Consider the following 55,647-nt stretch of genomic DNA (forward strand, 5'->3'; position numbering starts at 1 on the left):
TATGAGCCTGGTGGTGGGCGGGGCGCCCCCCCCCCCGACCGGGGCCGTAACCAGGGCTCCCGGCCCGCCGCCTCGGACGAGGCGGCGGGCGGAACGTCCTACTTGATGCCGAGCTGACCGCAGAGCGCCTTGTAGGGCGTCGTGCAGATCTTGCTGACGGGGTAGATGCCGTCCTGGACCACCGTGTTCTCGATGTTGTCCTTGGTGAGGGCGACAACGGGCACGAGCTGGGACGGAATGCTCTTGTTCGTGGGGCTGTCGACCTTGTCGCGGGTGAGCGCGTCGAACTCGATCGAGCGGCCCTGGACCCGGGCGACCGCCATCTCGGCGGCGGCGTTGGCCTCCTCCGGGTACGACTTGTACACGCTCATGTACTGGTCGCCCTTGATGATCCGCTGCACGGCGACGAGCTCGGAGTCCTGGCCGGTGACCGGCGGCACCTTGCTGACACCCGCGGCCTTGAAGGCGTCGATGACCGCGCCCGCGATGCCGTCGTTGGCGGCGTAGACGCCGGCGATGTTGCTCAGCCCGACGGCCTGGATGGACTTCTCCATGTTGGCCTTGGCGTTGACCGGGTCCCAGTCCTTGGTGTCGTACTGGGCGGCGATGATCACCTTGTCCTGGAGCTCGGACTTGGCACCCGCCTTGAACTGCGCCGCGTTGGGGTCGGTCAGCGAGCCGTTCATCATGATGATCTTCTTCGAGGCCGAGTTGACGCCCAGCGCGCCGACCAGGGCCTTGCCCTGGGTCTCGCCGACCAGCTCGTTGTCGAAGGAGATGTACGCGTCGATCGGACCCTGGGCCAGGCGGTCGTACGCGATGACCGGGATGCCGGCCTCCTTGGCCTTGCGCACGCCCTTGGCGATCGACACCGAGTCCACCGCGTCCACGAGGATGACGTCGACCTTCTCGTCGATCATCTGCTGCATCTGGCGCAGCTGCTTGGCCGCGTCCTGCTCAGCGTTCAGGTAGACGACGTCACCCTTCTTCTCGGTGAGCTTCAGAACCTGGTCCCGGATGATCGGGTAGTCGAACTTGTCGTAACGGGTGTTCTGCTTCTCCGGAAGGAGCAGCCCGACCTTGATGTCGTCGCCCTTCGTGGGGCTAGCCGAGGTGCCACTCCCTCCGATGCCCAGGCCGCAGCCGGAGACGGTGACGGCCATGGCGGAGGACGCCACGGCTATGGCGGTACGGCGGAGGCCGGTGTTACGAGTCTTCACATCAGGTGCCTTCCGGGCGAGGTTGCAGCATTGCGACCCAGGTGGCTGAAAGCCAACGCGGCGATCACCTCAGCGTCAAGGAGTAATCACTTAACGAGATGGCAACGGCGTTTCGTGTTCCACAAGTGAACACGACGGGAAAAGACTACGCCCATCCACCGACCGATCCCCTCAGCTTCACCTTCCGTCATTCACAGGTACAACCAACTTCCTTTCACAGGAGTCGTGATCCCCGACGGTTTTTAACTGCCGTTGACGATCAGTCAGACCAGAAGGAAGACATGTTCAGAGCCACCGGCGCACGGGGCACCCTCTCCTCGGCCCTCGTGCTCGCCGCCGCGGGCGGCCTGCTCGGCACGGCCGGCACGGCCGCTTCCGCAGTGACCAACTGCACATCGCCCGTCTATAAGCGGCAGTTCTATGCGAACACCACGTTTTCGGGCACACCCAAGAAGACGGACTGTGACTCCGCGATCGACCAGAACTGGGGCTCGGGCGCACCCGCGGCCGGACTGCCCGCCGACAACTTCGGCGTCCGCTGGACCGTCACCCGCGACTTCGGATCGGGCGGCCCCTTCACCCTCCCCGTCACCGCCCAGGACGGAATACGGGTCTATCTGGATAACTCGCGCAAAGTAGACCTCTGGACGAACGTCTCGGCCACCCGGTCGAAAACGGTCGCCCTCACCATTCCTCCGGGAAAGCACACGCTGCGCGTCGATTTCGCCAACTGGACGGGCAAGGCAAACGTCACTTTCGCCTACAAACCCGTCACGTCCCCGGGCACCGACAAAATCAAGCCACTTGTTCCCACGGGTTCCTCGGCGTCCTACGACAACGCGACCGGCAACGCCCGGATCTCCTGGTCCCGGAGCCCGGAGATGGACCTCGCGGGATACCGCGTCTACCGCCGCCCCAAGGGCGGCAGCACCTGGACCCTGCGCACCACGACCACCGCCACCTCGTACACCGACACGTCCCTCCCGGCGACCGGCGACACGTACTACTACGAGGTCCGCGCCCACGACCGGGCCGGCAACGAGTCCGCGGGCACGGCGGACCGCCCGGTGACCACCGCCGACCGCACGGCCCCGGAGCGCGTCACCGGTCTGTCGGGCCGCGGCACCACCGCGGGCAACGGCCTGTCCTGGCAGCCCTCGTCGGCGGACGTCGACCACTACGAGGTGTGGGCCGCGCCGGTCGGCGGGAGCGACCCCGACGGGCCCGAGCCCGTGTTCGGGACGTCCTACACGGACCCGATCGCCCCGGTGGGCACCGACTACCGCTACACCGTCCACGCCGTCGACCGGGCCGGGAACGTCTCCCCCGTCTCCGACACCCTGACGCTCACGCGCCCGGAGGACTCCACGGCGCCCGCGCCGCACGCGCTCCTGGCCACGCCCGCCGACGCCTCCACCCGCGTCGACTGGACCCCGGCGGACGACCCCGGCGCGATGGTCACCGGGTTCCGCGTCTACCGCCGTACGACCGCACTGGGCCGGTGGACCCTGGTGGGCGGCACCGACGCCACGGGCTCCTCCTTCGACGACACCTCCGCCCCGAAGGGCACCGCGTACTACTACGTCGCCTCGGTCGACGGCCGAGGAGCCGAGTCGGGCCCCTCGGCGCAGACCACCGCCGAGCGGCTCACGCCCGCCACCGCCACCGGTCCCGCGGCCCCGCTGCTGACCGTGGTCTCCGAGGGCGGGACCCGCTTCCCCCTCCAGGTCGGGATACGGCCCGGAACGGGCGACGGGGCACGGCTGCTCAAGGGGTACGCGTGGGACGTCTCCGGTGCCTGCGGCACGAGCGGCCCGCGGTTCACCACCTCGGACACGGTCTCCTGGACGCCCCCGTACACGGGCCCGTGCACCGTCACGGTCAGCGCCGTGGACGTCTACGGCCGGACGGGCGAGGAAGCGGCCTCCGTCGAGGTCATGGTCGCCCGCTGACCGGGCGACGGCACGCGGAAGGGGCCCCCCGGTTCGGACGAACCGGTGGGCCCCTTCGCTTCGAGAACTAGTCGGCCGCCCGCTTGGGGCGCCAGACCACCAGCGCGCTGGTCTGCTGGACCTCCTGGTACGGGACCAGGTCGCGCCGGTAGGAGGCGTGCACGGCGGCCTCGCGCTGCTGCATGGCGGCGGCGGCGCCGTCCAGGGCCGACTCCAGCTCCGCGACGCGGGACTGGAGCGCGGCGACCTGGTTCTCCAGTTCGATGATGCGCTTGATGCCGGCGAGGTTGATGCCCTCGTCCTGCGACAACTGCTGCACGGTGCGCAGCAGCTCGATGTCGCGGGCCGAGTAACGGCGGCCCCGGCCGGCCGTGCGGTCGGGAGAGACCAGACCGAGCCGGTCGTACTGACGCAGGGTCTGCGGGTGCAGTCCGGAGAGCTGGGCCGCCACCGAGATGACGTAGACCGGGGTCTCCTCGGTCAGTTCATAGGGGTTGCGTCGACGACCGGTCGTGTCCATGGCTCCGTCATGCTCCCTTCGCGGCCTGGAACAGCTCCGCCCGCGGATCCTCACCCGCGGTCGCCTCTCGATACGCCTCCAGAGCGTCACGAGCCTTGCCGGACAGGTCCTGGGGGACCGTCACCTCGACGGTGACCAGCAGGTCGCCCCGGGTGCCGTCCTTGCGGACCGCGCCCCTGCCCCGGGCGCGCATGGTGCGCCCGTTCGGAGTGCCCGGCGGCAGCTTCAGCGTCACCGGAGGACCGCCCAGCGTCGGGACCTTCACCTCGCCGCCGAGCGCCGCCTCCGCGAAGGTGACGGGCACGGTGACGGTGAGGTTGTCGTCCTTGCGGCCGAAGACCGGGTGACCGTCCACGTGGACGGTGACGTACAGGTCACCGGCCGGACCTCCCCGCTCTCCGGGAGCGCCCTTGCCGCGCAGCCGGATCCGCTGGTTGTCGCTGACACCCGCGGGGATCCGGACCTGCATCGTGCGGGACGACTTGGCCCGCCCGCTGCCCGCGCACTCCATGCAGGGGTGCTCGGCGATGAGGCCGCGGCCCTTGCAGTCCGGGCACGGGTCCGTGAGCGAGAACCCGCCGCCCGAGCCGCGCGCCACCTGGCCGGTGCCGACGCAGGTCGGGCACACACGCGGTGTGCCGTTCTTGTCGCCGGTTCCCGAACAGGCCTTGCAGGCCGCCTGCGAGGTCATCCGCAGCGGAACGGTCGCGCCGTCCACCGCCTCCGTGAAGGAGAGCGTGACCTCGGTGTCGATGTCCTGGCCGCGCCGGGGCTGCGTACGCGTGCCCGGTCCGGCGCCGCCCCGGTTGAACAGGCCGCCGAAGACGTCGCCGATGCCGCCGCCGAAGCCGCCGGCCCCTCCCGCTCCCTGGCCCTGGGCGCCGCCTCCGAAGAGGTCACCCAGGTCGAAGTTGAAGTTGCCGCCGCCCGCGCCGGGACCCGGACGGAAGCCACCGCTGCCGAAGAGGGCGCGTGCCTCGTCGTACTCCTTGCGCTTCTTGGGGTCGCCGAGCACGTCGTTGGCCTCGGAGATCTCCTTGAAGCGCTCCTCCGCCTTGGCGTTGCCCTTGTTGGCGTCCGGGTGGAACTCGCGGGCGAGCTTCCGGTACGCCTTCTTGATCTCGGCCTCGGTGGCGTCCTTGGGGACGCCGAGGACCTTGTAGAAGTCCTTCTCGATGAAGTCCTTGGTGCTCATCCCCGACGTCCCTCCTCCCTCGTCCGTTCAAGCTCAGCCCTCGTCCGGGCCACCGCTCTCCTTGTCGTCGGCCGCGTCGGCCGATTCCTCGGCCTTGACCGTCTGCGCCCCCGGCTGCGGCTCGGCGACGGCGACCCGCGCGGGGCGGATGGTCCGTTCGCCGAAGCGATACCCCGGCTGGAGAATCGCCACGCACGTCGTCTCCGTGACGTCCGGCGCGTACGAGTGCATCAGGGCCTCGTGGATCGTCGGGTCGAAGGGCTCGCCCTCCTTGCCGAACTGCTGGAGTCCCATCTTCGCCGCGACGGTCTCCAGCGATTCGGCGACGGACTTGAATCCGCCGACGAGCTCGCCGTGGTCCCGCGCGCGGCCGATGTCGTCGAGCACGGGCAGGAGCTCGGTCAGGAGGCTCGCCACGGCGACCTCCCTGACCGCGATCCGGTCGCGCTCGATGCGGCGGCGGTAGTTCTGGAACTCGGCCTGGAGCCGCTGGAGGTCCGCGGTGCGCTCGGACAGTGCCATGCGCGCCTGGTCCAGCTGGGCCGTCAGGCCGGTCAACTGTGCTGCTGCGTCCCCGTCCGGGGCCGCCGCCCCCTCCGCAGAGGGGGTGGCGGTCTGCGGCTCGGCGTCGTCAGAGGTGGCGCCGGAAGGGACGTCGGGCTGCTCTTCGAAGCCCGGGGTCTCCTCCGTCACGCGGCACCGTCCCGGCGGTCCTCGTCGACGATCTCGGCGTCGACGACGTCGTCGTCGGCCTTCGGGGCCTCGGAGCCGTGGGCGTCGCCGCCGGTGGCCTGGGAGGCCTGGGCGTCGGCGTACATGGCCTGGCCGAGCTTCTGCGAGACCGCGGCGACCTTCTCGGTCGCGGTGCGGATCTCCGCGATGTCCTCGCCCTTGAGCGCGGCCTTCAGCTCCTCGACGGAGGCCTCGACCTCGGTCTTGATCTCGCCGGGGACCTTGTCCTCGTTGTCCTTGAGGAACTTCTCGGTCTGGTAGACGAGCTGCTCGCCCTGGTTGCGGGTCTCGGCGGCCTCGCGGCGGGCGTGGTCCTCCTCCGCGTACTTCTCGGCCTCCTGGCGCATGCGGTCGACCTCGTCCTTCGGCAGCGAGGAGCCACCGGTGACGGTCATCTTCTGCTCCTTGCCCGTGCCGAGGTCCTTCGCGGTCACGTGCATGATGCCGTTGGCGTCGATGTCGAAGGCGACCTCGATCTGCGGGACACCGCGCGGGGCCGGCGGCAGACCGGTCAGCTCGAACATGCCGAGCTTCTTGTTGTACGCCGCGATCTCGCGCTCGCCCTGGTAGACCTGGATCTGCACGGAGGGCTGGTTGTCCTCGGCCGTCGTGAAGATCTCGGACCGCTTGGTCGGGATCGTGGTGTTGCGCTCGATGAGCTTGGTCATGATCCCTCCCTTGGTCTCGATGCCGAGGGACAGCGGGGTCACGTCGAGGAGCAGGACGTCCTTGACCTCACCCTTGAGGACACCGGCCTGGAGGGCCGCGCCGATGGCGACGACCTCGTCCGGGTTCACACCCTTGTTGGCCTCGTTGCCGCCGGTCAGCTCCTTGACGAGCTCGGCGACGGCGGGCATACGGGTGGAACCGCCGACGAGAACGACGTGGTCGATCTCGGACAGCTGGATGCCCGCGTCCTTGATGACGTTGTGGAACGGCGTCTTGCAGCGCTCCAGGAGGTCGGCCGTCAGCTGCTGGAACTGGGCGCGCGTGAGCTTCTCGTCCAGGTGCAGCGGGCCCTCGGCGGAAGCCGTGATGTAGGGCAGGTTGATCGAGGTCTCGGTGGACGAGGACAGCTCGATCTTGGCCTTCTCGGCGGCCTCGCGCAGACGCTGGAGCGCCATCTTGTCCTTGGCGAGGTCCACACCGTGGCCGGAGCGGAACTGCTGCACCAGGTAGTCGACGACGCGCTGGTCCCAGTCGTCACCACCGAGGTGGTTGTCACCGTTGGTGGCCTTCACCTCGACGACGCCGTCGCCGATCTCCAGCAGGGACACGTCGAAGGTGCCGCCACCGAGGTCGAAGACGAGGATCGTCTGGTCGTCCTTGTCGAGGCCGTACGCCAGCGCGGCGGCGGTCGGCTCGTTGACGATACGAAGGACGTTCAGACCGGCGATCTCGCCGGCTTCCTTCGTCGCCTGACGCTCGGAGTCGTTGAAGTACGCCGGGACGGTGATGACCGCGTCGGCCACCTTCTCGCCCAGGTACGCCTCGGCGTCGCGCTTCAGCTTCTGCAGGATGAAGGCGCTCATCTGCTGCGGGTTGAAGCTCTTGCCGTCGAGCTCGATCTTCCAGTCGGTGCCCATGTGACGCTTCACCGAACGGATGGTCCGGTCCACGTTGGTGACCGCCTGGCGCTTGGCGACCTCGCCGACGAGCACCTCGCCGTTCTTCGCGAAGGCGACGACGGACGGCGTGGTCCTGGCGCCTTCGGCGTTGGTGATGACGGTGGGCTCGCCGCCTTCGAGAACGCTGACGACGGAGTTAGTCGTGCCCAGGTCGATGCCGACCGCACGTGCCATTTCGATTCCTCCAGCAATGACTTGAGTGGAACGGACTCAAGTGTGCACGACGTCCGCCCCCTGGTCAACAGACCTGAGTCGACGGGGCTCAACTCTTATCCGCTCCTTACACGCATGGAGCCTCTGAACTGGGGTTTTCTCGCAGAGTCAGTGAACCTTCACCGCGCCAGGTGCCTCCGGACGGGGACGCCCCGGACGCCCGAGCACCCTCGGGACGGGTCCCCCGGGAGCCGGGATGGCATGCGGAGGGGTACGGCGCGGACGGACCCCGGGACGTACGGCCCCGGCGACGGCGACCGCCGACACGGCGCCCGCCACCCACCAGGCGGCTCCCGCCCCGAGCCAGCCGAGGTCGATGCACAGCCCCACGGACGCGGCCGCGAACGCGGCCAGACCCGTCACGACCATGACCCCCTGCCGGGTGAGTCCCGCCCGCCGCAGCCGGTGCACCAGATGGTCGGGCGCCGGGCGCAGCAGCGGCCACCCGGCCCGCCCCCGCGACACCAGGACCAGCAGGGCGTCGGCGCTGGCCACGGCCGTCAGCGCGAAGGCGGCGCCGAGTCCGGGCCCGGCCGGCCGCTCCGCCTGCACCAGCACGACGGCCGAGGCCAGCAGGAAGCCGGCGAACAGCGACCCGCAGCGACCCGGCGCGATCCGGGCGGGGGGCCATCCCTGCATCAGGAAGCCGGTGAGGGCGGCGGCCAGCACGCTGAGCAGCGCGGCGAGGCCGTCCATGAGCCCGGCGGCGGCGCAGCCGCTGAGGGCGAAGGCGGTGATGACACCGACCGTCCCCATCACCCCGTCCGCGTGGTCGAGGGAGCGGAAGGCCTGCGTGACGAGGACGATCCAGACCACGGCCAGCACCCCGGCCGGCGCCCCGAGTTCACCGAAGGGGACGGTCAGCGCGGCGGCGACGGCGACCCCCGCCACGCACACCACCGGGGGCACGGGCAGGAGATCGGCGGCCAGACCGAGCAGCGCGACCACGATCGCGGCGGCCAGCAGCCGCCCGGCGTCCGCGCCGAGCGGGGCGGCGCCGGTCCAGTTCCCGGCCCAGCCGACGAGCGCCGTGGCGCCCGCCACGGCGACCCCGCCGAGGAGCGGGACGGGACGCGCCTTCACGGGCGCCCGGGGTCTCGCGCGGCGGGCACGAAGCCCCGTCCCGTCGGCCGGGCCGAGGCGCAGGGAGAGCGACCGCAGCAGCGCGGAGAGCGTGGCGGTCAGGAGGAGAGCGGCGGTGGCGGCCGTGATTCCGTACAGCACGTCGCCAATTTAGGGGTAATTGTCACAGTATTGGGTGAATAACACGATCGGGTTTACGTGTCCTGTCGTCACGGGGTGAACCGGACCCCGTGCCCGGCTCCCGGGCCCCCACTCAGGCATCCCTCAGCGACGCAGATCACCGCACCGCTGACTACAGTGCGGCGGAGGAAGTGGGTAGTCTCAGACGGACTGCATAAGTTACCGCTTAGTAATCACCTTCGAGGTCACCTCGAAGAACACCTCGCAGGCCCGAGGAGCCCCCGAATGCAACTCGCCGCGATCATCGTGTCGCTGGTCCTGACCGTGGTCGGCGTCGCGCTGATCGCGCGGGCCGTCGCGCAGATCTACCGGTTCATCAAGCTCGGCCAGCCCGTACCCGCCGGCAGCCGCACCGACGACTGGAAGGCCCGCAGCGTCACGCTGGCCAAGGAATTCGTCGGCCACACCCGGATGAACCGGTGGGGGATCATCGGCGTCGCGCACTGGTTCGTGGCCGTCGGCTTCCTGACGCTCGGCCTGACGATCGTCACGGCCTACGGCCAGCTGTTCAAGGCCGACTGGACGCTCCCGGTGCTCGGCGGCTTCCTCCCGTACGAGCTCTACACCGAGTTCATCGCCCTGTTCACGACGCTCGGCATCCTCGTACTGATCGCCGTCCGCCAGCTGAACCGCCCCTCGAAGCCGGGCCGCAAGTCCCGCTTCGCCGGCTCCAAGACCGGCCAGGCCTACTTCGTCGAGGCCGTGATCCTCGTCATCGGCCTCGCGATCATGACCCTGCGCGGCCTCGAAGGCGCCCTGCACGGCGTCGACCACTACGAAGCCGCTTACTGGGCCTCGTACCCCCTGGTCGCCGCCTTCAAGGGCCTGAGCCTCGGCACCCTCCAGAACCTGGTCTACCTGACCGCCATGATCAAGCTCGGCGTCACCATGGGCTGGGCGATCACGGTCGGCCTGAACACCAACATGGGCGTCGCCTGGCACCGCTTCCTCGCCTTCCCGAACATCTGGTTCAAGCGCGACGCCAAGGGCGCGACCGCGCTCGGCGAGCTGCTCCCGATGACCAGCGGCGGCAAGGCCATCGACTTCACCGACCCCGGTGAGGACGACGTCTTCGGTGTCTCCCAGGTCGAGCAGTTCTCCTGGAAGGGCCTGCTCGACTTCTCCACCTGCACCGAGTGCGGCCGCTGCCAGTCGCAGTGCCCCGCCTGGAACACCGGCAAGCCGCTCTCCCCCAAGCTCCTCATCATGTCGCTGCGCGACCACGCGCACGCCAAGGCCCCGTACCTGCTGGCCGGCGGCGGCAAGGACATGGAAGGCAACGAGAAGGCCTCCGAGGAGCAGCTCAAGGACGTGCCCGCGGCCGCCCTGGCCGAGGCCGAGCGCCCGCTGATCGGCACCGCGGAAGAGAACGGCGTCATCGACCCCGACGTCCTGTGGTCCTGTACCACCTGCGGCGCCTGCGTCGAGCAGTGCCCGGTCGACATCGAGCACATCGACCACATCGTCGACATGCGCCGCTACCAGGTGATGATCGAGAGCGCGTTCCCGTCCGAGGCGGGCACGATGCTCAAGAACCTGGAGAAGAAGGGCAACCCCTGGGGCCTTGCCAAGAAGCAGCGCCTGGAGTGGACGAAGGAGGTCGACTTCGAGATCCCCGTCGTCGGCCGCGACATCGAGGACCTCAGCGAGATCGAGTACCTCTACTGGGTCGGCTGCGCCGGCGCCCTGGAGGACCGCGCCAAGAAGACCACCAAGGCCTTCGCGGAACTGCTGCACATGGCGGGCGTCAAGTTCGCGATCATGGGCGGCGACGAGAAGTGCACCGGTGACTCCGCCCGCCGCCTCGGCAACGAGCCCCTCTTCCAGGAGCTCGGCATGGAGAACGTCGCCGCGCTGAACATGGCGTTCGGCGAGGATGACGAGGACGAGTCGACCAAGAAGCCGAAGTCGGCCAAGAAGATCGTCGCCACCTGCCCGCACTGCCTCAACACCATCGGCAACGAGTACCCGCAGCTCGGCGGCGACTACGAGGTCATCCACCACACCCAGCTGCTCCAGCACCTCATCGACGAGGGCAAGCTGCTCCCGGTGACCCCGGTCGAGGGTCTGATCACGTACCACGACCCGTGCTACCTGGGCCGTCACAACAAGGTCTACACGCCCCCGCGCGAGATCATGTCCGCCGTCCCTGGCCTGCGCCAGCAGGAGATGCACCGCCACAAGGAACGCGGCTTCTGCTGCGGCGCCGGCGGCGCGCGCATGTGGATGGAGGAGCGGATCGGCAAGCGCATCAACAACGAGCGTGTCGACGAGGCCCTGTCGCTCAACCCCGACATCGTCTCCACCGCCTGCCCGTTCTGCCTCGTCATGCTGACCGACTCGGTCAACGGCAAGAAGAACGAGGGCAAGGCCAAGGAGTCCGTCCAGGTCGTCGACGTGGCCCAGCTCCTGCTTGAGTCGGTCAAGGCGCCGGTCGAGGAAGAGCCCCCGGCGGGCTCGGCCGAGTCGGAGAGCGAGCCGGAGCCCGAGCCGGTGAAGTGACCGCCCCCGTCCGGGCGGCGGTCCGGACCCGCGTCCGGCACCACCACCGTCCGACACGACTGTCTGACGCAGCCGCCTGACCGGCCCGTCGGGCGCCGCCGACCGGCCCGGTCCGATCGGTGTGACGACGCCCCCGTGCTCCCGGGAGCACGGGGGCGTCGTCGTACCCACCGGCCTACCGGCCGCCTCCCGCCTCCGGCCGCCCGGCACTCGGCTCACCCCGAAAGAAAACCGAACTCACGTACAACCCTTACCCCGCACCGGCGGTCTCCTGTTCGCCGATCGGTCAGTGAACTGCCGTACAACTCCAGGCGAACGCGGCCGGCCGGCTCCCCATCGACAGGGGACGAGCGCCCGGCGTCCCCGCATGCCGCAGGAGAATCCCGCATGCACAAGCGTCACCCGCACTCCGTGCGACTCGCTCTCGCCACGGCGACGGCCGCAGCGCTGACGGGCGGTCTGCTCACGTTCTCGGCCGCGACCGCCACCGCCGCGGACTCCGCGAGGGTCCCGCAGGCCGACTTCAACGGCGACGGCATCGGCGACGTGGCCCTCTCGGCCCACGGCGCCTACGTCAGCGGCCACGCCGGAGCGGGCCAGATCGTGGCCCTCTACGGCTCGGCCACCGGTGTGTCCTCCGCCAAGCGCTCCACGATCAGCCAGAACACCACCGGCGTCCCGGGCACCGCCGAGGCCGGCGACGCCTTCGGCGCCGAGACGGCGTACGCGGACTTCAACGGCGACGGATTCGACGACCTCGCCGTCGCCTCGCCCTCGGAGAAGGTCGGCACCGACACGAACGGCGGCGCCCTCGCCATCCTCTGGGGCTCCCGGAGCGGCCTCACCGGCAAGAGCGTCAACGTCCCGGACCCGTCCCCGTCCTCGCACGACTACTGGGGCAAGGACCTGGCCGCCGGCGACTTCGACGGCGACGGCAAGGCCGACCTCGCGGTCGGCAGCTCGGCGAGCACGATCTACGTCTACAAGGGCGGCTTCAGCACCTCGGGCACCCCCGGCGGCCGTACGACGATCAAGCCCCCGATCCAGTCGGGCACCAACGACAGCCCGTACGGGCCGCTCAGCCTGACCGCGGGCGACGTGAACGGCGACGGCAGGACCGACCTGATCGTCGACGGCTTCGAGACGCAGACCTCCGCCGGCTGGAACACCAACTACTACGTGCCCGGCACGGCGAGCGGACTGAGCGTGGCCTCCGCGAAGGCGCTCAGGCCCGGCATCATCACCGGGATCGGCGACATCAACGGCGACGGCTTCGGCGACATCGTCAGCGGCGCCGGCTGGGACGCCACCCTGAACGACGGCACCACGGTCCCGGACTCCGCCAACGGCGGCAAGGTGAACATCACCTACGGCTCGGCGTCGGGCCCGGCGGGCACGACCGGGGTCACCCAGGACAGCGGCAGCGTCCCCGGCGCCTCGGAGAAGGGCGACAGCTTCGGCTGGGACCTGGACATGGGCGACGTCAACGGCGACCACTACCAGGACCTGGTCGTCTCGGCCCCGGACGAGGACCTCGCCGGGGTCAGCAACGCCGGCATGGTCACCGTCCTCTACGGCTCCGCCGCCGGGATCAACGTCTCCTCCGGCGCCCAGGCCTTCGCGCAGAGCACGGCCGGCGTCCCCGGCAACGACGAGAAGAACGACCTGTTCGGCGCCGACGTCAAGCTCGACGACGTCACCGGCGACGGGAAGGCGGACCTGCTCGTCGGCTCGTACGAGAACTCCGGGGACGGCGCCGTGACCTACCTGCCGTCCAACGGCAGCAAGATCACCACGACCGGCTCGCGCTTCGTCTCGCCGAGCGCCTCGGGCGTCTCGACGTCGGGCACCCCGCAGTTCGGCGCCGTCTTCGCCGACTGACCGGTCCGACCCGTCCGACCCGTCCGGAGGGGCCGCCCGTCACCGGGTGGTCCCTCCGCGGCCGTCCGATGCCTCCACCAGGGCGTTCGGTCGGACGACGGCTCCCGTACGAGCCGCTCGCGCCGTCCCGTACGGGCCGCTCGCCTCGCCCCTTAGGGGATGTCACAGCTCGGACCCAATGCCGGGCCCGTTGCCCCGGCCCCCGCACGTCACTCTTCGGGACCAGGTACGTTCGATAACGTGGCTGGATTCAGGATCGGACGCGGGGGCCGGGACAACCGTGCCCCGCAAGGGCGACCGCAACGACAACCGTACGGACAGTCCTCCCAGGGGAGCGGGCAGCAGTCCCCCCAGGGAGGCGGGCAGCAGCCGTACGGCTACCCGCCCGCGCCCTCGCGGCCGCAGTACGGGGGACAGCAGCCGTACGGCGGGCAGCCGCAGTACGGCGGACAGGGCGGCCAGCCCTACCGGGGCGGGCAGCAGGGCGGCTGGCCCCAGGGCGAGCCGGAGTACTTCGGCGACGGTCACCCGCAGCAGGGCCCGGACCCGTACGCGGCGAACAGCCCCGGCCACACGCAGGCCTTCTCGATCGGCGAGGACCCCTACTCCCAGGGGGACACCTACCGGGCGGGCCAGGCCGCCGCTCCGCCGGTCGGCCCGCGGCTGCACTGGAAGGACCTGCTCAAGGGCATAGTGACGGCCCCGAACCGGACCTTCCTCCAGATGCGTGACTACACGATGTGGGCCCCGGCCCTGGTCGTGACGTTCCTCTACGGCCTGCTGGCCGTCTTCGGCTTCGACGGCGCCCGCCAGGACGCGATCAACGCGACCCTCTCCAACGCCGTACCGATCGTCCTGACGACCGCTGTCTCACTGGTGCTCAGCACGTTCGTCCTGGGCGTGGTCACCCACACCCTGGCCCGCCAGCTCGGCGGCGACGGCGCCTGGCAGCCCACGGTCGGCCTCTCCATGCTGATCATGTCCATCACGGACACCCCACGGCTGCTGTTCGCCATGTTCCTCGGCGGCGACGCCTCCTTCGTCAAGCTCCTCGGCTGGATCACCTGGGTCGCCGCGGGCGCCCTGCTGACCCTGATGGTCGGCAAGTCCCACGACCTCCCGTGGCCCAAGGCGCTCGCCGCGTCATCCATTCAGCTCATCGCGATCCTGTCGATCATCAAGCTGGGCACGTTCTGACGCCCACGACGGCGCACGAGCCCGCCCAGGGCACACGAGATGGGGCCCCCGGCACCCGGCCGGTCGCCCCTTCTCGCACCACGCATCACACGCCCCGCCCACGAACCGGCGCGGCCACTAACTAGGAGTCGAGCACCTGGCCGGCACGCTTGACGACCGGAGGCTCGACACTCCACGGGAAGTTGATCCACTCGTCGGTGCGCTTCCAGACGTACTCGCACTTCACGAGCGACTGGGTCTTCTCGTAGATCACGGCGCTGCGGACCTCGGCGACCTCGCCGACGCAGAAGTCGTGCACGAGCTTGAGCGTCTTGCCCGTGTCGGCGACGTCGTCGGTGATCAGGACCTTCTTCTCGGAGAAGTCGATCGCGTTGGGGACGGGGGCCAGCATCACCGGCATCTCCAGCGTCGTCCCCACCCCCGTGTAGAACTCGACGTTCACGAGGTGGATGTTCTTGCAGTCCAGGGCGTAGGCGAGCCCGCCCGCGACGAAGACGCCGCCCCGGGCGATCGAGAGCACGATGTCGGGCTCGTACCCGTCGTCGGCGATCGTCTGGGCGAGTTCGCGGACGGCGACGCCGAACTTCTCATAGGTGAGGTTCTCGCGGACGGCGGGCATGGTGATCGCCTCAGACCTGGGTGCGGTGGAAGTTCAGGAAGGACCGCGAGGGGGTCGGCCCGCGCTGGCCCTGGTAACGGGAGCCGTAGCGTTCGCTGCCGTACGGGAACTCGGCCGGCGAGCTGAGCCGGAACATGCACAGCTGCCCGATCTTCATCCCCGGCCACAGCTTGATCGGCAGGGTGGCGAGGTTCGACAGCTCGAGGGTGACGTGCCCGGAGAACCCGGGGTCGATGAACCCCGCGGTGGAGTGGGTGACCAGGCCCAGGCGTCCCAGGGAGCTCTTGCCCTCGAGGCGCGAGGCGAGGTCGTCGGGCAGCGAGATGACCTCGTACGTACTGGCGAGGACGAACTCTCCGGGGTGGAGGATGAACGGCTCGTCGCCCTCGGGCTCGACGAGCCGCGTGAGGTCCGCCTGCTCGACCGAGGGGTCGATGTGGGGGTAGCGGTGATTCTCGAACACCCGGAAGTAGCGGTCGAGCCGCACATCGATGCTCGACGGCTGCACCATGGATTCGTCGTAAGGATCGATGCGGACCCGCCCGGCGTCGATCTCGGCCCGGATGTCCTTGTCAGAGAGAAGCACGTCCTGAGGATACGCAAGGCGCGCGGGGCCACGACAATCGTGACGACCCGCGCGCCCGCACCACGGCGACTGCTCGCGCGTCCTACTGCTCCGACAAGGCCGCCTTCTCCAGGGCGACCGGCACCACACTGCGGAGCCGGGCACACCGTGGACACCGCAGCAGCCGGCCGGGGCCGAGCCGCTCGGCCTGCTGCATCGGGAACGAAGCGGTGCTGAACACGTGCCCCTCGGCACAACGGACGACGGTGCGCTCCATCAAGTCCAAGAGTCCCTTCCCCAAGAACCGCGTCAGGCTGATGCCCTGACAACGAAAGCCACATTACGGGATCAAAGGGACGGCTCTCCAGGCGGCACTCCGACCCCGCCCGGACCCACTTCAACACCCCCACCGTACGCCCCAACTCCGGTCCCCCGCAGCCGCATCCACACCCCGGAACGCGCACCGGCCCCGCGGCTTCGACGCCTGGGGCCGGGCATGAGGTACAGTGAGCGAGCATTCGACACCGGCCCAGCCGGCGTCTTACGCGGGTGTAGTTTAGTGGTAGAACATCAGCTTCCCAAGCTGAGAGTGCGAGTTCGATTCTCGTCACCCGCTCCACGACAGAGGCCCAGGTCACCGACCCGGGCCTTTTTGCTGTCCGCTGTGATCACTCGCCGCGTGCGGGATCCGTTGGAATCTCAGGTCCAGGACCCCGTGTTCTGGCTCTTGGCGTTTGCCGTGCTCAGCCCCTGTGCAAGACCCTGCGCCGCCGCCCCACGCTCCAGTGCCCCGTGTTCGCCGGTGCTGCCCCTGCGCCGCAGAATGACCAGACATGCCACGAACGCGGCCGCGAACACCACCGTCATGGACACGATGAAAATCATGGGTACCCCTTTTTGACTTGGTGAGCCGACTCAAGCAAAGCCGTGACGCGACGCGCGTCAGTCTTCTCCGACTTGGAGCAGGGCCACGACGAACCCGTTACCCGTTCCCGCGACCACTCCGTCGAAGGTGAACCGAGATACCGGGTCCCACCCTCGTCCCGAATCGGATAGTTCGATGTTCGTCCACCACGTGGAGTCCCGTCCCAGCAGCTTGACCACTCGCTGCGCCGCTCGATGGGCGTGCTCACGATCACGACGCAGCCGTCCGGGAAAGACAAGGTCACCCGCGGACAGGTAGGTCATGACGGTTCCCGCCTCTTCGCTGTCGATGACCGTCAGGGCATCGGCGATGGCAGCGGGACCGGTCGGCCCTTGAGAACCCTCGATCGCATAGGGCGCCCAAGCTTTCTGGGCATCGAGGACCAAGCCGTAGACGTGCTCTGCGACAAGGCCCGCGTCCCCGCTCTCGACCCGGCCGAAGACACCGTCCTCCACGGCCAACGACTCAAGCATCACTCGTAGGTCCACCGCAGTCTCCACGCCCGCATGCTCCCATGCGGCGGCACCAGAACGAGGTACGGAGCCCTATCGGCGGCCCCCCGTCCCAGCCTGGTGGGAGCCGGATCGCGGGGAAGCCCCGGGCCGGTGGGTGGCCCGGGGCTTCCCGGTGCGGGTGCGGGGTGGGTCAGTTGGTGAAGTAGAGGTACTTCCAGGCGCCGTACGTGGTCGAGTTGACGTTGTCGCCCGAGGCGTCGTTGATGTAGGCCGACCGGACCCGGACGCGCAGGCCCGACTGGTCGGGGGCGCCGAGGTCGACGATCGTCTTGCCGTTGCCGCCGAGCCTGAAGTACTCCTCGTCGGCGCGGTGCCACGCGCCCTGGTAGTAGACGTCGAGGTCGATGCGGTGGCTGCGGCCCGCGTAGTAGCTCATGGTCGTCGTGAAGAGCGGCGCGGTGTGCTTGTGGTACCAGTAGTACGTCGAGGAGTTCGCGCTGATCCTGCCGGTCTTGTAGTACTTCGTCAGCGAGGTGGACACGCTCACCTGGGCGTACGCGTTGACCTTGACCGACTTCGGGGCGGTGCGCGCGTCACCGGCGAAGACCGCGGTGACGGTGGTGTCCCGCTTCATGTCCACGACGGCGGAGACGTTTCCGCCGGAGCTGACGGTCGCCTTCTTCACCAGGACGTTCGGCTTGTCCGAGCCGTAGGGGTTGGCCCAGATCTCCACCGTGCGGTTCTTGTACGTGGAGCCGAGGTGCGCGGTGAAGGTGACGTCCTTGCCGTACGAGTACAGCTTGCCGTTGTTGTTCAGGCTCAGCGTGGTGGCGGTCCGGGAGACGGTCACCGTGTCGGAGCCCGAGGCCGCGGTGTGGGACGCGTCGCCCGCGTAGGAGACCGTGTACTTCACGACGCCACCGGCCGGCGGGGTGTCGGCGAAGGAGAAGGTGCCGTCCGCCTTGGTCTTCACCGAGGCCAGCGCCTTGCCGGAGGGGGACTCCAGGTCCGTGCGCTTCACGGCGAGCGCGGTGCCCGCCGGCAGCGCGTCGGGGCCCGAGGTCTTGCCGGTGACCGTCAGCGACTTGGCGCGGGTGCCCGTGGCGGGCGCGTTCACCGTCACCGTGGTGGCGCTGCGGGCGACGGACACCGTGTCGGTGCCCGAGGCGGCGCTGTGGGACGCGTCGCCCGCGTAGGAGACCGTGTACTTCACGGCGCCGTCGACCGAGGGGGTGTCGGTGAAGGAGAACGTGCCGTCCGCGGCGGGCGTCACCGGGGCGAGCGCCTTGCCCGACGGGGACTCCGTGTCGGTACGGGTGACCGTCAGCGTGGTGCCGTCCGGCAGCGCCCCTCCGCCGGCGATCTTTCCGCTGACGGTCAGCGGCTTGCCGCGGGTGGCCGAGGCGGGCGCGTTCACCGTCACCGTGGTGGCGGCCTTGCCCGGCTCGGTGAGCGTGTTCAGGTAGTACGTGCTGCCGTTGCCGGAGACCGCGAAGAGGCGGCTGCCGTCCGGCTCCCAGGCCAGGCCGTCCGGGACGAGGGTGCCCGTGCCGGTGTCGGCGAAGTCGTACTCCCGCAGGGCGCTGGTGCTGCCCGCCTTGAAGATGTAGACGTCCGGGTCGTACCACCCGTCGATGCCCGCGGCGACGGTGCCGTCCGCGGCGATGTCGACGGCGTTCGGGTAGGCGTCGGTGGGGTAGCCGCCGACCTTCGTCAGGTCGCTGGTGGACAGCACCTGGTGCTCGTAGGGCGAGCCGCTGGCGGTGACGACCTGGCTGCCGTCCGGGGTGACCGCGAGGTCGCGCAGGTTGCTGCCGGCGTCGCCCTGGGCCAGGAGCTTGGGGGCGTCCGGGCCGGAGACGTCGTAGGTCGCCACCGCGGAGGGGCTGAGGCCCGGCACGGCCGCGGCCAGGACGCCGGGCGCGGCCGGGTTGGACGCCAGCCGCGGGGCGGAGTACCAGCGGCCGTCCAGGGCCACGGCGAGGACGGGCTCCGTGCCCGAGAGGTCGAGGGAGCCGATGTTCCCGTTCGCCGCCGTGCCGTAGCCGAACCACAGCTTCCCGCCGGCGCGGGCGAGGGTCGCCGGGGCGTGGGCGGTGCCGGTCGAGTAGCGCGTGGACTCGGTGAGGCCTGCGGTGTCGATCGCCGCGATCTGGTCGCTGCCCTCGACGGCCACGTACAACGTCTGCGAGTCGGCGGAGAGTTCGAGGCCCTCGGCCTGCGGAAGCGAGTCGAGGGTCCCGACGACGTCGCCGCTGTAGTCGGTGGCGACGACCTTGCCGTCGGCCGGGTCACTGACGAAGACCCGCTGGTGCACGGCGTCGACGACGACGTCGCCGACGGACGTGACGGGCAGGACGGTGTGGCCGTCGGCGTGGGCGGCCGAGGCCGCCAGACCCGTCAGCGCCACGGAGCTGAAGAGGACGGCGAGTGCCGTCGCGGAGGAGGTTCTGCGATTGCGCAAGGTGGTTCAAGCCCCCATGAGCCGTGCGAGGCCGCGCGTCACCGGGAGCCGGAGCTCACCGGGCGCGGCATCGTGCGAAGCCAATGACATGGGTGTGACAACGAACGGGCCGGAAGGGTTGTGCGGGACGCGAGGGAATTTCGGGGCTGGAGTTTCCTTCTCCGGCCGGCGGATTCCCCCGCGGACCCCGCCTGTACGCACGCGGTCACCCGGGACCGGGGTTTCGCCGCTGCCGCAGCACGTGTCCCTCGTCCCCGGGATCGGCGCGGCCATCGGTGTGGGCAGTCACCACACCTACACCTCGTCCTACAAGAGAGCGGCGGCCCGGCACTTCAGCCGGTGAGCGTCACCGTGGCCGCGATCAGCAGGAACAGTCCGGTCAGGACCGCGGGGACGGCGGCCGTCAGCCAGTACGGGCCGTTCCCCGGGCCGACGGTCAGCAGCAGGGCCGCCGTGGCCGCGGCGGTGACCAGTCCGGCGCCGACCAGGACGGCGAAGACCGTACGGACGTTCCGGGGGCCCTGGGCCGCGGACGGGTGCCCGTCCGGGCGCAGCCGGGCCCAGTGGCGGGCCGCCTCCTCGGCCTCGCGCCGCCGCCGTAGGGCCGCGCGGGTCCGCAGACCCGCGGCGACGGCCGCTCCCGCCGCCGCGGCACCGGCGGGAACCCACCAGGCCTCGGCCACCAGGAACAGGACGGCGACGATCCCGGCCGTGCCCCAGCCGCTGACACAGGCCGCGGCCGCGGCGCGGCGGGACTCGGTACGGTCGGCGCCCGCGCGCAGATCGGCCAGCGCCGGGACGTACCAGACGCTGCCGGACACCGTCAGCAGGGCGGCGCCCAGAGCCAGAACGGGCTGCGTCATGGCGTCAGTTCACCGCCTCGGCCGCGGCGATCTCCGGGTGGTGCAGATCGAAGGCCGGGGACTCGGACCGGATCCGCGGCAGCGAGACGAAGTTGTGCCGCGGCGGCGGGCAGGAGGTCGCCCACTCCAGCGAACGCCCGTAGCCCCACGGGTCGTCCGTCTCGACCTTCTCGCCGTACTTGGCCGTCTTCCACACGTTGTAGAGGAACGGCAGGATCGACAGGCCCAGCAGGAACGACCCGATCGTGGAAAGGGTGTTGAGGGCGGTGAAGCCGTCGGAGGCGAGGTAGTCGGCGTACCGGCGGGGCATGCCCTCGGCGCCCAGCCAGTGCTGCACGAGGAAGGTCAGATGGAAGCCGACGGTGAGGGTCCAGAAGGTGATCTTCCCGAGGCGCTCGTCGAGCATCTTGCCCGTCATCTTCGGCCACCAGAAGTGGAACCCGGCGAACATCGCGTACACGACCGTGCCGAAGACGGTGTAGTGGAAGTGCGCCACGACGAAGTACGAGTCGGAGACGTGGAAGTCCAGCGGCGGCGACGCCAGGATGACTCCGGTCAGACCGCCGAAGGTGAACGTGACCAGGAAGCCCACGGTCCACAGCATCGGTGTCTCGAAGGAGAGGCTGCCCTTCCACATGGTGCCGATCCAGTTGAAGAACTTCACCCCGGTCGGCACCGCGATCAGCAGGGTCATGAAGGAGAAGAACGGGAGCAGAACGCCCCCGGTGACGTACATGTGGTGGGCCCACACCGTCACCGACAGGCCCGCGATCGCGATGGTGGCGCCGATCAGGCCCATGTAGCCGAACATCGGCTTGCGGGAGAAGACCGGGACCACCTCGGAGACGACACCGAAGAACGGCAGCGCGAGGACGTACACCTCCGGATGGCCGAAGAACCAGAACAGGTGCTGCCAGAGCAGCGCGCCGCCGTTCGCCGGGTCGAAGACATGGCTGCCGAACTTCCGGTCGCATTCGAGCGCGAACAGCGCGGCCGCCAGCACCGGGAAGATGATCAGGACCAGGACACCGGTCAGCAGCACGTTCCAGGTGAAGATCGACATGCGGAACATGGTCAGACCGGGGGCGCGCATGCAGATGATGGTGGTGATGAAGTTGACCGCGCCGAGGATGCTGCCGAAGCCCGACAGCGCGACACCCATGATCCACATGTCGGCGCCTAGTCCCGGTGAGTGGACGGCGTCGGACAGCGGCGCGTACAGGAACCAGCCGAAGTCGGCGGCCCCGCCCGGCGTGAGGAAACCGAACGCGGCGATCGAGGAGCCGAACGCGAACAGCCAGTAGGCCAGCATGTTCAGCCGGGGGAAGGCCACGTCGGGCGCGCCGATCTGCAACGGCATGATCCAGTTGGCGAATCCGGTGAACAGCGGCATCGCGAACATCAGCAGCATGATCGAACCGTGCATCGTGAACGCCTGGTTGAACTGCTCGTTCGACAGGATCTGGAGTCCGGGCCGGGCCAGTTCCGCGCGCATCAGCAGCGCCATGACACCGCCGACGAGGAAGAAGACGAACGCCGTGACCAGGTAGAGCGTGCCGATGCGCTTGTGGTCGGTGGTGGTCAGCCAGTCCACCCAGGACGCACGGGCGGACCGCTGGTCCGCCTCACGGGCCGTGCGGGCCGCGCCCCCCTCACCGGCCGTGCGGCCCGCTGCCGCCTCACCGTCCGTGCGCGCCGCTGGCGCCTCACCGTCCGTGCGGGCCGCTGCCGGCTTACCGGTCGTGGGCGCCGCGCCGGTGCCGTCGACGACCCGTGCCGCGCCGGTGGGCCGTGCCGTTCCGGTGGCCCGTGCCGTGCCGATGCCGGCATCCCCGGTCTCGCGTGCCGCGTCGGCCTGGTCCGCCGGTGCGGCCGTGGAGGCCGTGGCGCTCGGGCGCGCCGCCTCCACCGGGTCCATCTGTGCCTCGTCCACCGGACGACTCCTCCCCTTCTCCTCATGTCCCGCCCCTGGCGCGGCTCCCGCGCGTCGCGCGCGTCCGCCGGGGACGTCGGCGGGCCGGGAAGTGCCCGCGCACGGGGGTGGACGCGGTGCCGCTTCCCGGCCGCCGCCTCATGATCGGCTTCGGGACGCAGGGGCCGGATAGGGCCGAACAGCCCCCGTGACGGCCCTGCCGGGAGGGCCCAACGGTCCCTTCGGGCCGGGGTGTCCGAGGGCCGGCGGCCTTCGCGCCGCGCCCGCGCGGACCGTTCGGCGCCGAACACGCGGGCCCGCCGGGCACCCGCCGGGCCCGGCAACTGCCCTGCGACGGGGCGAAGATGGGGCGCACGGGTGCGAAGGGGGCGCGCGCCCGGGCCCGTTCCGCCATCCGGTTCCGTCCGGCCGGCACCTGGGGCCGTTCGGCCCTATCGGCGGCGGGCGGCGGAGTGATCTTCTGGCTCGGCGGCCGGGTGCCCCCGCCCACGCACCTCCCGATCCCCCGTACGGGAAGGGGCCGGAGCACTCGGTACGCGCCAAGAACGGCTCCGGCCGGTACGGACCGCACCGGCCCGGTGAAGGCTGCCGAAGAACAGCCGGTCCCCAGGAGGCTCAGTTGCGGCGCAGCTTGATCACGATCATGTTGGTGCTGGCGATCGGCGTCACCATCGGTTCGCTCGCGTACCCGGTCTTCTACTCCTACCCCCACCGTTTCGACGCGGTGAAGGCCGCCATCGCCGACCCCGGCCCCGTGGTGAACACACCGTGGGGACCGCTGAGCGCGGAGGACCGCGACCTCGTGGTGCAGGTGGAGGCGGACGGGCTGTGGGAGATCTCCGCGGGCCGGCAGGCGGTCGACCGGGCCCCGACCCCGGCGATCAAGGAGGCGGGCGCCGAGCTCGTGTCCGGCCACACCGACCTCGACAAGCGCGTACGCGCCCTGGCGGCCAAGCTCGCCATCACCCTGCCGACCCAGCCGACCGCGGAGCAGCAGGGCTGGCTCGCCCAGCTCACGGCGGCCCAGGGGGCGACCTACCGGCAGGAGTTCGCCAACCTGCTCCGCGAGGAGCACGGCAGGATCTTCCAGCAGCTCGCGCAGGTGCGCAGCAGCACCCGTAACACGCTGGTACGGGATCTGGCCACGGTCACCAACCGGACCGAACTGGAGCACATCTCGGCGCTGGAGAAGACCGGTTACGTCGACTTCGACCCCGTCGCGCACGACACGACGGCTTCTCCGGCCGCCGTCAAGACACAGGTTCCGGCGCCGTCGGCGTCATGAGCACCGGCCGCGCCCCGGTCGTCGGGGCGCGGCCGCCTACGGGCGCGCGGGCCGGGCGGCGCGTTCAGCGGGCGAGCGGGCAGTCCCCCCAGGCCGTGGCCAGGGCGTCGGGTATCGCCGGTATGTCGGCGCAGCCGTGCGGCCCCGCGGGGAAACCGTCGCTCGCGATGTACGTCCAGCCGCCACCCGAGTCGCGGAAGTACTTGGTCGCGGCGCCCTCGTCCTGCATGCCCACGAGTTCCGCCTGGGTGGCGCCCGCGGTGGGCCGGAAGCGGGTGGCGGCGTAGCGGACGGTGCCGCAGCGGCCGTAGAAGAAGAGGTGCGGCACCGGTTCGATGTGCTCGAAGCGGGTGACGTCGTGCCGGTAGGCCCGGGTCACGTCGGCCTTCACCGCGTCGTCGGCGGACAGGTTGCGGCAGCCCGCGACGGGCGTGGCCGAGTGGCCGGCCGGGGCGGAGGCCGTACCCGTCGGGCCGGTGGTCCCGCCGCGGGTCGGTGTGGCCGCGCCGGCGGGGCTCGCCGAGGGTGACGCGGCCGGGGCCGACGTCCCCGCGGCCGCCCCGGACGGCGAGCTCGCGGCGGAGGCGGTGGTGCCCGCGGCGGAGCCCGGACCCGACCCGTCCTGACACCCCGTCAGCAGCATGATTCCACCCACCAGTGCCAGCACCGACGCACGTCCGGGACCGGACATGTTCCCTCCCCTGTTCTCGACGACCTTGCCCCACAGGACAGCGCGGGACCGCACCGCAGTTGCGGGCCCGAGGACGCGGGAGGGTCTCGATTCCGCATACGGACGCGGGCCACCTCCGCAGACGCCGCATCCGTCGCATGTGCCGCATGTGCCGCGTCTGCCGCGCCTGGCGTCACCATCGCCGACACGATCGCTGCGTGGCGCAGAAAATCTTATTCCACTGCATCGCGAAATCTGTGTTTGTCACGGTAGACATCGGACGTCGCCGTGATTAGGGTTTTGCCTACAGACCTCGTCGGCTCGGTGGAGATCGCTCCCGGTCCGGCGAGAGATCGACTCCGAGCCAAGGACGGAGGAAGCAGACGCCATCAGGATCGCCCGGCCCCAGAGCAGCACGGCCGGACACGCACGAACCCGGATGGGACGGTGGTTCCCGGTCACGGCATTCACGATCCCCGCTCACCCGCCCGCGGTCGGGCCCGGTAGCGGAAACAGACGGTCGGCTCCGCAGTAGAGCCGGCAGATGGTGTTCAATTTCCTTCGGGGCCCTGGTGCCGTACGGCAGCGGGGCCCCTCGACGCGTGCCACGACGAGGTGAAATGACAGCGGACACTCCACTCAGTGGTCGTCTCGACGACGACGACTATCCCGCGTACACGATGGGCAGGGCCGCCGAGATGCTCGGCACGACGCCCGGCTTCCTCCGGGCCATCGGGGAAGCCCGCCTGATCACTCCGCTCCGCTCGGAGGGCGGCCACCGCCGTTACTCCCGCTACCAGCTGAGGATCGCCGCCCGCGCGCGGGAACTCGTCGACAGGGGCACCCCGATCGAGGCCGCTTGCCGCATCGTCATCCTGGAGGACCAGCTCGAGGAGGCTCAGCGCATCAACGCCGAGTACCGGCGCGCCGCACAGTCGGCTCCCGAGGCATCCACCGCGGGCTGAACGCCCCGTCCCGGCGGCCCGCCTTCCGGAACGGCCGCCCGCTCACGAACCGTACGAACCCGTCGCCCCATCGCTCCCCATCGATCCAACGCTCCATCGCCCCAACGCGCCCAGCCGGTACGACGTACAGGAAGTGGCCATCGATGATGTACGACCAGACACGCGCCCAACAGCCTTCGGACGGGCGGCCCGGCTCCGCCGGACGTCGTACGCCGGGCCCGGAGCCGTTGCTCGGGGCGGCCGAACGGGCCGACGTCACCCAGCGGCTCCGCCACGCGCTCAACACGTTCGCGACCAGCCCGCTGGAGGCCCTTGAGGAGGCCGAGACCGCGTTCGACGAGGCCGCGGCCCAGCTCATGAGCGCCCTCACGGAACGCCGTCGGACCCTGCACGCGGGCTGGCACGGCAAGGAGCCCGAGCCACAGGGAGAGGAACTGCGCCACGCGCTGCGGCAGTACAGCGAGATGACGCAGCGGCTGCTGCGCATGTGAGCCACGCGCCGGCGGTCCCCGCGGCCGCCGGGCCCGCACACCGACCGGTCCGACCGGCTCCTCCGGTCCGACCGGTCCGTGCCGCCCGCCCGCCCCCTCCGACCGGTCAGGTCCGTCCAGCCCGCCCGTCCGTCCGTCCGTCCGTCCGTCCAGGTCTTACGGTGCGGTGACGTGGAGGGCGTGGCGATGCCGCCGCGGGGGGCGGCGGTCCTAGCGTGCGTGTCATGCGTGTACTGGTCACCGGCGGAGCCGGGTTCATCGGAGGTCGGGTCGTCGAAGCGCTGCGCGCGCGGGGACACGAGGCGGTCGTGTTCGACCTGCGGCACGGCGACGACGTGCGGGACGCACGGACCGTCGCGGCCGCGCTGGACGGCGTGGACGCCGTGTGCCATCAGGCCGCGATGGTGGGGCTCGGCACCGGATTCGGCGACGCGGTGGAATACGTGTCGCGCAACGCCCTCGGCACGGCGGTGCTGCTCGCCGGAATGGCGGACGCGGGCGTGCGGCGGCTCGTGCTCGCCGGGTCGATGGTCGTGTACGGGGAGGGGCGGTACGCGTGCGGGCGGCACGGGGTGGTGCGGCCCGGGCCGCGGGCCGTCGCCGATCTGGAGGCCGGCCGCTTCGAGCCGCGGTGCCCGCGCTGCGGTGAGGAACTGGCGCCCGGGGTGGTGGGCGAGGACGCGCCCGTCGACCCGCGCAACGTCTACGCGACGACCAAGCTGGCCCAGGAGCACCTCGCGGCGGCGTGGGCGCGTTCGGTCGGCGGCACCGCGGTGTCGCTGCGGTACCACAACGTCTACGGTCCCGGGATGCCCCGCGACACCCCGTACGCGGGGGTCGCCTCGTTCTTCCGGTCCGCGCTCGCCCGCGGTGAGGCCCCTCGCGTCTTCGAGGACGGCGGGCAACGGCGGGACTTCATCCATGTGTCGGACGTGGCCGCCGCCAACGTGGCCGCTCTGGAGGCGGGTTCACCCGACGGGTCGCTCGCGGTCTACAACACCGGGAGCGGAGAGGTCCGTACGGTCGGCGAGATGGCGTGGGCGCTGGCGGAGGCGTACGGCGGGCCGGATCCGGTCGTGACCGGGGAGTACCGGCTGGGCGACGTACGGCACATCACCGCCGACTCGGCCCGGCTGCGGGCGGAGCTGGGCTGGCGGGCGGAGACCGGATTCGCCGACGGAATGAGGGAGTTCGCGCAGGCGCCCCTGTCACCGGCCCCACACCCCGCGGCCGTCCCGCCCCGGTCACCACGGCCGACCCCGGCCCGGACCCCCTGACCTGACGAAGACCGACGGCCCCGGCCCAGGGGCCCACCACACCCACCACACCTGGCGCACCTGGCCCGGCCGGGCCAGGCCCTGGGCACTCCGGGGTCTCCGGCCCCGGCACGCCCGGCCGGGGCCGATCCGGGGCACCCCGGCGTCTCCGCTCCAGCAGGCCCGCGCGGTACCTGGCCCAGGGACCCCGGCGGTCGCCGCATGTGCCGGTCCCGACGGACCTGGCGGACCTGGCGGCCCCGGTATGTGCCCTCTCGGGGACTCCGGCGATCCCGGCGCGTGCCCTCTCAGGACTCCGGCGATCCCGGCGCGTGCCCCCCTCGGGAACCCGGCGGACCCGACGCGCGCCTCCTCGGGACTCCGGCGGACCCGACGGCCGACCCGACGAACACCGACCGCCCCGCCCCGGCCCGGGAGATCCGGTCCTCCCTGCCCAGGGGCCCAGGCCCCCGTCAGGCGCTCGCCGTCGGGAGGGTGACCTCGAAGCGGCAGCCGCCGGGGACGTTGTGGACCGCGGCCACGCCCCGGTGGGCCTCCACGATGCCGCGGACGATGGCGAGGCCGAGGCCCGCCCCGGCGGGGGGCGTACGGGCGTGGGTCCCGCGCCAGCCTGTGTCGAAGACCCTCGGCAGGTCCTCCTCCGGGATGCCTCCGCAGCCGTCGGTGACGGACAGGACGACGCCCGCGGCGGAGCGTTCGGCGGCGACCGCGACCGTGCCGTCGGCGGGCGTACGCCGGATCGCGTTGACCAGGAGGTTGCCGAGCACACGGCTCATCTCCTTGCCGTCCACCTCGACCGGCACCTGCTCGATACGGCTCCCGACCAGCCGCACCCCGTGCTCACGGGCCAGCGGATCCGCGCCCGCGAGGGCGTCGCCGACGAGGTCGTACACGGAGACGCGGGAGGGGGAGAGGGCCAGGGCGCCCGCGTGGATCCGGGACAGTTCGAAGAGGTCGCCGACCATGCCGTTGAGGCGTTCGACCTCCGTGCGCATCTGGCGCAGATAGCGGTCCGGGTCCGCCGCGACGCCGTCCTCCAGCGCCTCGGACATCGCGCGCAGTCCCGCCAGCGGGGTCCGCAGGTCGTGCGAGATCCAGGCGACGAGTTCGCGGCGCGAGGCCTCCAGCGCCCGCTCGCGTTCCCGCGACTCGGCCAGCTTGCGACTGGTGGCCGCCAACTCCCGGCTGAGCGCGGACAGTTCGGCGGTCGCCGGCCCGGCGGGGGCGGCGAAGTCCCCGCCGTCGCCGAAGGAACGGGCGGCCAGGGTCAGCGCCCTGCTGCGGGCGACGACCCGGCGGCCCAGCAGCAGCGCGGTGGCCAGGGAGACGACCGCCGCCATCGCGACGACCGTCGTGACCACGCTCAGGTCGTGCGGCGACAGGAACATCGCCCACGCCACCGCCAGCGTTCCCGCGAGCATCGCGCCCACGGCCACGGCCGCGACGACGGCGACGGACGCCGTCAGCGAACGGCTCCGCAGCAGCCGGAGCGCCCCGGCCCCGAGCAGGCCCGCCGCGGCGGCGCCAAGGAACGCGAACAGGGCCATGACCAGTACGTCGTTCACGACCGGACCTCCCCCTCGGACACGGAACGGCTCGGTCCGGCGCCCGCGGACCCGTCCGCCGCCGCCGTGCCGTCGAAGCGGTAGCCCACGCCCCACACCGTCTGGATCAGCTGGGGCCGCGCGGGGTCGTCCTCCACCTTGCCGCGCAGCCGGCGCACATGGACGGTGACCGTCGACAGGTCGCCGAAGTCCCAGCCCCACACCTCGCGCATCAGGTCCTCCCGGGCGAACGCCCGCCCCGGATGACGGAGGAAGAAGGCGAGCAGGTCGAACTCGCGCAGGGTCAGGGCGAGTTCGGTGCCGTCCTTGGTGGCGCGGCGGGCCGACGGGTCGACCGCGAGACCCGCGGCGCGCAGCGGGCGGGCCGCGGCCACCGGCCGGGTCCTGCGCAGCACGGACTCGACCCGCAGGACCAGTTCCCTCGGGCTGAACGGCTTGGTGACGTAGTCGTCGGCCCCGACCTCCAGGCCGAGGATCCGGTCGTCCTCGTCGCCGCGCGCGGTGAGCATGATGACCGGGACGGGGCCCTGGGCGCGCAGCCGGCGGCACACCTCCAGGCCGTCCATGCCCGGCAGCATCAGATCGAGCACCACCAGGTCGGGCCGGTGGGCGGCGGCACGCGCGAGCGCGGCGGGCCCGTCCCCGGCACGGTCCACGAGATACCCGGCACGGTCGAGATACCCGGAGACGACCTCGGCCACGGTCGGGTCGTCGTCCACGACGAGGACACGGGTGGCCGCCCCGCCGGGCAGCCCGTCGGTACCGCCGGACGGGCCCGGCGCGGCCGCGGGGCCCTCGTGCGCGCTCGGGGCGGCTCCGGCACCTGGGGATTCGTCGGCTCGCTGCATGCGTCCAGCGTCCCACCCGGCCGGGCCCCGCCCGGCGCCCCGGCACCGACGTCCGAGTTTCGTAAGGACATGAAGTCCGTTATTTCCCTTTCGCGTTCGTAAGGTGAAGCCCGTGACGACCTTTCCCGTACCGGACCCGGACGTCGACCTGGTCCTTCCCTGTCTGAACGAGGCGGGCGCCCTGCCCTGGGTGCTCTCCCGGATCCCGTCGGGCTGGCGCGCCCTGGTGGTGGACAACGGCTCCACGGACGGCTCCGCGGAGCTCGCCCGCGCGCTCGGCGCCACCGTCGTGCGCGAGGAGCGCCGCGGGTTCGGCGCCGCATGCCACGCCGGGCTGACCGCCGCCACCGCGGACATCGTCTGCTTCTGCGACTGCGACGGTTCCCTCGACCCGGCCCTGCTCCAGCCGTTCGTCGCCGAGGTACGGGCCGGTGAGGCCGACCTCGTCCTCGGGCGGCGCCGGCCGCGGGGGCGCGGTGCCTGGCCGGCGCACGCCCGCGCGGGCAACCTCGCGCTGGCCCGGATGCTGCGGCGCCGCACCGGCCTGCGGCTGCACGACCTCGGTCCGCTGCGCGCGGCCCGCCGGGAGGCGCTGCTCGGGCTCGGGCTCACCGACCGGCGCAGCGGCTACCCGCTGGAGATGGTCGTCCGCGCCGCCGACGCCGGCTGGCACGTCACCGAGCACGACGTGCCGTACCTGGCCCGTACGGGCGTCTCCAAGGTCACCGGCACCTGGCGCGGCACCTGGCAGGCGGTACGGGACATGCGCCGCGTCCTGGCCGAACCCCCCGTACCGGCCCGGACGGTGGCCGACACCCGGGCCGACGTGCCGTCCCCGGCCGGACCCCCGGAACCGGCCCTCGCCCCGTCCCGAGGAGGAACCGTCCAGTGAGCGTCACCCTGCTCGTCATCGCCAAGGAACCGCGCCCCGGACGGGTGAAGACCCGGCTCACCCCGCCGTTCACCCCCGGGCAGGCGGCGGCGCTGGCCGAGGCGGCCCTCGTGGACACCCTGCGCGCGGTCGCCGCGTCACCCGCGCGGCGCCGGGTCCTCGTGCTCGACGGGACGCCCGGTCCCTGGCTCCCCGAGGGCTTCGACGTCGTACGGCAGTGCTCGGGCGGTCTGGACGAGCGGCTGGCCGCGGCGTTCGCGGGCTGCGCAGGACCGGCCCTGCTCGTCGGAATGGACACACCGCAGGTGACACCGGCCCTGCTCACGGTGGACTTCGCGGACTGCGACGCGTACTTCGGGCCCGCCGAGGACGGCGGCTTCTGGGCGCTGGGGCTCGCCGAACCCGATCCTGAACTGCTGCGCGGGGTGCCGATGTCGACGTCCACGACGGGCGCCGCGCAGCGGGACCGGCTGACCGGCGCCGGACTGAGGGTGCGGGACCTGCCCCGCCTGCGGGACGTGGACACCGCCGCCGACGCCCGCGCGGTCGCGGCGGACGCGCCCGCGAGCGCCTTCGCCGCGGAACTGGACCGCCTCACGGCGACGGTGGACGTCCCCAGGCAGAGCCAGGGGGCCGCCGTCGGTGAGGACTCGGGGTTCGTCGGCGGGCTCCGGGCCTCCCGGGCCGCCGCCGACACCGCCGGGCAGCGGGGTGCCGGACGGTGAGCGCCCGTCGCGGGACGGCCGCACTGGATCCGGGCGGAAGCGGCGGCACCGGTACACGGGCCCCGTCCGGGCCGGCCACACAGGCGTGGGGCGACGATCCCTACGCCGACGCGCTGGGCGCCGGCCGGGGGCCGCTGTTCCTGCGGCGGACGGACGGCTGGCTGCTCCCCCTGGAGGTGGAACGCTGGTGCGCCCGCGCCGACGCGGTCGACCGGCAGGTGCTGGCGCACTGCGAGGGCGCCGTGCTCGACGTGGGCTGCGGTCCCGGACGGCTGGTCGCGGAACTCGCGGCACGCGGAAGGACCGCGCTCGGCATCGACGTCAGCGAGGCCGCCGTGGCCCACACGGTGCGGCTCGGCGGCCAGGCGCTGCACCGGTCGGTCTTCGACCCGCTGCCAGGCGAGGGCCGCTGGGACACCGCCCTCCTCGTCGACGGCAACATCGGCATCGGCGGGGACCCGGCGGCACTCCTGCGCCGCACGGCCGAACTCCTCGGCCCGGGCGGGCTGCTGATCGCCGAGACCGTGGCGGGCGCGGACGTCGACGAACGCGTCGACGTCCGTATCGTCCGCGCCGCCCACGGCGACGGGACCGAGGACTCCGGCACGGCCGGGGACGGTGGCGGGGACCAGGGCGCCTCCGGTGACCGGGCCGCGTTCCCGTGGGCCCGGGTCGGCACCCCGGCCCTGCTCCGGCACGCGGCCCGCGCCGGATGGCGCACCGACGCTCAGTGGTCCGCGGGCGGGCGCTGCTTCGTGGCCCTGCGCAACGGACCGCGGCGGGACTCCCGGCGGGACCGCAGGACGAGCAGCAGCGCGGACCCGGCGAACAGCGCCGCCGTGATCAGCAGCCAGCGGGCCAGGAAGCCGTCGGCCGGCAGGGTCGTCGCCGACCGGTAGTGGTCGGCGACCTTCCCGCTGATCAGCGGGAACCACACGAGCAGCAGCAGACCGGAGAGGGCCGCCGGAACCCGGACGTACATCGTCCGGTCCCGGTGGCCCCTGGCGTCCAGTGCCTCGGCGACGGCCCGGTCGGCACCGGCGTACAACGGCACCAGCACCAGGTCGTGCAGCACCGCCGCGCCCACGAACCAGATCGCCACCCGGGACCATTCGGCCGAGAGCAGCCGCAGTCCCGCGTAGGCGGCGAGCGCGAACGTGCAGGCGAGCAGGAGGAGTTGGAAGGGGCTGCCGATCAGACTCCGCCAGGGCCGCCGGGTCCGCCGGGCCGGCGGAAGTCCCGCCCCACCAGCCCTGCCCGCCCCACCAGCCCTGCCGGCCCCGCCGGGATCAAGGTGCCGCATCACAGATCTCCGAACGTCATACGGGCCACCCACTTGGTGTTGAGCACGCCGGGCGCGGCCGGAACGATGATCCGTGCCGGGTAGCCGTGGTCGGGGGAAAGGTCCTCGCCGTTGACGGCCAGGGCGAGCAGCGACAGCGGATCGCGCACCTGGTTGTCGCGCAGCGCGGCCACCCGGAACGCCCCGTGCCGCTGCAACGACTCCACGAGCACGTCGGGGGCCGCGTCCGCCTCGTAGCCGACGAGCCGCGCCAGGTCCCGCAGCCGCACGCCCCTCCACCACTGGTCGGACGTCGACCAGCCCTCCACGCAGGCGATGGGCAACGCGGAGCTGTGCAGCGGGAGTCCGGCGAGTTCGGCGCGGCTGAGCCGGACCGTGCGGCCCTTGCCCGTGACGGTCAGGCGCCAGACCTCGTCGCTGGTCTCCGCGGCGGTGATCCCGCGTCCCGCGGCGGTCTTGTTGATCTGGAACCCGTTGGGTCCCGACCCGGGTTCCGGGCCGCCGTGCGGTGCCAGCAGCGCGGTCTCGCGCAGCGGCCCGTCGAAGCCGTGGCCCACCGTGGTGGCGGCCAGGAAGAGCGAGCCGCCCCCGACGAACCCGAGGGCCCCGCGCCGCGAGACGGTGGGCGGCAGCGGGTCGGGCGACACCAACTCGTCCTCGGACCGCGCCGGTTCATCCGCACCGGTCGACGGGACCGTCGGCTCGGGCCGATCACCCTGCGACGGCACCGGCCGCCCGGGCCGGTCGTCCGGCGTGCGGATGTGGCGCAGGTTGCGCACGGCCGTCGGTGTCCGCAGCACCGCGTGCGTCACGAACGCGGCGATGAACACCCAGGCTCCGTAGAAGTGCAGGGTGTAGAAGGAACCGGGGAAGAGGTAGTCGAGCTGGATGTTCAGCACGCCGGTGGTGAACTCGAAGAGCGCGCCGCCGACCAGCAGCAGCAGGGAGAGCCGTTCCAGGGCGTGCGCGAGGGAGCGGGCCGGCGGCAGCGTGAACAGCTTCGGCACGACCGACCAGAGTTTCGCCAGCAGCACGGGGACCAGCGCGATGCCGAGGGTGACGTGCAGGCCCTGGGTGAGGCGGTAGAGCCAGACCGGGCCGGTCGGCCAGGCGAAGAGGTAGAACCCGAGGACCCCCTTGTCGGGGGTCTTGTCGTTGACCGGCGAGAGGTCCGGGTTGTAGGCCGCGTACGACAGGAGCCCCGTCACGAACAGCACCGTGATGCCGCCGAGCAGCACCAGACCCAGCACGGAGGTGAACCAGGGGCCGCGCAGGGGGCTGCGCCAGAACGCGGGGGACGAGGGAGACCGTGGCATGCCCCGACCGTAGGCCCGGGGCACCCCCCGAACGGGTTCTCAAACCATGACGAAACTCTGACGTCCACCTTGGTGGCCCCCGTCCCGGCGGCCTCCCGGCCTAGCGTGCCAGGGTGAACCGCGAACTCCCCCGTGAGCTGGTCCCCGACCGCCCCGAAGCGCCCTCGGACCCCCCACCGGATCCCCCCGCGCCCCCGCCCGCGACCCCTTCCCCGGCGCCCTTCCGGAGCCTGTCACCGGTGCTGTCCCGGGCCCGTTCCCTGGCCGGGTCCCCGGGCCTCGGCCTGGCGTTGCTGAGCGACCGGCCCCGGGCCGTCCGGCGCGATCTGGCCGCCGCGCTGGCCGGGGCGCTGCTCGTGCTGACGGCCGCGGTCGTCGGCTACGTCATCGAGCACCGCGACGGCACGCTGTTCGTCAGCGCCGCTCCGCTGTACGGGCACTGGGGACCCCACCTCGGACCCGGCACCCCGGCCGCGCTCGCCGTCGCGGTCGCGGTGGTGGCGTACGGGCCCCGCCTCGCCGCCCGGCTGCCCTGGCGGAGGCTGCTGCCCGCCGTGTGGGTCACGACGACGGCGTGGACGTTCTCCCTCGCGCTGATCGACGGCTGGGCGCGCGGTGTGGCCCGGCGCCTGACCACGCGGTACGAGTACCTCCAGGTCATCACGCCGGTCGACCGCTTCCACGACATCCCGGCCGCCCTGCGGGACTTCACCCACCACATCCTGCTGCACTCCCCCGGCCACTGGCCCGCGCACATCGCCGGTCATCCGCCGGCCGCCACCCTCACCTTCGTCCTGCTCGACCGGATCGGACTGGGCGGCGGGGCCTGGGCGGGCGTCTGGTGCATCACCGTCGGCGCGACGGCCGGGGTGGCGGTGCTCGTCACCGTCCGCGTCCTGGCCGGGGAGGCTCTCGCCCGGCGCGCCGCGCCGTTCCTTGCCCTCGCCCCCGCGGCCGTGTGGATGGGCACCTCGGCGGACGGCTACTTCGCGGCCGTCGCCGCCTGGTCCCTGGCCCTGCTCGCCCTCGCGGTCACCGGGCACCGGCCGCGGACGGCCGGGCTCGCCTCCGGACTCCTCCTCGGCCTCACCGCGTACCTGTCGTACGGTCTGACCCTGGTCTGCGTGATCGCCTTCGCCGTGCTGCTGCTGGGGCGCGGCCCCAGGATCCGCCCGCTCCCGTACGTCCTGGCCGGACTCGCCGTCGTCCCCGCGGTGTTCACCCTGCTCGGCTTCGACTGGTGGGAGGCGTACCGCTTGTTGGTCGTCCGCTACTACCAAGGAGCGGGCGGGGTACGGCCGTACGGCTACTGGGTCTGGGCGAATCTCGCCTGCACCGTGCTGATCACGGGACCGGCCACCGTGGCGGGACTGCGCCGGGCGGCCGCGGCGACCGCGCGGATCGCGACGGCGGCCGTACGGGGGAGCGGGGCACCGGCCCACGAGAACCCCGCCGCCGCCCCGGACCTCGGGACCTCGGCGAGCCGGGACCCCGCCGGCTTCGCGACCCCGGACCCGGGGGGCTCCACGGTGACGGCGGACGGCGCCGCCCCGCGGCTCGCCGTTCTCGTCGTCGCCGCGCTGGCGGCCCTGCTCGTCGCGGATCTCTCCGGCATGAGCAAGGCGGAGACCGAACGCATCTGGCTGCCGTTCGCGATGTGGCTCCTGGCGGCCCCTGCGTTCCTCCCCCGCCCCCGGTCCTGGCTCGTCGCCCAGGCGGCGACGGCCCTCCTCCTCAACCACCTGCTGCTGACGGGCTGGTGACACCGGCGCCGACCCCGCACGCTCCGGGGCCGGCGTTCAGGAGTCGGTGTCCGCAGGCTGGGCGAGGATCGCGCCGAACACCAGGCCCACGGCGATGGCCGTGACGATCGTGACGAGTTTCAGCAGGTCGCGGAAGCCCTCGATGACATAGCCGCCCGCCAGGGTGGTCAGTCCGCGCATGCCGAGGGAGCCGACGGTGAGGGTGAAGAAGCCGGGCAGGAGCAGCACCAGCCGGGGCGGCCGGTCCGGCCGCAGGGCGAGCCGGGTCGCGGCGGCGGCCAGGACGGCGGCCGCGACGAACGTGCCGCCCGTCTCGCCGATCGCCTTGGTGGCCAGGGACTGCACGGCAACGGTGACGTAGACCAGCACGAGCAGGGGCAGCAGCAGCCGGAAGGGGATGGCGAAGGCGAGCAGGGTGCCGACGGTGAAGACGATCCAGCTCAGGAACAGGGCCCAGCGCGGCAGGTCGGAGGCGGCGGCGATGTCGAAGAGGGCGCGGGTGGAGGTGCCGGTGAGGTACAGGCCGAGCAGGACGCCGACGTAGAGCTGGACGAGGAGGAAGGCGGAGTAGACGAGCCGGATCGCGCCGGTGGTGATGTAGCCGGCGGCGAGTTCGGCCGTGGCGGCGCTCAGATAGTCGCCGGGGACGAAGAAGAACAGCGCGGGCAGCATCAGCAGGACCGGGCCGCCGTGCGAGACGTCACGGGCGAACACCTCGACGGTGATCACGGAGACGGTGACCGAGACGACCAGCGGGAGCACCAGGGCGAACCGGGGGACACGGTCCGCGGCGACGGCCAGCACGGCGGCGACGGTGCCGAGGACCGCGGTGGCGCCGACCTCGTACCAGGTGGACTGCATGAGCGGCGCGAAGCCGAGGGTGAACAGGACGATGCCGAGCAGCTTGAGCCACCACGGGTAGGGCGGCCGGGAGGTCTCGATCGCGGCCAGCCTGCGGTTCGCCTCGCTCACACCGGTCCGTCCCGCCCGTACGTCCTGGACCAGCGGTTTCAGGGCCACGACCTGGTCGAGCCTGAAGACCTCGGGCACCCCGTGCAGGATCACCGTGCGGGAGTCCCCGCCGGTGCGGACGGTCAGCGCGGCGCCGTCCGGTACGAGCAGCACGGAGGCGTCGGCGTCCAGCGCGCGGGCGGTGTCCCGGACGGTCCGCCCGATGGTGCCGGCGCCCTCGCCGCTGGACCGCAGCAGCAGCCCGGTCAGCCGGGCCAGGAAGGCGGCGGTTTCGTCACCCGTGGCGCCCGTGTCCGCTGTCATCGGCCACCTCCCCTCGGCACCTGACCGCCCGCCCGCCGGATGCGCGGTCCGTCCCCAGCCTGTGGAGCCACCGGCCGACCGGGCCAGCGAGGCGGTCCGAACGGGTGAGGGACCGGCCTGCGGCGGCCGGACGTGGGCGGTGGACCCCGGGGAGGTGCCGGTCACTCGGACGGGTCACCCCGCGCGCGGCGGCCCCGGTCCCCGCCGAGGCTGGGGCCCATCGCTGTCGACACGGAGACTGGGAGGCGTCCGATGAGCTCCATGGACATGCCCGCGGACGCGCCACGGCAGAAGGCGCAGGCAGCGAGGGCCACGATCCCGGCCGCGCCACGGCTCACCTGGCTGACGCTGGCCCTCATGACGACCGCCTCGGTCGCCAGCCTGCGGGCCGCCCCCACGATGGCGGTGTACGGGCTCGCCTGCGTGTTCCTCTACCTCGTCCCGGCGATCGTGTTCCTGCTGCCGACCGCCCTGGTCTCGGCGGAGCTGGCCTCGGGCTGGAACGGCGGTGTCTACCGCTGGGTGAGCGAGGGGCTGTCCAAGCCGCTCGGATTCCTCGCCGTGTGGTGCCAGTTCGCGATGACGATCTTCTACTACCCGAGCCTGCTGGCCTTCGTGGCGAGCACCATCGCGTACATCATCGACCCGGCCCTGGCCTCCAGCGGTCTCTACACCGCCATCGTCATCGTGGTCCTGTACTGGACCGGCGTCTGGGTCTCCTCGCGCGGCACCAAGGCCCTTGCCGGACTGTCCAGTTGGGGCCTGGTCATCGGCACCCTGGTGCCCGGCACGATCCTCGTCGTGCTCGGCATGGTCTTCCTGGCCCAGGGCAACCCCTCGGCCGCGCCCATGACGGCGAGCCATCTGCTGCCGGAGTGGACGGGCCTGGCCAGCCTCGTCCTGATCGTCAACAACTTCCTCTCGTACTCCGGCATGGAGATGAACGCGGTCCACGTGTCCTCGCTGAAGGACCCGGCGAAGGAATACCCGAAGTCGATGTTCCTGGCGATGGGCCTGGTGCTGCTGATCTTCATCCTGCCCGCGCTGGCCATCAGCTGGGTGGTGCCCGCCGACCAGACCAGCCTCACCGCCGGTGTCATGCAGGCGTTCGACGCGTTCTTCTCGTACTTCGACATCGGCTGGATGACACCGATCGCGGCGGTGATGCTGATCTCGGCGTCGCTGGCCGGGATGCTGACCTGGCTCGCCGGGCCCTCCAAGGGCCTGCTGGAGATCTCCCGCAGCGAGGGCTATCTGCCGCCGTACCTCCAGCAGCTGAACCGCTTCGGCATCCAGCAGAACATCCTGGTCACCCAGGGCATCGTGACCACGGTGATCGCGCTGGGCTACGCCTTCATCCCGAACGTCTCCAACGTGTACTGGATCTTCTCGACGATCACCACGCAGGTGTACCTCATCGTCTACCTGCTGATGTTCGTCGCGGCGATCCGGCTGCGGAAGAACCAGCCCGACCACCCGCGCGGCTACCGCGTCCCGGCACTGACCCTGGTGTGCGTCGTCGGGTTCCTGGCCTCGGCCGCGGCCATGGCCATCGGCTTCGTGCCGCCCTCCCAGTTCGGCAGCAACAGCGTGGTGGTGTACGTCGTCATCATCGGCTGCGGACTCGGCGTCCTGGGTCTGCTGATCCCCTGGGCGTTCCTCAAGTTCCGCAAGCCGAGCTGGCAGTCTGAGGCGGCTCGCGAGGAGGAGGCGGGGGCATGAGTCCCACCCGGTTCGCATCCGAGCACAAGTGGATCTACTACGGCGCGATCGTCATCCTGCTCGGCCTCGTCGTGGCCGGACTCGTGCGCTACAAGGCCATCACGACGAACAACAAGGCCACGAGCAAGGCCAACGAGCTCGCCGACGCCGCCGTGAAGGCCGGACTCCCGCGCCCCGACACCGAGTTGATCGCCAGCCTGCTGGGCACCGACGGCGGTCTGGTCTGCGACGATCCGGCCAGCGCCCTCAAGTCGGCGCTGTGGAAGATCAACGTGTCCAACGGCGCCGCGTTCGTCGGTCAGCGGCCCGTCATCGGCGACGGCAGGGCGCTCCGCGCGGAGGCCACGATCATCGAGATCTACTGCCCGGAGAAGCTGGACAAGATCAACGACAAGCTCGACGGCCTGAAGACCGACGACACGGTGAGGCGGTGACCATGTCCGAACTCGCCGGGAGGATCGCCGCCTTGATGGGCCGGGCCAGGACGGACCTGGCCGAACTGGTCGCCATCCCCTCCGTCGCCGACCCGCGCCAGTACCCGCCCGAGGAGTGCCGGCGGGCCGCGCAGTGGGTGGCGGACGCCTTCACCGAGGCAGGACTCCACGACGTCCATCTCGCCGAGACACCCGACGGGAGCCACGCGGTCATCGGCCACCGCCCGCCGCCGCCCGGCGCCCCCACCGTTCTGCTGTACTGCCACTACGACGTCCAGCCGCCGCTCGACGACGACGCCTGGACCACACCGCCCTTCGCCCTCACCGAACGCGACGGCCGCTGGTACGGGCGCGGCACCGCGGACTGCAAGGGCAACATCGTGATGCACCTGACCGCCCTGCGCGCGCTCGGCGACGACATCCCGGTCGGCCTGAAGTTCGTCGCCGAGGGCTCGGAGGAGCAGGGCACGGGCGGCCTGGAGAGCTATGTCGCCGAGCACCCGGAGCAGTTCCTCGCGGACGCCCTCCTGGTGTGCGACACCGGGAACGCCGAGGTCGGCACGGGCACCGCCACCGTCACCCTGCGCGGCCTGGCCAACGTCGTCGTCACCGTCGACACCCTGGCCGGGGAGATCCACTCGGGCATGTTCGGCGGCCCCGCCCCGGACGCGCTCGCCGCCCTGATCCAGCTGCTCTCCACCCTGCGCGACCCGGCCACCGGCGCCACCCGTGTCGAGGGACTCGACTGCGAGGGCACCTGGGAGGGCGCCGGCTACGACGAGGAGCAGTTCCGCGCCGACGCCGGAGTGCTCGACGGCGTCCGGCTCACCGGGACCGGCACGGTCGCCGACCGGCTGTGGGCCCGCCCCGCCGTCACCGTCCTCGGCATCGACTGCCCCCCGGTGGTCGGCTCCGCCGCCGCCGTACCGCCCACCGCGCGGGCCCGGGTCAGCCTGCGGATCCCGCCCGGCACGGCCCCCGCGACCGCCCGCGCCGCCCTCACCCGGCACCTCACCGAGGCCGCGCCCTGGGGCGTACGGGTGCGCGTCGAGGACGAGAGCTCCGGGGCCCCGTTCAAGGCGGCCACCGACGGCCCCGCCTACGCGGCACTCGGCCGCGCGATGAACGAGGTCTACGGCAGACCCATGGCCTTCCTCGGCCAGGGCGGCTCCATCCCGCTGTGCAACGTACTCGCCGAGACCTACCCCCGCGCCGAGATCATCCTCATGGGCGTCGAGGAACCCAAGTGCCTCATCCACGCCCCGAACGAGAGCGTCGACCCGGACGAGATCGAGCACATGGCCCACGTCGAGGCGCTGTTCCTCCGCTCCTACGCGGACGCGAGACAACGCGGCCGCTGAACGAATCCCCCGGCCCCACGTCCCCGTACCGGCCGGACCGCGGACACGGGACCTTCCGCCCTGTTCACAACGGCTCGCGCCGCGCCCGGGGTTCGGCTTGCAGGGGGGTGAGGCGCCTGCCTATCGTCGCGCCCATGCAGTCCTACACGATCGGCCAGGCCGCGCGGCTCCTCGGCGTGAGCCCCGACACCGCCCGCCGCTGGGCGGACGCCGGGCGGGTGGCCACGCACCGGGACGACAGCGGACGGCGCCTCATCGAGGGGCGCGACCTGGCCGCGTTCTCCGTGGAACTGGCCGGAGCCGGGGGCGAGGAGGGCGCCACCTCGTACACCTCGGTCCGCAACTCCTTCCCCGGCATCGTCACCGCCGTCAAGCTCGGTGATGTCGCGGCCCAGGTGGAGATCCAGGCGGGACCCCACCGGCTGGTCTCCCTGCTGACCCGGGAGGCCGTCGAGGAACTGGGCCTGGAGGTCGGGGTGGAGGCCACGGCCAAGGTCAAGTCCACCAACGTGCACATCGACCGCGCCTGACCGGCCGCGGGCCGCGGGCGCTCAGCCGGGGATCGTGTCCGGCCAGGACGGGTAACAGCCGTCCACCCTGATGGTGTTGATGCCGCTGATGTGCCGGGCCCCGCACCGGTCCTGCGGCAGGACCAGCTGCGGTCCGGCCCGGTCCAGCGGAGTGCCGTCGATGCCCACCGCCAGCAGCACCGGGGCGTCCGCGAAGTCGGGGTCGATCTCGGCCCAGGTGAGCAGCGCGTGATGACCGTCCGCGCCCGCCACCGCGATGAGGAAGCGCAGCCGGTCCTTGCGCCGGCCCGGGTCGAAGCGGGGCCCGGCGTCCCGCAGCACGTCGTGCAGCAGCGGGCCCTCGAAACCGTGGTGCCGCACCCCGCTGGTGGCGCACTCGAAGGCGACCCGCACCCGGTGCTGGGGCCAGGCGAGCAGGTCGGGCACGGTCAGCAGGGCGGGCCGGGCGAGGTCACCGGTCAGCGCGAGTTCGGCGAGCGGGGGAGCCGGCGGTGTCGGCTGCGTCAGGGACTGGCTCACGGGACAGCACCTCCCGGTGGACCGTACCCCGGGGGCGGCACGAGGCAAACGCACATGCGTACATCCGAAGCCGCTGGGCACAGCTCATGCGATACGACAGGAGACGTACAGCTTGCATATGCGGAAGTATGATCGGGCCATTGCAGAACGTGAGCCCAGGACTGAGGATCACGACGGAGGCTTCAGCGAGCCTCAGAGTCTTCGAGGGAGTAGATCCGTGACGACCCGACCCGCGCGCCGGACCCGCCGCACCACCCGGACCCTTCAGGCGGCCGGCGTCGGCGCCGCCGCGCTGCTGGCCCTGAGCGCCTGCTCCTCCTCCGACGGCGGCTCCGGCTCCTCGGACGCGAAGAAGCCGTCCGGGTCGTCCTCGTCGAAGCTGTCCGGCACGGTCACCGTGTTCGCCGCCGCCTCGCTGAAGGAGAGCTTCACGGCCCTCGGCCAGGAGTTCGAGAAGGCGCACCCGGGCACCAAGGTCACCTTCAGCTTCGGCGGCAGCGACAGCCTCGCCGCGAGCATCACGGGCGGCGCCCCGGCCGACGTCTTCGCCGCGGCCAGCCCGAAGACGATGGCCATCGTCACCGACAAGGGCGACGCTACGGGCACGCCCGCGACCTTCGTGCGCAACCAGCTGGAGATCGCCACCCTGCCCGGCAACCCGCACAAGGTCGCCTCCCTGAAGGACCTCACCAAGTCCGGCCTCAAGGTCGTCCTGTGCGACAAGACCGTGCCCTGCGGCGCCGCCGCGCAGAAGGCGCTGGACGCGAGCAAGCTGAAGCTCACCCCCGTCTCGTACGAGCAGGACGTCAAGAGCGCCCTGACCAAGGTGGAGCTGAAGGAGGCCGACGCGGCGGTCGTGTACAAGACCGATGTGAAGGCCGGGGGTGACAAGGTGGAGGGCGTGGAGTTCCCCGAGTCCGCCGACGCCATCAACGACTACCCGATCGCCCTGCTCAAGGACGCGCCGAACGCGGCCGCGGCCAAGGCGTTCATCGAGCTGGTGCGGTCCGCCGAGGGCCAGAAGGTCCTCACGGAGGCCGGGTTCCTGAAGCCCACGTCCTGACCCCGCCGTACCGGGTGCCCCGAGCCCGCCTCCCGAAGCCGTGAGTGATCGCGTGACCTCGCCCGACAAGTCCGGTGCCCCGGCCGACACCCTCGTGGGTGGGCCGCGGCCCGGGCGCGGCCGGACACGGGGCGGGACGCGGGGCGGGGCACCGCTCGCCCTGCTGCTCCCGGCCCTCGTCGGGCTCGCGTTCCTGCTCCTCCCGCTGGTCGCCCTGCTCGTCCGGGCGCCCTGGCACAGCATGCCGGAGCAGCTCACCAAACCAGGGGTCTGGCAGGCGCTGCGGCTGTCCCTGCTCTCGGCGACCGCGGCCACCGCCGTGAGCCTGGTGCTCGGGGTGCCGCTCGCCTGGCTGCTGGCGCGTACGGACTTCCCCGGGCGCGGACTCGTTCGGGCCCTGGTCACCCTGCCCCTGGTCCTGCCCCCGGTGGTCGGCGGTGTCGCGCTGCTGCTGGCCCTCGGCCGCAACGGTGTCGTGGGCAGACTGCTCGACAGCTGGTTCGGGATCACGCTGCCCTTCACCACGGCCGGGGTGGTCGTGGCCGAGGCCTTCGTGGCGATGCCCTTCCTGGTGATCAGCGTGGAGGGCACCCTGCGGGCCGCCGACCCGCGCTACGAGGAGGCCGCCATGACCCTCGGCGCCTCCCGATTCACCGCGTTCCGCCGGATCACCCTGCCCCTCATCGCACCCGGCATCGCCGCCGGCTCCGTCCTGGCCTGGGCCCGCGCCCTCGGCGAGTTCGGCGCGACCATCACGTTCGCGGGCAACTTCCCGGGCCGCACCCAGACCATGCCGCTCGCCGTCTATCTGGCCCTCCAGAGCGACCCCGACGCGGCGATCGCCCTGAGCCTCGTCCTGCTCCTGGTCTCGGTCGCGGTGCTCGCCGGACTGCGGGACCGCTGGATGACGGCGGCCTCATGACCACGACGAACCCGCCGGGAACCGTCGAACCCTCCGGCCAGGGCCTGGACGCCCGTCTCGTCGTCCGGCGCGGCTCGTTCCTCCTCGACGTCGAACTGAGCGCCGCCCCCGGCGAGGTCGTGGCCCTGCTCGGCCCGAACGGCGCCGGAAAGACGACGGCGCTGCGCGCGCTGGCCGGACTCACCCCGCTGTCCGAGGGCGGCCGGCTGCGGCTGGACGGCGTAGCGCTGGACCGTACGCCGCCCGAGTCCCGGCCCGTCGGCGTCGTCTTCCAGGACTACCTGCTCTTCCCGCATCTGTCCGCGCTCGACAACGTGGCCTTCGGACCGCGCTGCCGGGGCGTGTCCAAGGCGGAGGCCAGGACGCAGGCGGCCGCGTGGCTGGAGCGCATGGGCCTCGCCGAGTTCGCGGGGACCAGGCCGCGCCGGCTCTCCGGCGGGCAGGCGCAGCGGGTCGCCGTCGCCCGCGCCCTCGCCACCCGTCCCCGGCTGCTGCTCCTCGACGAGCCGCTCGCCGCGCTCGACGCCCGTACCCGCCTGGACGTGCGGGCCCAACTCCGGCACCACCTGGACGACTTCGAGGCCGTCGCCGTCCTCGTGACGCACGATCCGCTGGACGCGATGGTCCTCGCCGACCGGCTCGTGGTGGTCGAGGACGGCCGGGTGGTCCAGGAGGGCGGCCCCTCGGACATCGCCCGCAGGCCCCGCACCGACTACATCGCCCAGCTCGTCGGGCTCAACCTCTACCGCGGCGAGGCCGAGGGCCACACCGTACGGCTGGAGGCGGGCCCGGAGATCACCACGACCGAGCGGCTCGACGGGCCCGTGTTCGTGGCGTTCCCGCCGAGCGCCGTGACGCTGCACCGCGACCGGCCCACCGGCTCCAGCGCCCGCAACCTGTGGCGGTGCGGGGTCGCGGGACTGGAGACGCACGGCGACCAGATCCGCGCGGCCCTCACCGGTGAACTCCCGCTCGCCGCCGACCTGACGACGGTCGCCGCGGCGGAACTCGGCCTGCATCCGGGCTCGACGGTCTGGGCCACGGTGAAGGCGGCCCAGACCCACGCGTATCCGGCCTAGCCCCTCGCGGGGACCGGCGCCGCGCGGACCGTCACGCGGTCGAACTCGCCCACCCGGCCGGTGGCCTCCTCCCGCGACACCGGGTGCGTGCCGGTGATCCCGGAGCCGCGCTCCTCGTACACGGCGACGGCGTCGGCCCTGCGGGGACCAGAGATCCGGGCGTGTCCACCGGGAGTTGGTTGATCCCCCTTTCGGCCGCGTGATAGAGGCAGGGGGTGACTACTCCTGACGCCGGGATCCCGGCCCTGGCCGCCGCCCTGGACATGCGACCCCACCCGGAGGGCGGCTGGTTCACCGAGACCTGGACGGCGCCGCAGGCGTTCGTGCCCGACGGCTATCCGGGCCCACGCGCCGCCGCCTCCGCCATCTACTTCCTCCTCGCGCCCGGTGACACCTCGGCCTGGCACACCGTCCGCTCGGACGAACTCTGGCTGTGGCACCGCGGCGGCCCCCTCGACCTCCTGCTCGGCGGCGCCGGGTCCGGCCCCCAGTCCACCCCGCAGGTGGTCAGGCTCGGCCCCCGGATCGAGGCCGGGGAGCGCCCGCAGGTCCTCGTCCCGGGCGGGGTCTGGCAGTCCGCCAGGCCGGCCGGTGACGAGGAGGTTCTGGTCAGCTGCGTGGTGGCGCCCGGCTTCGACTACGACGACTTCCGGCTGCTGGACTCCGGGCGCTGAACGCGGCCCCGGGGCGCCCTGACGTGTCCGTGGCAGCTTTGTGACGCACGTCCCTGGTTGCGGATCGCCCGGGAGGGGCATCACCCGAGGGCAGGACCGGCCGCGCACCGTTTCGCGCGGGGTCCCGGCCGACAGGGACGGAGCCGTCGGCGGGGGCCTGTCGTCCTGGGAGGGGGAAGAGAGGTGTCAGTCATGCGTGCGCACCAGCGCACCGTCCGGCCGACCGCCCGCGTGGAGTACACACTGCCGCGTACGGCCGTCTCGGCGGGCAGGGCCCGCAAGCTGACGACGGCGTTCCTGACCCGGCCCCGGCCCCGGCTCGCGCCGCCGACCGCGGACCAGGTGGACGACGCCACCCTGATCGCCTCCGAGCTCGTCGCCAACGCCGTGCGGTACGGCCGCAGCGGCTGCCGGCTGCGGCTCCAGCTGGGGCACGGGCGCGTGACCGTCGAGGTCCACGACGACAGCCCCGGAAGGCCGCGGATCGGCGTGCTCGACGCGGAATCGGAAAGCGGCCGGGGTCTCGCCATGGTCCAGCAGCTGGCCCACAGTCTGGAGATCGTCAGTACCGGCTTCGGCGGCAAGACCGTGCGCGCGGTCCTGGCGGTAACCGGTCCCGCCTGACCTGGTTTAGCGCCGCCGAAAAGGGGAACGGGCACCGAAAATTCATCGCAATTTCCATGACCGTAAATGCAGATGGCCGGCGCTCGCACCTCGCGGTGCGAACGCCGGCCATCCGGTGTCCCGGACTAGGCGGGGACGATGTTCTCCGCCTGCGGGCCCTTCTGGCCCTGCGTGACGTCGAAGGTCACCTTCTGGCCTTCCTGAAGCTCACGGAAGCCAGAGGTGGCGATGTTCGAGTAGTGGGCGAAGACGTCGGCGCCGCCGCCGTCCTGCTCGATGAAGCCGAAGCCCTTTTCCGCGTTGAACCACTTCACGGTGCCAGTAGCCATGTCAAATCTCCTTCGGGGCTAAGCTCGCAGATCCACACCTCGTGAACCCGCGCTGCCGCAATGAAGCCCCAACCGGAATGCACCGGAAAATCTTTGGGAACCACAACTGCAACTGAAATCGACAGTAGCACGTCAGCCGTCCCGAAGCGGGCGCACTATCTCACCCCGGCGCGGGGAATATCAAAATCTCGCGGGCCCGTGCAGCAAATTCTGTATCGGCCGGTGCAGATATTCGGGGACGACCGGAAACCCCTCCCCGAGGACCCCTGGCGGCCCGCTCAGGCGTCCTGGGGTGCCGAGCCGCGCAGCTCCGCGTTGATCCGCAGGGCCTCGTCGAGGCAGTCCTCCAGCGTGACGATTCTGCAGGCGGCCTCGACGGGAGTGCCCTGGTCGACGAGGTCCCGGGCACGGGCCACGATCCTGAGCTGGTTGCGGGAGTATCGGCGGTGGCCGCCCTCCGAGCGCAGCGGCGTGACCAGCCCGGCCTCGCCGACGGCCCGCAGGAAGGCGGGGGTGGCGCCGATCAGCTCGGCCGCCCGTCCCATCGTGTAGGCGGGGTAGTCGTCGTCTTCGAACCGGTCGGTGGGGCTCATGGTGCTTCCCTGGGGCGCATGCATCACCTTCCACTCTGGCAGATCCCGGCCGGCGCCGGACCGGATCGAGACGGCGGCGGCCGGTCCGGCGCCACGCCCGGGACTCACCCGGACGGACCGGTGCGCTGGTGAGGGGCCCCGGCCGGTGGTGGCGTGGAGGGACACAGCCCGACCTCGGGACCGTCCTCGGGAGGCCCTCGCATGATCCGTCCGTCCTGTCTCCTCGCCTCCGCCCTGACCGCGGGGATGCTGCTCTCGACGGCCGCCTGCTCGAACGGCGGGGGCGACGGCGGCTCCGGCCGTACGGACTCCTCCGCGTCCCCCGCCTCCACCGTCCCGGCCTCTCCCGTGGCCGAGGAGCCCGCCGCCGCCTCGGCCTCGCCCTCCGCCTCCCCGCGCGTGCTGACCAGGACCGAGGCGCAGTCGGCGCTGATCACCAACTCCGACCTGAGCTCCCAGTGGGAGGAGTCGAAGGGCGTGGCGGCCTGGCGCGACACGCTGCTCAAGAGCAAGGTCGACGCGTCGGCGTTCGTCACGGACAAGGGGAACGCCCAGCAGTGCCAGAAGCTGCTGGACGGCCTGTACTCGGAGAACCTGCTGGGCAAGCCGCTGGCTCCCGGCGCCGTCACCGGCTTCGACAACAACGCCGACGACGCCCAGATGCGCTACCAGGTCGCCTCGTACGGGAAGAGCTCCCTGGACACCCAGCTGAAGTGGCTGGCGACGCTGCCGGACGTCTGCGACCAGTTCACGGCCGTCAACGGCAGGGGCGACCGGCAGACGGTCCAGGTGATCTCGACGCATCTGCCCGACGTGGGGGACGCCCGTCAGGGCCTCCGGGTGACGATGACCGGTGAGCTGGAGGGCGACCCGGACACGCTGACGCTCGACTTCGCGGCGGTGCGGGTCGGCGACAGCGCCCTGTCCCTCACCAACGGCGGCCTCTCCGGCGCCGAGCACCAGTCGACCGAGCAGGCGGTGCAGGCGGGCACGAACCGGCTCACGGACGTCCTGGCCGGGAAGTCGCCCGCTCCGACACAGGGCTGAGGACCACCGCCCCGGGCCGCGGTCCGGAGGTGTCTCCGGACACACCTCGGCCCGGACAGCCGGGGGGAGGCTGCCGCGGGCCGGAGGTGTCAGTGGGTGCGGTTCAGAGCCGGTCCATCCGGGTGTAGGGGCTCAGGACGCGGACCTGGCGGGCGCCGAAGTCGACGAGCATCGCGATGCCCTCTTCGACGCCGACGATCGTGCCCAGGCCGTACTGGTCGTGGGAGACGCGGTCTCCGAGGCTGAACTCCTTGGCCACGGGGACTACGGGTGCAGCGAAGGGGCTGGTGGGCAGGTGGCGCCGGGGCGCGGAGGATTTACTCATCGTGAATCCAGTATGGGCCCTATTCCGGCGGGCGGTAGGGCTTGATGGTCTCGATCCCGCTCCGACTCGGCCACCCCGAGGACTACCGATCACGCCGGTCGCGCACCCGCCCGTCCGCTCCCCGCCCGCCCTGCCGGGCGTTCCCCGAGGTCAGCCGTCGGGGTGCCGGCTCCGCGATCTTTCCGGTGCGCTGGGCCGTCCGCCGGGCGAGCCTGTCGCGGACCGGACAAGGGGCCGTACGGGGTGCCGCGGCGGGTCGCGGGCGGGCCCGACCGGGCTCCGAGGCCCGCCCGGACCCGGGCACCACCGGGGGGCGTGCGCCCGCGCGTCACTCGCCGGGCCGCCCCGCGGAAGGCATCGGCGGGCGGACCGCTCCCAGGCGAACGGCCCGCCTGCCGGGCGCGGGAGCCGGACGCCCGGGACGGACGGGATGCCGGACCGCGAGAGCCGGGTGATGCCGGGACGGACGACGTGCCGGGCCGTGGGAGCCGGACACCCGGACGGAACCGTCCGGCTCTCGCGGACCCGGGATCAGCTCAGGTCGAGCCGGGAGTAGACCCGGCCCACGGTGTCGCGGACGACGACGTGCCGGAGGGAGAAGTCCTGGCCGGGGGCCACGTCGGTGCTGACGTACCAGACGCCCCAGCCGGGGTCGCCCGCGAGTTCCAGGAGCTTGGCGTGCAGGGTCCCGGCGGTGGTCCGCACCGTGACCCGCGAGGCGGTGCCCTTGCCGCCCCAGTACAGGCCGGAGAGCGTCCAGTGCCCCGCCGCCGTGCCCTCGCTCTGCGCCGAGACACCGGGCGTGCCGAGGTCGATGTTCCCGTCGACCACGCTCCTGAACTGCGGCTCCGGGTCGTCGGGCGTCGTCCAGTGCTTGCCCTCGGGCGTCAGCCAGAACTCGGCGCCGCCGGGCTCCGCGACGTGCTCGCCCGGCGCGACGATCCGGGCCGTGGGGGCGGTGCGCGCCGCCGGGCGCGCGGGAGCGTGCGCCGCGAGGGCGGTGACCGCGGCCGGACCGGCGGACGCGGACGCCGCCCGGTGGGACGGGGCGCCGTACGCGGACGTGGGCGCCGTGATCAGCGCGACGGCGACCACAGCGCCCGCCGCATACCTCTTCATACCTGTCATGATTCCTACAACTCCTTGTGAAAGTGCCGGTGTTCGGATGGTGCGGGGAGATGTTTCGGGCGGGGGCGCTCGCCGCCGGGGACGGTCGCCTCGTCCGGCGCGCCCGCGACGACCGGGACGGGGCGCGACGATCCGGCCGTTTCGAGCGTCATGAAGGGTGTACGGACATCCACCGTGGCGACGAGGGAGCGGCCCACCGTGAAATGCCTTGTGATTCCGGCTCCGGCCCGGACGGTGACCGCCGCTCCGGGCTCCCGGTGCGTACGGGGCCGGAAGCCGACGCGCCGCCCCTCGGCGGGGTTACGGTCCCGGCCCCGCCCCCGGGACCCCTCGGCGCCAGCGCCGACCATCAACCGCCTTTCCTCATGGGCCCGTTCGGACACCGTCACCGTGGTCATGGCGATCCCCCCGTGGTGTGTTCCGATGGGCGACGTACGGGGCCTGTACGCGCGGCGGGGGCGGCCGGGTTGCACACGGCCGGAGAAATCGCGGACATCCGGGCGGGGGGCATGACCGAGGAAGAGTTCGACGCGTTCTACGCGACCGCGTTCCCCCGGCTGACCGGCCAGCTCTACGCGTTCACGGGGGATCACGGCGAGGCGCAGGACGTCGTGCAGGAGGCGTTCGTCCGCGCCTGGGACCGGCGCGCGGAGTTCCTCGCCGACGGCGCTCCCGAGGCGTGGATACGGACCGTGGCGACCCGGCTCGCGGTGAGCCGCTGGCGCCGGGCCCGCCGTTGGCTGGAACTGGTGCGGCGCACACCGCCGGCCGACCACACCCCGGGCCCCGGGCCGGAGCACACGGCGCTCGTGGCCGCGCTGCGCACCCTGCCCGAGGCACAGCGGATGGCGATCGTTCTGCACCATCTGTGCGACTTGAGTGTCGAGCAGGTAGCCTCCGAAACCGGTGCCCCCGTCGGCACGGTCAAGGCCCGCTTGTCACGGGGCCGGGCGGCGCTGGCGCGGGTGCTCTCGGAGGATCCGGCGGACCTGGCCGGTTCCGCGCGCCCGTCCGGCCCCGTGCGCGCGCCGGGCGAGGGGGAGAGGGAGGGCGACCGTGTCCGATGAACTCACCTCCGCGCTGCGCGATCTGGCGACCGAGGGCGAACGCCCCCCGGCGCTGTCCGGAGCCGAGATCCGCGACCGCGCGAAGGGCCGCCGACGCCGGCGCCGGGCGGCCTGGGCCACGGCCGGCGCCTCCGTGGCGGGCGTGCTCGCCCTCGTCGCCGTGACGAACCTGGGCGGCACCTCGAAGCACGTGCAGCCGCCGGCCACGAGCCCCACCGTCAGCGCGAGCCCGCCGGTTGCGCCGCCGGACGCCACGATCGACCTGGGCCGGCGGGTGATCGCCGTCGCCGGTCGACGGCTGACGCTCCACTACGACAACCTGCCCGGATCCGCGCCGACGGTCCGGACGACGGTCAGCTCGAAGGAGGCCAGCAGGAAGGTCTCCTCCACGACGGTCGGTCTCGGCGGCGGCTACTCCTTCAAGGCGACCTGGGTGGTCGAACTCACCGCACCCGACGGCACGACGGACTACGTCGGGGCCCTGGGTTCCGGCGGCGAGAGCTTCTCCGACCCGGACCACGGCTGGATCGGCCTGGACGCGGCCGACGCCAAGCAGTTGTACGAGCGGCTCGCGCTGGGCTCGGTGGTCGAGCTCAGGTTCCCGTCGGGCCCCTCGTCCCCGTCGACGGTCTCCGGAGGCCCGGCCGGCCAGGGGTCCGGGACGGGCACGAGCCCCTGAGAGGGCTCAGGGGCCTCTGAGCCGTCTCAGAGGGGTGGCTGGGCCGGGGCCGGACCGAGGGTCGTCGTGCCCGGGGCGGTGCGATGGCCGAGGCCCGTGCGGTAGGCGTCCAGGGCCGCTTCGACCCGGCCGGTGCGCCGCAGCAGGTCGCCCAGCAGCCGGCACAGGTCCGCCAGGTCGCCCGCCGCGCCCGCCCGCTCCAGCAGGCTCATCGCCCGCACATAGTGCTCCTCGGCCGCCTCGGTGTCCCGGGTGTCCTCCGCGATGATCCCGAGCAGCCGGTGCGCGGCGGCCGCGTGGATGGCCCCCCGCTCGGAGTTGAGGTCGCCGAGCACCTGCCGCAGCAGCTCGTCCGCCTCCTCCGACCTGCCCCGCCGGTGCAGCACATCGGCCAGCTCCACCGCGACCTGGCTGGTGTAGAGCGCGGCCCGCTTGGCGGAGAGCATGGCCTGCGCCTCCCGCAACTCGCTCTCCGCACGCTCCAGTTCGCCGTTCTGGGCGTACAGGTAACCGCGCATCCAGTGGCAGTTGGCGAGCTCGGTGCGGATCTGGAGCTGCCGGTAGAGCTCGGCCGCCTTGGCCAGGGAGACGTCGGCCTCGGCGATACGGCCCTCCGCGATCATCGTCCGGGCCACCGACCGGTGCATCCGCGCCACCAGGGCCGGATCCTGGACCTGCGGCGCGAGGGCGAGCGCGAACTCGGCGGCCTGCGCGGCCCGGGCGTGCGCGCCCATGTCCATGTAGGGCGCGATGACCCCCGTGTAGAGGAGGAGCAGCGCCTCGGGATCGTGCAGTCCCGTCCGGTTGAGTTCGTCGAGGGTGGACTCGAACAGGTAGCAGGAGTAGCGGAGTTCACCGGCGAGATAGTGGGAGACCGCCCGGCCGCGCACGGCGGGCACCCGCTGCGGCAGCGGCGCGTCCCCCAGCCGTTGCTCCGACTCCTCGAAGCGCTGCCGCGCCGTCTCCAGGTCCCCGGTGTCCAGGGCGCACTCGCCGAGTCCGAGGAGGGCCGCCGCCTGTTCGGCGACCAGCCCGTGACCCTCCGCCTCCGCGAGCAGGGCGGTGTAGGCCCCCGCGGCGACCTCGGCCTCTCCGGTGGAGAGCGTGCGCTGGGCGTCGGTGAGCCGCAGCCGCAGATCGGTGGCGAGATGGGCGGGGCGCCCGGTCGCCAGTTCCTCGTAGGCGACTCCGAGCCGGCCGGCTATGTGCCGCAGCGCGGGCTCGGACGCCCGGACCCGGCCGGCCTCCAGCGTGGAGATGTACGCCGGTGTGTACACGGGTTCCGCGAGCTGTCGCTGCGTCAAACCTCGTTCTGTGCGCAGCTGTTGCACCCTGCGCCCGATGATCTCAGGGTCGTCCCGCTCCGCCATGGGTCAAGCATGCCATCAAGCCGAGTCGCGCCGGTCCGGCTTGCGGTCACGGTCCGGCCGAGCGGGCCCTCTTGCGGGGCGAGCCCGGGAGCCTCTACGTTAAGCGCCGGATTAAGCATGCTTAATACGCCGCTGTTGTTGCGAGGTCGCCGTGCTCCGACGTATTTCCGCGCGCTACTCCCGAGGGTTTCTCGCCGCCCTCGCCGCGGTGGCCGCGCTGGTCACGGCGGCGAACATCGGCCCGGCCAGAGCCGCCGAACAGGCCCCCGCCGCCCCGCCCTCCGCGTACACGAGCGCACCCTAGGACACCGGGGACCTCACGCGAGCAGGCAACCGGCGCACCGGCGTCGTACGGCCGCGGCGAACCCCTCGTACGCGGGAATCACGGCGCCTACAGTGACCCCGTGACCTCTGCCGCCGCACGCACCGCGCTGGACCTCACCGCCGACCTCCCGGTCCCCGCCCTGGAGGACCTCTACCGGGACCTGCACCGGCATCCCGAACTGTCCCTGCGCGAACACCGCACGGCCGTGGTCCTCGCGGAGCGGCTGCGCAAGGCCGGGTACGAGACGACCGAGGGCGTGGGCGGCACGGGTGTCGTCGGCGTCCTGCGGAACGGGGACGGGCCCACCGTGATGCTGCGCGCCGACATGGACGCGCTGCCCGTCGCCGAGGAGACCGGGCTGCCGTACGCCTCGGCGGCCGAAGGGGTCATGCACGCCTGCGGCCACGATCTGCACGTCACCTGGCTCGCCGGCGCGGCCGAGGCGCTCGCCGCCGGACGGGACACCTGGTCCGGCACCCTGGTGCTGGTCGGGCAGCCGGCCGAGGAGACCGGCGAGGGCGCGGCCCTCATGGTCGCCGACGGCCTCCACGAGCGCTTCCCGCGGGCCGACGTCCTGCTCGCCCAGCACGCGGCGCCCGGCCCCGCCGGGCTGTACGCGCACTCCCCGGGTCTGATCATGTCCGCCTCGACCGACCTCGACATCGTCGTGCACGGGCGGGGCGGGCACGGTTCGCGGCCCGAGGCGACCGTCGACCCGGTGGTCACCGCCGCGTACATCGTGACGCGGCTCCAGACGGTCGTCAGCCGGGAGGTCGCAGCCCGGGACTCCGCCGTGCTGACGGTGGGACGGATCGAGGCCGGCACCCGGCACAACATCATCCCGTCCGAGGCGCGCATCGCCCTGAACCTGCGGACGCAGTCGCCGGACGTGCGGGAGCGGATGATCGCCGCCGTGCGGCGGGTCGCGGCCGGCGAGTGCGCGGCCGCCGGATGCCCCGCCGAGCCCACGGTGACCGTCGGCAGCGACTTCCCGGTGACCGTCAACGACGCCGCCACCGACCGCCGGATCGCCGCCGTGCACGGCGAGGTCTTCGGCGCCGGGACGGTCCTCGACCCCGGTCCGGCCATGGGCAGCGAGGACTTCCCCCGGCTCGCGGCCGGCCGGATCCCGTACTCCTACTGGTTCGTGACCAGCACCCCGGCCGACGTCTGGAACGCGGCCCCGGGCGGCGACGACCTCATGACCAGGCTCGCCGCCGTCCCCAGCAACCACAGTCCGCACTTCGCCCCCGACCTGTCCACGGTCGCGCCGGGCGTACGGACCCTGGTGTCGGCGGCGCTGGCCTCGCTGTCCCCCGGCGACTGACACCCTCCGGGACCGGGCACGCGGGCACCGGCACCGGCGGGCGGCCGGATCAGGGCTGGGTCTGCAACTGCCTCAGCTGGCGCCGCACATGGTCCAGCGCGCCCTCCCGGCGTCCGGGCACGTGCTGTCTCAACCGGGCCAGTTCCGAACCGAGTTCACGGGCCCGCTCCGGATCGCCGATCCGGCCCCACTGGTGGTGGGCGCGGTCCACGGCCGACTCGACCTCCGGCGCGCCCGGCGCCTGCCCCGCGTCCAGCCGGGTCGCCGCGAGCGCCAGCCAGCCACGGCAGCTGCGCTCGGCGTCCCCGGCCAGCATCGCCAGGTCGGCGCGCACCTCCATCCAGTGCAGCACCTGCTCGGCCCCCTGCCCGTACGTCCGCAGCGCCTCCCGCTCCCGGCGTGCCGCCAGCGCGAGGGCGTCCTCGTGACGTCCGTCGCGGACGGCCGCGGTGATCTCCTCGTGCGGGTCGGCGGCCGGTGGGCCACCGGGCCGCTCCGCCCGGGCGGGCGCCGGAACCGTCACCGCCGGGACCGGCACCGCCTGGACCGGCACCACGGCGGACGGGGCCGGGACGTGCGCGGCGGCGGGCGGGGCCGGGGGGAACGGCGGGGCCGCGGGCGTGCGCGGCGGGGCCGTGACCGTCGTGAACTCCGGTGCCGGGGGCCAGGGTTGTCCGGCCCACGAGCGTCCCGGCGCGAGCACGAGATCCGCCGCTCCCGGCCGGTCGGCCTCCTCGCCCGACAGCCTGGCCAGGGCCTGCTCGTGGAGCCGGCCGAGGGGAGGCCGGTGGCCGCTGCGCAGCAGGGTGGCGACCGCCCGCATGTACGTCGGCCTGCCCACCGTGCGACGGGACGGCGGCGGGGCGACGCGGCCGTACAGCTCGGCCGTGGGACCCGCGGTGAGCGGGCGCCCGGCGAGGAACTCCCAGGCGTCGGGGTCCGCGTGCAGGTCGACGAAGACGGTCGTCGAGCCCGGTGGCCGCAGCCGGAGCTCGTCGGCGAACCAGCGCCAGGGGAAGGCGGTGTAACGGACCGTCGCCGGGGTGGTGCGGGCCAGCGCGAGGTGCGGAAGCCGCTGGCGGCGGTCCAGTTGGAGCTGTCCCGTCACGAACATGGTCAGCGGGCCGGGGGCGGTCGCCGCCGCCCGCAGCCGGGTCAGCACGGCCTGCGGCTCCAGCGGGTCGGCCAGTTCGACGACGTTCGCCGTGCCGGTGCCCGACAGCACCGGCGGGGCGACGGCCGCGAGCACGGGGAGCACGGAGGCCGCGTCCACCAGACACCCCCTGCCCACCGGTGAGGCCGCGAGGAGCAGCACGGTTCCGGGCACAGGTTGCCTCCCCCATCGATCGGACACCCCAGCACCGTAACGGCTGCGCATGCAAAGAGGGGACGCGAAGAGACGAACGGCCCGCCGGGCCCGGGACCCGGGGGCCGGCCTCCGGCACCCCGGCTACGTCCGCCGGACGCCGGCCACCGGACGCCGTACGGCGAAGATCGTGGTGTCGTCGGCGAGTTTGCCGCCGCAGTGGTCCAGTGTGCCGTCGCGCACGAGGCGCACGAGCCGGTACGGGTCGGCGGCGCGCGGGTCCCGCGCCAGCGCCCTCGTGACGGCGTCGCGCAGCGGGTAGAAGGCGCCGGACGCGTCGCGGGCCTCGGTCACCCCGTCCGTGACCAGGAGCAGCGTCTCGCCCGGAGCCAGCGCGACGCGCAGCACCGGTGGCGGGGTGGACACCAGCTCCACCATGCCGAGCGGGAGTCCGTGCCCCGGATCCAGGCTGCGCACTCCGTCGGGGGCGATGACGAGGGGAGGTTCGTGGCCGAAGTTGACGACCTCGACCGTCGTCGGCGTGTCCTCGGGGAACGCGACGAGGACGCCGGTCGCGAACCGGTCGCCGTCGTCGCGGCCGAGCGCCACCCGGTAGCGGTTGTGCCGCAGCATCCTGACCTCGAGCCGGGCGGCGACGGTGCCGAGCTCCGGCTCGTGGTACCCGGCCTCGCGGAACGTGCCGAGCAGCGCGGCCGCCGCC

At 72.4% G+C, this 55,647-nt stretch carries 54 protein-coding genes and 1 tRNA gene (1 of these 55 only partly in view); 27 read left to right on the top strand and 28 right to left on the bottom strand.

The genetic code is table 11. From position 1 onward, the window contains the following. Positions 1–98: 98 nt before the first annotated feature. Entirely contained in the window at positions 99–1,220 is a 1,122-nt protein-coding gene (locus ACFWI4_RS23280) for a substrate-binding domain-containing protein (RefSeq protein WP_387199328.1), read from the bottom strand. A 281-nt stretch (positions 1,221–1,501) separates the two neighbouring features. On the opposite strand from ACFWI4_RS23280, the gene ACFWI4_RS23285 reads away from it, so the two are divergent. Next, positions 1,502–3,172: a fibronectin type III domain-containing protein gene (locus ACFWI4_RS23285; protein WP_387199331.1), complete on the top strand. Its 1,671-nt coding sequence runs from the start codon at positions 1,502–1,504 to the stop codon at positions 3,170–3,172. A gap of 67 nt (positions 3,173–3,239) precedes the next feature. On the opposite strand, the gene ACFWI4_RS23290 is transcribed toward ACFWI4_RS23285, so the two are convergent. From ACFWI4_RS23290 to ACFWI4_RS23310, 5 genes are all read right to left on the bottom strand, one after another. Continuing rightward, positions 3,240–3,692 carry a heat shock protein transcriptional repressor HspR gene (locus ACFWI4_RS23290; RefSeq protein WP_328670535.1) on the bottom strand — a complete coding sequence of 151 codons (453 nt, stop codon included), beginning with the start codon at positions 3,690–3,692 and terminating at the stop codon, positions 3,240–3,242. A 7-nt stretch (positions 3,693–3,699) separates the two neighbouring features. Next, positions 3,700–4,887, bottom strand: a complete 1,188-nt coding sequence (dnaJ, locus tag ACFWI4_RS23295) for a molecular chaperone DnaJ (protein ID WP_387199334.1) — start codon at positions 4,885–4,887, stop codon at positions 3,700–3,702. 33 nt (positions 4,888–4,920) lie between these two features. Further along, the gene (gene grpE, locus ACFWI4_RS23300) at positions 4,921–5,580 is read right to left on the bottom strand and encodes a nucleotide exchange factor GrpE (RefSeq protein WP_387199337.1); all 660 of its coding nucleotides are present in this window, start codon (positions 5,578–5,580) and stop codon (positions 4,921–4,923) included. Then, complete coding sequence (gene dnaK, locus ACFWI4_RS23305) at positions 5,577–7,421, bottom strand: molecular chaperone DnaK (RefSeq protein ID WP_385397292.1); 1,845 nt, start codon at positions 7,419–7,421, stop codon at positions 5,577–5,579. The genes grpE and dnaK overlap by 4 nt, the downstream gene beginning before the upstream one ends. Positions 7,422–7,568: 147 nt before the next feature. Next, entirely contained in the window at positions 7,569–8,684 is a 1,116-nt protein-coding gene (locus ACFWI4_RS23310; RefSeq protein ID WP_387199340.1) for an MraY family glycosyltransferase, read from the bottom strand. Positions 8,685–8,948: 264 nt separating this feature from the next. Here ACFWI4_RS23310 and ACFWI4_RS23315 point away from each other — a divergent pair, with 264 nt between their 5' ends. The 3 genes from ACFWI4_RS23315 to ACFWI4_RS23325 all read left to right on the top strand — a co-directional run bounded on the left by ACFWI4_RS23315 (position 8,949) and on the right by ACFWI4_RS23325 (position 14,303). Beyond that, positions 8,949–11,225, top strand: a complete 2,277-nt coding sequence (locus ACFWI4_RS23315) for a (Fe-S)-binding protein (RefSeq protein WP_387199343.1) — start codon at positions 8,949–8,951, stop codon at positions 11,223–11,225. Positions 11,226–11,612: 387 nt separating this feature from the next. Next, complete coding sequence (locus tag ACFWI4_RS23320; RefSeq protein ID WP_387199346.1) at positions 11,613–13,106, top strand: FG-GAP and VCBS repeat-containing protein; 1,494 nt, start codon at positions 11,613–11,615, stop codon at positions 13,104–13,106. Positions 13,107–13,265: 159 nt separating this feature from the next. Further along, a complete protein-coding gene (locus tag ACFWI4_RS23325; RefSeq protein ID WP_387199349.1) occupies positions 13,266–14,303 on the top strand; it encodes a Yip1 family protein in 1,038 nt (345 codons plus the stop codon). A 121-nt stretch (positions 14,304–14,424) separates the two neighbouring features. Here the strand turns inward: ACFWI4_RS23325 and ACFWI4_RS23330 are convergent, their stop codons facing one another. The 3 genes from ACFWI4_RS23330 to ACFWI4_RS23340 all read right to left on the bottom strand — a co-directional run bounded on the left by ACFWI4_RS23330 (position 14,425) and on the right by ACFWI4_RS23340 (position 15,764). After that, positions 14,425–14,922: a phosphoribosyltransferase gene (locus tag ACFWI4_RS23330; RefSeq protein ID WP_385397656.1), complete on the bottom strand. Its 498-nt coding sequence runs from the start codon at positions 14,920–14,922 to the stop codon at positions 14,425–14,427. 10 nt (positions 14,923–14,932) lie between these two features. Next, positions 14,933–15,508 (bottom strand): dCTP deaminase, encoded by a 576-nt coding sequence (dcd, locus tag ACFWI4_RS23335; protein WP_339130566.1) that lies wholly within the window; start codon positions 15,506–15,508, stop codon positions 14,933–14,935. An 82-nt stretch (positions 15,509–15,590) separates the two neighbouring features. Beyond that, positions 15,591–15,764, bottom strand: coding sequence for a hypothetical protein (locus ACFWI4_RS23340; protein ID WP_385397303.1), 174 nt, complete (start codon positions 15,762–15,764; stop codon positions 15,591–15,593). 268 nt (positions 15,765–16,032) lie between these two features. Here ACFWI4_RS23340 and ACFWI4_RS23345 point away from each other — a divergent pair. After that, positions 16,033–16,106, top strand: a tRNA-Gly gene (locus tag ACFWI4_RS23345). Positions 16,107–16,186: 80 nt separating this feature from the next. Here the strand turns inward: ACFWI4_RS23345 and ACFWI4_RS23350 are convergent. The 5 genes from ACFWI4_RS23350 to ctaD form a co-directional block, all read right to left on the bottom strand. Further along, the gene (locus ACFWI4_RS23350) at positions 16,187–16,372 is read right to left on the bottom strand and encodes a hypothetical protein (protein WP_387199353.1); all 186 of its coding nucleotides are present in this window, start codon (positions 16,370–16,372) and stop codon (positions 16,187–16,189) included. Positions 16,373–16,429: 57 nt separating this feature from the next. After that, a complete protein-coding gene (locus ACFWI4_RS23355; RefSeq protein WP_387199356.1) occupies positions 16,430–16,912 on the bottom strand; it encodes a hypothetical protein in 483 nt (160 codons plus the stop codon). Positions 16,913–17,057: 145 nt separating this feature from the next. After that, complete coding sequence (locus ACFWI4_RS23360; RefSeq protein ID WP_387199360.1) at positions 17,058–19,331, bottom strand: Ig-like domain repeat protein; 2,274 nt, start codon at positions 19,329–19,331, stop codon at positions 17,058–17,060. Positions 19,332–19,663: 332 nt separating this feature from the next. Further along, complete coding sequence (locus ACFWI4_RS23365) at positions 19,664–20,194, bottom strand: hypothetical protein (protein WP_387199363.1); 531 nt, start codon at positions 20,192–20,194, stop codon at positions 19,664–19,666. A gap of 4 nt (positions 20,195–20,198) precedes the next feature. Beyond that, positions 20,199–22,127 (bottom strand): cytochrome c oxidase subunit I, encoded by a 1,929-nt coding sequence (ctaD, locus tag ACFWI4_RS23370; protein ID WP_387199367.1) that lies wholly within the window; start codon positions 22,125–22,127, stop codon positions 20,199–20,201. Between the two features lie 619 nt (positions 22,128–22,746). On the opposite strand from ctaD, the gene ACFWI4_RS23375 reads away from it, so the two are divergent. Then, on the top strand, positions 22,747–23,412 hold the full coding sequence (locus ACFWI4_RS23375) for a DUF4142 domain-containing protein (protein ID WP_387199370.1): 666 nt from the start codon (positions 22,747–22,749) through the stop codon (positions 23,410–23,412). Positions 23,413–23,476: 64 nt separating this feature from the next. Here the strand turns inward: ACFWI4_RS23375 and ACFWI4_RS23380 are convergent, their stop codons facing one another. Then, the gene (locus tag ACFWI4_RS23380) at positions 23,477–24,103 is read right to left on the bottom strand and encodes a hypothetical protein (protein WP_387199373.1); all 627 of its coding nucleotides are present in this window, start codon (positions 24,101–24,103) and stop codon (positions 23,477–23,479) included. 599 nt (positions 24,104–24,702) lie between these two features. Between ACFWI4_RS23380 and ACFWI4_RS23385 the strand changes: the two genes are divergently transcribed. The 3 genes from ACFWI4_RS23385 (at position 24,703) to ACFWI4_RS23395 (ending at position 26,815) form a co-directional block, all read left to right on the top strand. Continuing rightward, entirely contained in the window at positions 24,703–25,047 is a 345-nt protein-coding gene (locus ACFWI4_RS23385) for a MerR family transcriptional regulator (RefSeq protein WP_385397327.1), read from the top strand. Between the two features lie 143 nt (positions 25,048–25,190). Next, positions 25,191–25,538 carry a hypothetical protein gene (locus tag ACFWI4_RS23390; protein WP_387199376.1) on the top strand — a complete coding sequence of 116 codons (348 nt, stop codon included), beginning with the start codon at positions 25,191–25,193 and terminating at the stop codon, positions 25,536–25,538. 224 nt (positions 25,539–25,762) lie between these two features. Next, entirely contained in the window at positions 25,763–26,815 is a 1,053-nt protein-coding gene (locus tag ACFWI4_RS23395; RefSeq protein ID WP_387199379.1) for an NAD-dependent epimerase/dehydratase family protein, read from the top strand. Positions 26,816–27,267: 452 nt separating this feature from the next. Here the strand turns inward: ACFWI4_RS23395 and ACFWI4_RS23400 are convergent, their stop codons facing one another. Together ACFWI4_RS23400 and ACFWI4_RS23405 are read right to left on the bottom strand one after the other, a co-directional pair. Beyond that, positions 27,268–28,362: a sensor histidine kinase gene (locus ACFWI4_RS23400; RefSeq protein WP_387199497.1), complete on the bottom strand. Its 1,095-nt coding sequence runs from the start codon at positions 28,360–28,362 to the stop codon at positions 27,268–27,270. Positions 28,363–28,376: 14 nt separating this feature from the next. Then, on the bottom strand, positions 28,377–29,228 hold the full coding sequence (locus tag ACFWI4_RS23405) for a response regulator transcription factor (protein ID WP_387199382.1): 852 nt from the start codon (positions 29,226–29,228) through the stop codon (positions 28,377–28,379). Positions 29,229–29,331: 103 nt separating this feature from the next. Between ACFWI4_RS23405 and ACFWI4_RS23410 the strand changes: the two genes are divergently transcribed. The 3 genes from ACFWI4_RS23410 to ACFWI4_RS23420 are packed head-to-tail and all read left to right on the top strand — an operon-like array spanning position 29,332 to position 31,744. Further along, entirely contained in the window at positions 29,332–30,120 is a 789-nt protein-coding gene (locus tag ACFWI4_RS23410) for a glycosyltransferase family 2 protein (RefSeq protein ID WP_387199385.1), read from the top strand. Beyond that, on the top strand, positions 30,117–30,845 hold the full coding sequence (locus ACFWI4_RS23415) for a DUF2064 domain-containing protein (RefSeq protein WP_387199388.1): 729 nt from the start codon (positions 30,117–30,119) through the stop codon (positions 30,843–30,845). Before ACFWI4_RS23410 ends, ACFWI4_RS23415 begins: the two co-directional genes overlap by 4 nt. A gap of 23 nt (positions 30,846–30,868) precedes the next feature. Further along, positions 30,869–31,744, top strand: a complete 876-nt coding sequence (locus ACFWI4_RS23420; protein WP_387199500.1) for a class I SAM-dependent methyltransferase — start codon at positions 30,869–30,871, stop codon at positions 31,742–31,744. Positions 31,745–32,147: 403 nt separating this feature from the next. Here ACFWI4_RS23420 and ACFWI4_RS23425 read toward each other — a convergent pair whose 3' ends face one another. Continuing rightward, a complete protein-coding gene (locus ACFWI4_RS23425; RefSeq protein WP_387199391.1) occupies positions 32,148–33,464 on the bottom strand; it encodes a molybdopterin-dependent oxidoreductase in 1,317 nt (438 codons plus the stop codon). A 290-nt stretch (positions 33,465–33,754) separates the two neighbouring features. Between ACFWI4_RS23425 and ACFWI4_RS23430 the strand changes: the two genes are divergently transcribed. After that, the gene (locus ACFWI4_RS23430) at positions 33,755–35,227 is read left to right on the top strand and encodes a hypothetical protein (RefSeq protein ID WP_387199503.1); all 1,473 of its coding nucleotides are present in this window, start codon (positions 33,755–33,757) and stop codon (positions 35,225–35,227) included. A gap of 36 nt (positions 35,228–35,263) precedes the next feature. On the opposite strand, the gene ACFWI4_RS23435 is transcribed toward ACFWI4_RS23430, so the two are convergent. Then, a complete protein-coding gene (locus ACFWI4_RS23435) occupies positions 35,264–36,502 on the bottom strand; it encodes a threonine/serine exporter family protein (protein WP_387199394.1) in 1,239 nt (412 codons plus the stop codon). Between the two features lie 252 nt (positions 36,503–36,754). Here ACFWI4_RS23435 and ACFWI4_RS23440 point away from each other — a divergent pair, with 252 nt between their 5' ends. The 4 genes from ACFWI4_RS23440 (at position 36,755) to ACFWI4_RS23455 (ending at position 40,549) form a co-directional block, all read left to right on the top strand. Further along, complete coding sequence (locus ACFWI4_RS23440; RefSeq protein WP_385397345.1) at positions 36,755–38,224, top strand: APC family permease; 1,470 nt, start codon at positions 36,755–36,757, stop codon at positions 38,222–38,224. Further along, entirely contained in the window at positions 38,221–38,658 is a 438-nt protein-coding gene (locus ACFWI4_RS23445) for a hypothetical protein (protein WP_385397347.1), read from the top strand. The genes ACFWI4_RS23440 and ACFWI4_RS23445 overlap by 4 nt, the downstream gene beginning before the upstream one ends. 2 nt (positions 38,659–38,660) lie before the next feature. Next, positions 38,661–40,019, top strand: coding sequence for a dipeptidase (locus tag ACFWI4_RS23450; protein WP_387199506.1), 1,359 nt, complete (start codon positions 38,661–38,663; stop codon positions 40,017–40,019). A gap of 134 nt (positions 40,020–40,153) precedes the next feature. Then, positions 40,154–40,549: a molybdopterin-binding protein gene (locus ACFWI4_RS23455; RefSeq protein WP_385397349.1), complete on the top strand. Its 396-nt coding sequence runs from the start codon at positions 40,154–40,156 to the stop codon at positions 40,547–40,549. Positions 40,550–40,570: 21 nt separating this feature from the next. On the opposite strand, the gene ACFWI4_RS23460 is transcribed toward ACFWI4_RS23455, so the two are convergent. Continuing rightward, entirely contained in the window at positions 40,571–41,068 is a 498-nt protein-coding gene (locus ACFWI4_RS23460) for a molybdopterin-dependent oxidoreductase (protein ID WP_387199398.1), read from the bottom strand. 217 nt (positions 41,069–41,285) lie between these two features. Here ACFWI4_RS23460 and modA point away from each other — a divergent pair, with 217 nt between their 5' ends. Genes modA through ACFWI4_RS23475 form a run of 3 tightly spaced genes read left to right on the top strand, consistent with a single transcriptional unit; the run spans position 41,286 to position 44,132 of the window. Then, positions 41,286–42,131, top strand: coding sequence for a molybdate ABC transporter substrate-binding protein (gene modA / locus ACFWI4_RS23465; protein ID WP_387199401.1), 846 nt, complete (start codon positions 41,286–41,288; stop codon positions 42,129–42,131). A gap of 52 nt (positions 42,132–42,183) precedes the next feature. After that, on the top strand, positions 42,184–43,053 hold the full coding sequence (gene modB / locus ACFWI4_RS23470) for a molybdate ABC transporter permease subunit (RefSeq protein WP_387199404.1): 870 nt from the start codon (positions 42,184–42,186) through the stop codon (positions 43,051–43,053). Continuing rightward, complete coding sequence (locus tag ACFWI4_RS23475; protein ID WP_387199407.1) at positions 43,050–44,132, top strand: ABC transporter ATP-binding protein; 1,083 nt, start codon at positions 43,050–43,052, stop codon at positions 44,130–44,132. Before modB ends, ACFWI4_RS23475 begins: the two co-directional genes overlap by 4 nt. Here the strand turns inward: ACFWI4_RS23475 and ACFWI4_RS23480 are convergent. Next, positions 44,129–44,254, bottom strand: coding sequence for a hypothetical protein (locus tag ACFWI4_RS23480; RefSeq protein ID WP_387199410.1), 126 nt, complete (start codon positions 44,252–44,254; stop codon positions 44,129–44,131). The two genes, ACFWI4_RS23475 and ACFWI4_RS23480, sit on opposite strands and share 4 nt — an antisense overlap. 93 nt (positions 44,255–44,347) lie before the next feature. Here ACFWI4_RS23480 and ACFWI4_RS23485 point away from each other — a divergent pair, with 93 nt between their 5' ends. Both ACFWI4_RS23485 and ACFWI4_RS23490 read left to right on the top strand, forming a co-directional pair. After that, positions 44,348–44,806 carry a cupin domain-containing protein gene (locus ACFWI4_RS23485; RefSeq protein WP_385397359.1) on the top strand — a complete coding sequence of 153 codons (459 nt, stop codon included), beginning with the start codon at positions 44,348–44,350 and terminating at the stop codon, positions 44,804–44,806. Between the two features lie 192 nt (positions 44,807–44,998). Next, a complete protein-coding gene (locus ACFWI4_RS23490) occupies positions 44,999–45,430 on the top strand; it encodes an ATP-binding protein (protein ID WP_385397361.1) in 432 nt (143 codons plus the stop codon). Positions 45,431–45,555: 125 nt separating this feature from the next. Here the strand turns inward: ACFWI4_RS23490 and ACFWI4_RS23495 are convergent, their stop codons facing one another. Both ACFWI4_RS23495 and ACFWI4_RS23500 read right to left on the bottom strand, forming a co-directional pair. Beyond that, the gene (locus ACFWI4_RS23495; protein ID WP_020871138.1) at positions 45,556–45,759 is read right to left on the bottom strand and encodes a cold-shock protein; all 204 of its coding nucleotides are present in this window, start codon (positions 45,757–45,759) and stop codon (positions 45,556–45,558) included. A 278-nt stretch (positions 45,760–46,037) separates the two neighbouring features. Continuing rightward, positions 46,038–46,352: a MerR family transcriptional regulator gene (locus ACFWI4_RS23500; protein ID WP_385397363.1), complete on the bottom strand. Its 315-nt coding sequence runs from the start codon at positions 46,350–46,352 to the stop codon at positions 46,038–46,040. A gap of 201 nt (positions 46,353–46,553) precedes the next feature. Between ACFWI4_RS23500 and ACFWI4_RS23505 the strand changes: the two genes are divergently transcribed. Then, positions 46,554–47,399, top strand: a complete 846-nt coding sequence (locus ACFWI4_RS23505; protein WP_385397365.1) for a hypothetical protein — start codon at positions 46,554–46,556, stop codon at positions 47,397–47,399. 103 nt (positions 47,400–47,502) lie between these two features. Here ACFWI4_RS23505 and ACFWI4_RS23510 read toward each other — a convergent pair whose 3' ends face one another. Both ACFWI4_RS23510 and ACFWI4_RS23515 read right to left on the bottom strand, forming a co-directional pair. Beyond that, complete coding sequence (locus ACFWI4_RS23510; protein WP_037614735.1) at positions 47,503–47,724, bottom strand: hypothetical protein; 222 nt, start codon at positions 47,722–47,724, stop codon at positions 47,503–47,505. Positions 47,725–48,255: 531 nt separating this feature from the next. After that, positions 48,256–48,852 carry a hypothetical protein gene (locus ACFWI4_RS23515; RefSeq protein ID WP_387199415.1) on the bottom strand — a complete coding sequence of 199 codons (597 nt, stop codon included), beginning with the start codon at positions 48,850–48,852 and terminating at the stop codon, positions 48,256–48,258. Positions 48,853–49,361: 509 nt separating this feature from the next. On the opposite strand from ACFWI4_RS23515, the gene ACFWI4_RS23520 reads away from it, so the two are divergent. Further along, complete coding sequence (locus tag ACFWI4_RS23520; protein ID WP_387199418.1) at positions 49,362–49,919, top strand: SigE family RNA polymerase sigma factor; 558 nt, start codon at positions 49,362–49,364, stop codon at positions 49,917–49,919. Then, positions 49,909–50,598 carry a hypothetical protein gene (locus tag ACFWI4_RS23525; protein WP_387199421.1) on the top strand — a complete coding sequence of 230 codons (690 nt, stop codon included), beginning with the start codon at positions 49,909–49,911 and terminating at the stop codon, positions 50,596–50,598. The genes ACFWI4_RS23520 and ACFWI4_RS23525 overlap by 11 nt, the downstream gene beginning before the upstream one ends. Before the next feature lie 26 nt (positions 50,599–50,624). Here ACFWI4_RS23525 and ACFWI4_RS23530 read toward each other — a convergent pair whose 3' ends face one another. Next, complete coding sequence (locus ACFWI4_RS23530) at positions 50,625–51,968, bottom strand: tetratricopeptide repeat protein (protein WP_387199424.1); 1,344 nt, start codon at positions 51,966–51,968, stop codon at positions 50,625–50,627. Positions 51,969–52,119: 151 nt separating this feature from the next. Here ACFWI4_RS23530 and ACFWI4_RS23535 point away from each other — a divergent pair, with 151 nt between their 5' ends. Continuing rightward, positions 52,120–52,272: a hypothetical protein gene (locus ACFWI4_RS23535; protein WP_387199427.1), complete on the top strand. Its 153-nt coding sequence runs from the start codon at positions 52,120–52,122 to the stop codon at positions 52,270–52,272. A gap of 100 nt (positions 52,273–52,372) precedes the next feature. Beyond that, positions 52,373–53,620 (top strand): amidohydrolase, encoded by a 1,248-nt coding sequence (locus ACFWI4_RS23540; protein ID WP_387199431.1) that lies wholly within the window; start codon positions 52,373–52,375, stop codon positions 53,618–53,620. Positions 53,621–53,669: 49 nt separating this feature from the next. Here ACFWI4_RS23540 and ACFWI4_RS23545 read toward each other — a convergent pair whose 3' ends face one another. Then, a complete protein-coding gene (locus ACFWI4_RS23545) occupies positions 53,670–54,947 on the bottom strand; it encodes a hypothetical protein (protein WP_387199434.1) in 1,278 nt (425 codons plus the stop codon). 123 nt (positions 54,948–55,070) lie between these two features. Further along, positions 55,071–55,647, bottom strand: partial view of a PP2C family protein-serine/threonine phosphatase gene (locus ACFWI4_RS23550; protein ID WP_387199437.1) — the final stretch only. 617 nt of this gene lie beyond the right edge of the window; the window shows 577 of its 1,194 coding nt (coding positions 618–1,194); the start codon falls outside the window, past its right edge; its stop codon occupies positions 55,071–55,073.

Source organism: Streptomyces sp. NPDC127038, from assembly GCF_042725875.1.
Taxonomy (GTDB): Bacteria; Actinomycetota; Actinomycetes; order Streptomycetales; family Streptomycetaceae; genus Streptomyces.

What these genes read in the sequence shown, in the direction of transcription:
- ACFWI4_RS23450 (WP_387199506.1), top strand. Translation starts at nt 38,661, where the DNA reads ATGTCCGAACTCGCCGGGAGGATCGCCGCCTTGATGGGCCGGGCCAGG.
- ACFWI4_RS23385 (WP_385397327.1), top strand. Translation starts at nt 24,703, where the DNA reads ATGACAGCGGACACTCCACTCAGTGGTCGTCTCGACGACGACGACTAT.
- ACFWI4_RS23445 (WP_385397347.1), top strand. Translation starts at nt 38,221, where the DNA reads ATGAGTCCCACCCGGTTCGCATCCGAGCACAAGTGGATCTACTACGGC.
- ACFWI4_RS23515 (WP_387199415.1), bottom strand. Translation starts at nt 48,852, where the DNA reads ATGACAGGTATGAAGAGGTATGCGGCGGGCGCTGTGGTCGCCGTCGCG.
- ACFWI4_RS23505 (WP_385397365.1), top strand. Translation starts at nt 46,554, where the DNA reads ATGATCCGTCCGTCCTGTCTCCTCGCCTCCGCCCTGACCGCGGGGATG.
- ACFWI4_RS23365 (WP_387199363.1), bottom strand. Translation starts at nt 20,194, where the DNA reads ATGACGCAGCCCGTTCTGGCTCTGGGCGCCGCCCTGCTGACGGTGTCC.
- dnaJ (WP_387199334.1), bottom strand. Translation starts at nt 4,887, where the DNA reads ATGAGCACCAAGGACTTCATCGAGAAGGACTTCTACAAGGTCCTCGGC.
- ACFWI4_RS23285 (WP_387199331.1), top strand. Translation starts at nt 1,502, where the DNA reads ATGTTCAGAGCCACCGGCGCACGGGGCACCCTCTCCTCGGCCCTCGTG.
- ACFWI4_RS23350 (WP_387199353.1), bottom strand. Translation starts at nt 16,372, where the DNA reads ATGATTTTCATCGTGTCCATGACGGTGGTGTTCGCGGCCGCGTTCGTG.
- ACFWI4_RS23495 (WP_020871138.1), bottom strand. Translation starts at nt 45,759, where the DNA reads ATGGCTACTGGCACCGTGAAGTGGTTCAACGCGGAAAAGGGCTTCGGC.
- ACFWI4_RS23320 (WP_387199346.1), top strand. Translation starts at nt 11,613, where the DNA reads ATGCACAAGCGTCACCCGCACTCCGTGCGACTCGCTCTCGCCACGGCG.
- ACFWI4_RS23490 (WP_385397361.1), top strand. Translation starts at nt 44,999, where the DNA reads ATGCGTGCGCACCAGCGCACCGTCCGGCCGACCGCCCGCGTGGAGTAC.
- ACFWI4_RS23530 (WP_387199424.1), bottom strand. Translation starts at nt 51,968, where the DNA reads ATGGCGGAGCGGGACGACCCTGAGATCATCGGGCGCAGGGTGCAACAG.
- ACFWI4_RS23290 (WP_328670535.1), bottom strand. Translation starts at nt 3,692, where the DNA reads ATGGACACGACCGGTCGTCGACGCAACCCCTATGAACTGACCGAGGAG.
- ACFWI4_RS23330 (WP_385397656.1), bottom strand. Translation starts at nt 14,922, where the DNA reads ATGCCCGCCGTCCGCGAGAACCTCACCTATGAGAAGTTCGGCGTCGCC.
- ACFWI4_RS23500 (WP_385397363.1), bottom strand. Translation starts at nt 46,352, where the DNA reads ATGAGCCCCACCGACCGGTTCGAAGACGACGACTACCCCGCCTACACG.
- ACFWI4_RS23435 (WP_387199394.1), bottom strand. Translation starts at nt 36,502, where the DNA reads ATGACAGCGGACACGGGCGCCACGGGTGACGAAACCGCCGCCTTCCTG.
- ACFWI4_RS23405 (WP_387199382.1), bottom strand. Translation starts at nt 29,228, where the DNA reads ATGCAGCGAGCCGACGAATCCCCAGGTGCCGGAGCCGCCCCGAGCGCG.
- ACFWI4_RS23510 (WP_037614735.1), bottom strand. Translation starts at nt 47,724, where the DNA reads ATGAGTAAATCCTCCGCGCCCCGGCGCCACCTGCCCACCAGCCCCTTC.
- ACFWI4_RS23340 (WP_385397303.1), bottom strand. Translation starts at nt 15,764, where the DNA reads ATGGAGCGCACCGTCGTCCGTTGTGCCGAGGGGCACGTGTTCAGCACC.
- ACFWI4_RS23475 (WP_387199407.1), top strand. Translation starts at nt 43,050, where the DNA reads ATGACCACGACGAACCCGCCGGGAACCGTCGAACCCTCCGGCCAGGGC.
- dnaK (WP_385397292.1), bottom strand. Translation starts at nt 7,421, where the DNA reads ATGGCACGTGCGGTCGGCATCGACCTGGGCACGACTAACTCCGTCGTC.
- ACFWI4_RS23440 (WP_385397345.1), top strand. Translation starts at nt 36,755, where the DNA reads ATGAGCTCCATGGACATGCCCGCGGACGCGCCACGGCAGAAGGCGCAG.
- ACFWI4_RS23455 (WP_385397349.1), top strand. Translation starts at nt 40,154, where the DNA reads ATGCAGTCCTACACGATCGGCCAGGCCGCGCGGCTCCTCGGCGTGAGC.
- ACFWI4_RS23520 (WP_387199418.1), top strand. Translation starts at nt 49,362, where the DNA reads ATGACCGAGGAAGAGTTCGACGCGTTCTACGCGACCGCGTTCCCCCGG.
- ACFWI4_RS23325 (WP_387199349.1), top strand. Translation starts at nt 13,266, where the DNA reads ATGTCACAGCTCGGACCCAATGCCGGGCCCGTTGCCCCGGCCCCCGCA.
- ACFWI4_RS23315 (WP_387199343.1), top strand. Translation starts at nt 8,949, where the DNA reads ATGCAACTCGCCGCGATCATCGTGTCGCTGGTCCTGACCGTGGTCGGC.
- ACFWI4_RS23395 (WP_387199379.1), top strand. Translation starts at nt 25,763, where the DNA reads ATGCGTGTACTGGTCACCGGCGGAGCCGGGTTCATCGGAGGTCGGGTC.
- ACFWI4_RS23400 (WP_387199497.1), bottom strand. Translation starts at nt 28,362, where the DNA reads ATGGCCCTGTTCGCGTTCCTTGGCGCCGCCGCGGCGGGCCTGCTCGGG.
- ACFWI4_RS23390 (WP_387199376.1), top strand. Translation starts at nt 25,191, where the DNA reads ATGATGTACGACCAGACACGCGCCCAACAGCCTTCGGACGGGCGGCCC.
- ACFWI4_RS23425 (WP_387199391.1), bottom strand. Translation starts at nt 33,464, where the DNA reads ATGCCACGGTCTCCCTCGTCCCCCGCGTTCTGGCGCAGCCCCCTGCGC.
- ACFWI4_RS23380 (WP_387199373.1), bottom strand. Translation starts at nt 24,103, where the DNA reads ATGTCCGGTCCCGGACGTGCGTCGGTGCTGGCACTGGTGGGTGGAATC.